52 protein-coding genes, 1 tRNA gene and 2 pseudogenes (2 of these 55 only partly in view) are annotated in these 55,845 nt (G+C 70.9%); 38 read left to right on the forward strand and 17 right to left on the reverse strand.

The features are described from left to right. The 5 genes in view from phnD to IFR11_RS09070 are tightly spaced (each overlapping or abutting the next) and all read left to right on the forward strand, a layout consistent with a single transcriptional unit that may run on beyond the window. Positions 1–287, forward strand: the 3' end of a protein-coding gene (gene phnD / locus IFR11_RS09050) for a phosphate/phosphite/phosphonate ABC transporter substrate-binding protein (RefSeq protein WP_191915937.1). It extends 688 nt beyond the left edge of the window; 287 of the gene's 975 nt are visible here — the last part of the coding sequence; its start codon lies off the left edge, out of view; it ends in the stop codon at positions 285–287. Next, positions 284–1,102: a phosphonate ABC transporter ATP-binding protein gene (phnC, locus tag IFR11_RS09055; protein WP_342030277.1), complete on the forward strand. Its 819-nt coding sequence runs from the start codon at positions 284–286 to the stop codon at positions 1,100–1,102. Before phnD ends, phnC begins: the two co-directional genes overlap by 4 nt. Then, the gene (gene phnE / locus IFR11_RS09060) at positions 1,099–1,893 is read left to right on the forward strand and encodes a phosphonate ABC transporter, permease protein PhnE (protein WP_055838880.1); all 795 of its coding nucleotides are present in this window, start codon (positions 1,099–1,101) and stop codon (positions 1,891–1,893) included. Before phnC ends, phnE (IFR11_RS09060) begins: the two co-directional genes overlap by 4 nt. Further along, on the forward strand, positions 1,890–2,723 hold the full coding sequence (gene phnE, locus IFR11_RS09065) for a phosphonate ABC transporter, permease protein PhnE (protein ID WP_191915938.1): 834 nt from the start codon (positions 1,890–1,892) through the stop codon (positions 2,721–2,723). Before phnE (IFR11_RS09060) ends, phnE (IFR11_RS09065) begins: the two co-directional genes overlap by 4 nt. Further along, positions 2,710–3,564 (forward strand): SIS domain-containing protein, encoded by an 855-nt coding sequence (locus IFR11_RS09070; RefSeq protein ID WP_191915939.1) that lies wholly within the window; start codon positions 2,710–2,712, stop codon positions 3,562–3,564. The genes phnE (IFR11_RS09065) and IFR11_RS09070 overlap by 14 nt, the downstream gene beginning before the upstream one ends. A gap of 74 nt (positions 3,565–3,638) precedes the next feature. Here the strand turns inward: IFR11_RS09070 and IFR11_RS09075 are convergent, their stop codons facing one another. Then, on the reverse strand, positions 3,639–5,174 hold the full coding sequence (locus IFR11_RS09075) for a PucR family transcriptional regulator (RefSeq protein WP_191915940.1): 1,536 nt from the start codon (positions 5,172–5,174) through the stop codon (positions 3,639–3,641). 92 nt (positions 5,175–5,266) lie between these two features. Here IFR11_RS09075 and gabT point away from each other — a divergent pair, with 92 nt between their 5' ends. The 8 genes from gabT to nusG all read left to right on the forward strand — a co-directional run bounded on the left by gabT (position 5,267) and on the right by nusG (position 13,740). Continuing rightward, entirely contained in the window at positions 5,267–6,616 is a 1,350-nt protein-coding gene (gene gabT, locus IFR11_RS09080) for a 4-aminobutyrate--2-oxoglutarate transaminase (protein ID WP_191915941.1), read from the forward strand. A 96-nt stretch (positions 6,617–6,712) separates the two neighbouring features. Next, a complete protein-coding gene (locus IFR11_RS09085; RefSeq protein ID WP_191915942.1) occupies positions 6,713–8,173 on the forward strand; it encodes a flavin monoamine oxidase family protein in 1,461 nt (486 codons plus the stop codon). Then, positions 8,170–9,042, forward strand: a complete 873-nt coding sequence (locus IFR11_RS09090; RefSeq protein ID WP_191915943.1) for a universal stress protein — start codon at positions 8,170–8,172, stop codon at positions 9,040–9,042. Before IFR11_RS09085 ends, IFR11_RS09090 begins: the two co-directional genes overlap by 4 nt. Then, positions 9,039–10,598 carry an APC family permease gene (locus IFR11_RS09095; protein WP_055838862.1) on the forward strand — a complete coding sequence of 520 codons (1,560 nt, stop codon included), beginning with the start codon at positions 9,039–9,041 and terminating at the stop codon, positions 10,596–10,598. Before IFR11_RS09090 ends, IFR11_RS09095 begins: the two co-directional genes overlap by 4 nt. A gap of 22 nt (positions 10,599–10,620) precedes the next feature. Further along, positions 10,621–11,982, forward strand: coding sequence for an NAD-dependent succinate-semialdehyde dehydrogenase (locus IFR11_RS09100; RefSeq protein ID WP_191915944.1), 1,362 nt, complete (start codon positions 10,621–10,623; stop codon positions 11,980–11,982). Positions 11,983–12,152: 170 nt separating this feature from the next. After that, positions 12,153–12,225 (forward strand) — tRNA-Trp (locus IFR11_RS09105). Between the two features lie 42 nt (positions 12,226–12,267). Continuing rightward, positions 12,268–12,543 carry a preprotein translocase subunit SecE gene (gene secE, locus IFR11_RS09110; RefSeq protein WP_055838856.1) on the forward strand — a complete coding sequence of 92 codons (276 nt, stop codon included), beginning with the start codon at positions 12,268–12,270 and terminating at the stop codon, positions 12,541–12,543. Between the two features lie 60 nt (positions 12,544–12,603). Continuing rightward, complete coding sequence (nusG, locus tag IFR11_RS09115; protein WP_055838853.1) at positions 12,604–13,740, forward strand: transcription termination/antitermination protein NusG; 1,137 nt, start codon at positions 12,604–12,606, stop codon at positions 13,738–13,740. Positions 13,741–13,897: 157 nt separating this feature from the next. On the opposite strand, the gene IFR11_RS09120 is transcribed toward nusG, so the two are convergent. Further along, on the reverse strand, positions 13,898–14,857 hold the full coding sequence (locus tag IFR11_RS09120) for a type IV toxin-antitoxin system AbiEi family antitoxin domain-containing protein (protein WP_191915945.1): 960 nt from the start codon (positions 14,855–14,857) through the stop codon (positions 13,898–13,900). Between the two features lie 450 nt (positions 14,858–15,307). On the opposite strand from IFR11_RS09120, the gene rplK reads away from it, so the two are divergent. The 6 genes and pseudogenes from rplK to IFR11_RS16620 all read left to right on the forward strand — a co-directional run bounded on the left by rplK (position 15,308) and on the right by IFR11_RS16620 (position 20,068). Continuing rightward, positions 15,308–15,739 carry a 50S ribosomal protein L11 gene (gene rplK, locus IFR11_RS09125; RefSeq protein WP_055838847.1) on the forward strand — a complete coding sequence of 144 codons (432 nt, stop codon included), beginning with the start codon at positions 15,308–15,310 and terminating at the stop codon, positions 15,737–15,739. Between the two features lie 11 nt (positions 15,740–15,750). Beyond that, positions 15,751–16,443, forward strand: coding sequence for a 50S ribosomal protein L1 (gene rplA, locus IFR11_RS09130; protein ID WP_055838843.1), 693 nt, complete (start codon positions 15,751–15,753; stop codon positions 16,441–16,443). 175 nt (positions 16,444–16,618) lie between these two features. Continuing rightward, complete coding sequence (locus tag IFR11_RS09135; RefSeq protein ID WP_191915946.1) at positions 16,619–17,425, forward strand: amino acid ABC transporter substrate-binding protein; 807 nt, start codon at positions 16,619–16,621, stop codon at positions 17,423–17,425. 129 nt (positions 17,426–17,554) lie between these two features. Continuing rightward, positions 17,555–18,220 carry an amino acid ABC transporter permease gene (locus IFR11_RS09140; RefSeq protein ID WP_055838837.1) on the forward strand — a complete coding sequence of 222 codons (666 nt, stop codon included), beginning with the start codon at positions 17,555–17,557 and terminating at the stop codon, positions 18,218–18,220. Continuing rightward, positions 18,207–19,016 (forward strand): amino acid ABC transporter ATP-binding protein, encoded by an 810-nt coding sequence (locus IFR11_RS09145; RefSeq protein ID WP_274604450.1) that lies wholly within the window; start codon positions 18,207–18,209, stop codon positions 19,014–19,016. The genes IFR11_RS09140 and IFR11_RS09145 overlap by 14 nt, the downstream gene beginning before the upstream one ends. A gap of 9 nt (positions 19,017–19,025) precedes the next feature. Continuing rightward, positions 19,026–20,068: pseudogene (locus IFR11_RS16620) on the forward strand (NAD(P)H-dependent flavin oxidoreductase). Here the strand turns inward: IFR11_RS16620 and IFR11_RS09155 are convergent. Then, positions 20,065–20,340, reverse strand: a complete 276-nt coding sequence (locus IFR11_RS09155) for an acylphosphatase (protein WP_191915947.1) — start codon at positions 20,338–20,340, stop codon at positions 20,065–20,067. The pseudogene IFR11_RS16620 and the gene IFR11_RS09155 overlap by 4 nt on opposite strands. Positions 20,341–20,387: 47 nt before the next feature. After that, a complete protein-coding gene (locus IFR11_RS09160) occupies positions 20,388–21,053 on the reverse strand; it encodes a LysE family transporter (RefSeq protein WP_191915948.1) in 666 nt (221 codons plus the stop codon). A gap of 69 nt (positions 21,054–21,122) precedes the next feature. On the opposite strand from IFR11_RS09160, the gene IFR11_RS09165 reads away from it, so the two are divergent. Next, positions 21,123–22,010, forward strand: coding sequence for a LysR family transcriptional regulator ArgP (locus IFR11_RS09165; protein WP_055838823.1), 888 nt, complete (start codon positions 21,123–21,125; stop codon positions 22,008–22,010). Between the two features lie 2 nt (positions 22,011–22,012). On the opposite strand, the gene IFR11_RS09170 is transcribed toward IFR11_RS09165, so the two are convergent. The 4 genes from IFR11_RS09170 to IFR11_RS09185 form a co-directional block, all read right to left on the reverse strand. Then, complete coding sequence (locus tag IFR11_RS09170) at positions 22,013–23,032, reverse strand: NADP-dependent oxidoreductase (protein WP_191915949.1); 1,020 nt, start codon at positions 23,030–23,032, stop codon at positions 22,013–22,015. A gap of 112 nt (positions 23,033–23,144) precedes the next feature. Beyond that, positions 23,145–23,609 (reverse strand): MarR family winged helix-turn-helix transcriptional regulator, encoded by a 465-nt coding sequence (locus IFR11_RS09175; RefSeq protein WP_055939427.1) that lies wholly within the window; start codon positions 23,607–23,609, stop codon positions 23,145–23,147. 4 nt (positions 23,610–23,613) lie between these two features. Then, a complete protein-coding gene (locus tag IFR11_RS09180) occupies positions 23,614–25,311 on the reverse strand; it encodes an MDR family MFS transporter (protein WP_191915951.1) in 1,698 nt (565 codons plus the stop codon). A gap of 95 nt (positions 25,312–25,406) precedes the next feature. Beyond that, positions 25,407–26,087 (reverse strand): YqaJ viral recombinase family protein, encoded by a 681-nt coding sequence (locus IFR11_RS09185; RefSeq protein WP_191915952.1) that lies wholly within the window; start codon positions 26,085–26,087, stop codon positions 25,407–25,409. A 103-nt stretch (positions 26,088–26,190) separates the two neighbouring features. Between IFR11_RS09185 and IFR11_RS09190 the strand changes: the two genes are divergently transcribed. The 5 genes from IFR11_RS09190 to IFR11_RS09210 all read left to right on the forward strand — a co-directional run. After that, a complete protein-coding gene (locus IFR11_RS09190; protein WP_055838811.1) occupies positions 26,191–26,592 on the forward strand; it encodes a hypothetical protein in 402 nt (133 codons plus the stop codon). 351 nt (positions 26,593–26,943) lie between these two features. Then, complete coding sequence (locus IFR11_RS09195) at positions 26,944–27,795, forward strand: hypothetical protein (protein WP_191915953.1); 852 nt, start codon at positions 26,944–26,946, stop codon at positions 27,793–27,795. Between the two features lie 429 nt (positions 27,796–28,224). After that, the gene (rplJ, locus tag IFR11_RS09200; RefSeq protein ID WP_055838805.1) at positions 28,225–28,740 is read left to right on the forward strand and encodes a 50S ribosomal protein L10; all 516 of its coding nucleotides are present in this window, start codon (positions 28,225–28,227) and stop codon (positions 28,738–28,740) included. Positions 28,741–28,778: 38 nt separating this feature from the next. After that, the gene (rplL, locus tag IFR11_RS09205) at positions 28,779–29,165 is read left to right on the forward strand and encodes a 50S ribosomal protein L7/L12 (RefSeq protein WP_055838803.1); all 387 of its coding nucleotides are present in this window, start codon (positions 28,779–28,781) and stop codon (positions 29,163–29,165) included. A 375-nt stretch (positions 29,166–29,540) separates the two neighbouring features. Continuing rightward, positions 29,541–33,547 (forward strand): ExeM/NucH family extracellular endonuclease (locus IFR11_RS09210; protein ID WP_191916020.1); only part of this gene is annotated, 4,007 nt, incomplete at its 3' end. 1 nt (position 33,548) lies between these two features. Here the strand turns inward: IFR11_RS09210 and IFR11_RS09215 are convergent. After that, positions 33,549–34,543, reverse strand: a pseudogene (locus tag IFR11_RS09215) (LacI family DNA-binding transcriptional regulator); the annotation flags it as partial. A gap of 238 nt (positions 34,544–34,781) precedes the next feature. Here IFR11_RS09215 and IFR11_RS09220 point away from each other — a divergent pair. The 3 genes from IFR11_RS09220 to IFR11_RS09230 all read left to right on the forward strand — a co-directional run bounded on the left by IFR11_RS09220 (position 34,782) and on the right by IFR11_RS09230 (position 38,561). Continuing rightward, positions 34,782–36,113, forward strand: coding sequence for an ABC transporter substrate-binding protein (locus tag IFR11_RS09220; protein WP_055838797.1), 1,332 nt, complete (start codon positions 34,782–34,784; stop codon positions 36,111–36,113). A gap of 277 nt (positions 36,114–36,390) precedes the next feature. Then, positions 36,391–37,587: a carbohydrate ABC transporter permease gene (locus tag IFR11_RS09225; protein WP_055839543.1), complete on the forward strand. Its 1,197-nt coding sequence runs from the start codon at positions 36,391–36,393 to the stop codon at positions 37,585–37,587. Continuing rightward, positions 37,584–38,561, forward strand: coding sequence for a carbohydrate ABC transporter permease (locus tag IFR11_RS09230; protein ID WP_070409421.1), 978 nt, complete (start codon positions 37,584–37,586; stop codon positions 38,559–38,561). The genes IFR11_RS09225 and IFR11_RS09230 overlap by 4 nt, the downstream gene beginning before the upstream one ends. A gap of 439 nt (positions 38,562–39,000) precedes the next feature. Here IFR11_RS09230 and IFR11_RS09235 read toward each other — a convergent pair whose 3' ends face one another. Beyond that, entirely contained in the window at positions 39,001–39,672 is a 672-nt protein-coding gene (locus tag IFR11_RS09235; RefSeq protein ID WP_191915954.1) for a DUF305 domain-containing protein, read from the reverse strand. Further along, entirely contained in the window at positions 39,672–40,379 is a 708-nt protein-coding gene (locus IFR11_RS09240; RefSeq protein ID WP_055838789.1) for a DUF3105 domain-containing protein, read from the reverse strand. The genes IFR11_RS09235 and IFR11_RS09240 overlap by 1 nt, the downstream gene beginning before the upstream one ends. A gap of 231 nt (positions 40,380–40,610) precedes the next feature. Between IFR11_RS09240 and IFR11_RS09245 the strand changes: the two genes are divergently transcribed. The 3 genes from IFR11_RS09245 to IFR11_RS09255 all read left to right on the forward strand — a co-directional run bounded on the left by IFR11_RS09245 (position 40,611) and on the right by IFR11_RS09255 (position 44,712). Next, positions 40,611–41,948: a multidrug effflux MFS transporter gene (locus IFR11_RS09245; protein ID WP_191915955.1), complete on the forward strand. Its 1,338-nt coding sequence runs from the start codon at positions 40,611–40,613 to the stop codon at positions 41,946–41,948. 96 nt (positions 41,949–42,044) lie between these two features. Further along, positions 42,045–42,746, forward strand: coding sequence for a phosphatase PAP2 family protein (locus tag IFR11_RS09250; RefSeq protein ID WP_055838786.1), 702 nt, complete (start codon positions 42,045–42,047; stop codon positions 42,744–42,746). Positions 42,747–42,756: 10 nt separating this feature from the next. Next, positions 42,757–44,712: a helicase HerA-like domain-containing protein gene (locus IFR11_RS09255; RefSeq protein ID WP_191915956.1), complete on the forward strand. Its 1,956-nt coding sequence runs from the start codon at positions 42,757–42,759 to the stop codon at positions 44,710–44,712. Positions 44,713–44,810: 98 nt separating this feature from the next. Here the strand turns inward: IFR11_RS09255 and IFR11_RS09260 are convergent, their stop codons facing one another. Then, a complete protein-coding gene (locus IFR11_RS09260; protein ID WP_191915957.1) occupies positions 44,811–46,280 on the reverse strand; it encodes an MFS transporter in 1,470 nt (489 codons plus the stop codon). 201 nt (positions 46,281–46,481) lie between these two features. Between IFR11_RS09260 and IFR11_RS09265 the strand changes: the two genes are divergently transcribed. From IFR11_RS09265 to IFR11_RS09275, 3 genes are all read left to right on the forward strand, one after another. Further along, complete coding sequence (locus IFR11_RS09265; protein WP_055838780.1) at positions 46,482–48,080, forward strand: SDR family oxidoreductase; 1,599 nt, start codon at positions 46,482–46,484, stop codon at positions 48,078–48,080. A gap of 78 nt (positions 48,081–48,158) precedes the next feature. Next, complete coding sequence (locus tag IFR11_RS09270; RefSeq protein WP_191915958.1) at positions 48,159–48,641, forward strand: molybdopterin-binding protein; 483 nt, start codon at positions 48,159–48,161, stop codon at positions 48,639–48,641. Continuing rightward, positions 48,638–49,066, forward strand: coding sequence for a molybdenum cofactor biosynthesis protein MoaE (locus tag IFR11_RS09275; RefSeq protein WP_055838775.1), 429 nt, complete (start codon positions 48,638–48,640; stop codon positions 49,064–49,066). The genes IFR11_RS09270 and IFR11_RS09275 overlap by 4 nt, the downstream gene beginning before the upstream one ends. 185 nt (positions 49,067–49,251) lie before the next feature. Here IFR11_RS09275 and IFR11_RS09280 read toward each other — a convergent pair whose 3' ends face one another. From IFR11_RS09280 to moaA, 5 genes are read right to left on the reverse strand one after another with little or no spacing between them, the layout of a single operon-like run. Next, on the reverse strand, positions 49,252–49,488 hold the full coding sequence (locus tag IFR11_RS09280; RefSeq protein WP_055838773.1) for a MoaD/ThiS family protein: 237 nt from the start codon (positions 49,486–49,488) through the stop codon (positions 49,252–49,254). Next, positions 49,485–49,985: a cyclic pyranopterin monophosphate synthase MoaC gene (moaC, locus tag IFR11_RS09285; RefSeq protein WP_191915959.1), complete on the reverse strand. Its 501-nt coding sequence runs from the start codon at positions 49,983–49,985 to the stop codon at positions 49,485–49,487. Before moaC ends, IFR11_RS09280 begins: the two co-directional genes overlap by 4 nt. After that, positions 49,982–51,205, reverse strand: coding sequence for a molybdopterin molybdotransferase MoeA (locus IFR11_RS09290; RefSeq protein WP_191916021.1), 1,224 nt, complete (start codon positions 51,203–51,205; stop codon positions 49,982–49,984). The genes moaC and IFR11_RS09290 overlap by 4 nt, the downstream gene beginning before the upstream one ends. Before the next feature lie 29 nt (positions 51,206–51,234). Next, on the reverse strand, positions 51,235–52,005 hold the full coding sequence (locus IFR11_RS09295) for a HesA/MoeB/ThiF family protein (RefSeq protein WP_191915960.1): 771 nt from the start codon (positions 52,003–52,005) through the stop codon (positions 51,235–51,237). Then, complete coding sequence (moaA, locus tag IFR11_RS09300; protein ID WP_191915961.1) at positions 52,002–53,228, reverse strand: GTP 3',8-cyclase MoaA; 1,227 nt, start codon at positions 53,226–53,228, stop codon at positions 52,002–52,004. The genes IFR11_RS09295 and moaA overlap by 4 nt, the downstream gene beginning before the upstream one ends. A 103-nt stretch (positions 53,229–53,331) precedes the next feature. Here moaA and IFR11_RS09305 point away from each other — a divergent pair, with 103 nt between their 5' ends. The 4 genes from IFR11_RS09305 to IFR11_RS09320 form a co-directional block, all read left to right on the forward strand. Continuing rightward, positions 53,332–53,727: a TOBE domain-containing protein gene (locus IFR11_RS09305; RefSeq protein WP_055838769.1), complete on the forward strand. Its 396-nt coding sequence runs from the start codon at positions 53,332–53,334 to the stop codon at positions 53,725–53,727. Between the two features lie 304 nt (positions 53,728–54,031). Then, the gene (gene modA / locus IFR11_RS09310; protein ID WP_191915962.1) at positions 54,032–54,811 is read left to right on the forward strand and encodes a molybdate ABC transporter substrate-binding protein; all 780 of its coding nucleotides are present in this window, start codon (positions 54,032–54,034) and stop codon (positions 54,809–54,811) included. 29 nt (positions 54,812–54,840) lie between these two features. Beyond that, entirely contained in the window at positions 54,841–55,587 is a 747-nt protein-coding gene (modB, locus tag IFR11_RS09315) for a molybdate ABC transporter permease subunit (RefSeq protein WP_446724811.1), read from the forward strand. Continuing rightward, on the forward strand, positions 55,584–55,845 hold the beginning of the coding sequence (locus IFR11_RS09320) for an ATP-binding cassette domain-containing protein (protein WP_191915964.1). It continues 815 nt past the right edge of the window; only the first 262 of its 1,077 coding nucleotides appear in the window; the start codon lies at positions 55,584–55,586; its stop codon lies off the right edge, out of view. The genes modB and IFR11_RS09320 overlap by 4 nt, the downstream gene beginning before the upstream one ends.

The following is a 55,845-nucleotide window of genomic DNA, read 5'->3' on the forward strand; positions in this document are numbered from 1 at the left end:
GCTTCTGGGACGCCCGCACCCTGGTGAAGAAGGACAAGCCCGACGTGGGCCAGAAGGTCGTCGTCTTCGGCCTCACCGCCGAGATCCCCAACGACGGCGTCGCCGTCTCGAAGGACCTCTCGCCTGAGCTGCAGCAGAAGATCTCGTCGGCGCTCGCCGAGTACTCCACCACCGACGAGGGCTCGGCGGCCCTGAAGGCCGTCTACTCGATCACCAAGCTCGCTCCGGCAGACCCCGCCTCGCTCGACGTCGTCGCCCGCGCCGCTCAGCAGCTCGGACTCCAGTGACGACCGGTTCGCTCACCCCGGGCGTCGAGGCGCAGGCCTCGGCGCCCTGGGGCATCCGTCTCGACGGCGTCTCGGTGCGCTATCCCAACGGCACCATGGGGCTGCGCGACGTGAGCGTCGACATCGCACCCGGCGAGCTCGTCGCCGTCGTGGGTCTCTCGGGCTCGGGCAAGTCCACGCTCATCCGCACGATCAACGGTCTGGTGCCCGCGACCTCCGGCGTCGTCGAGGTCGGCGGTCGCCGCGTCGACGGGGCCTCCGGTCGGCGCCTGCGCGAACTCCGCGGGCACATCGGCATGGTGTTCCAGAGCTTCAACCTCGCCGGGCGCACGAGCGTGCTCAACAACGTGCTGGTCGGGCGCCTCGCGCACACCCCGCTGTGGCGCACGCTCCTCGGCGCGTACCGCGAGGACGACCGACGCCTCGCCTTCGAGGCCCTCGACCGGGTCGGCCTGCTGCCCAAGGTGTGGGACCGCGCCTCGGCGCTGTCGGGCGGCCAGCAGCAGCGCGTCGCGATCGCCCGCGCGCTCACCCAGCAGCCCCGCATCGTGCTCGCCGACGAACCGGTCGCGAGCCTCGACCCGCCCACGGCCCGCGGCGTCATGGACGACCTGCGTCGCATCAACGTCGACCTCGGCATCACGGTGCTGGTCAACCTGCACCTGCTCGACCTCGCCCGCGAGTACGGCACGCGCATGATCGGCATGCGCGCCGGGGAGATCGTCTACGACGGGCCGGCGGCATCCGCCACCGACGCCGATTTCGCCCAGATCTACGGTCGCTCGGTGACCGCCGCCGACAGGCTCGAGCGATGACGGCGTTGAGCGTCCCCACCCGCCCGAAGGGCCGATGGATGCCGTGGACCGCCGCGGGCGTCGTCGTCGCGGTGACCGTCTTCATGTGCCTGCCGGTGGTCGGGGTGGGCCTCGACGTCGGGGCCATCGCCCGCAACTGGCAGCAGGGTGCTCTGCGGGTGGGCGAACTGCTCACGCCCGACTGGTCGTTCTTCCCGCGGACGGTCGGCCCCATCCTCGAGACGCTGCAGATGGCCGTCATCGGCACGGCGGTCGGGGCCGCGGTGTCGCTGCCCCTGAGCTTCTGGGCCGCTCGACCCACCAACCCCACGGGGTGGACGCGGTCGCTGGTGCGCGGCATCCTGAACGTCATCCGCGCCGTGCCGGAGCTCGTGTACGCCGCCGTGCTCGTCGCGATGGTCGGGGTCGGGGCTCTTCCCGGCATCCTGGCGCTGGTGCTGTTCAACGTCGGCATCATCGTCAAGCTCGTGTCGGAGTCGATCGATGCGAGCGACATCGGCCCGCTCGAGGCGGGACGGGCCGCGGGGGCGACGCAGACGCAGATCAACCGCGCGATCGCCCTGGCCGACACCTGGCCCGCGTTCGTGTCGCAGACGCTCTACGTCTTCGAGCTCAACGTCCGCGCCTCCACCGTGCTGGGCCTGGTCGGCGCGGGCGGCATCGGCCTGCTCATCGACGCCGTGCGCACCTTCTACCGCTACGACCAGCTGTCGCTCGTCATCGTCGAGATCCTCGTGATCGTCGTCGTGCTCGACGCCGTCAGCGACGCGATCCGCCGGAGACTCGTATGACCGCCCTCGCCCCCGCCCCCGCCCGCCCCGCGGCCCTCGACCTACCGCCCCGCCGTCGACGGCCCCTGCGCACCCTGTCGTGGCTGGTGGTCGGCGTCATCGTCGTCGCCGCGTTCTGGTCCGCCGACATCACGTGGTCGCGGCTCGGTGAACTGCCCGCCGAGATCGCGCGCTACCTCGGCCTCATGTTCGTCTCGCCGAACTGGGCCAAGCTCCCCGAGGCCCTCTGGCAGACCTGGCGCAGCGTCGAGATGGCGTGGATCGGCACCGTCCTCGGCATCCTGATCGCGACGCCCCTGTCGCTGATCTCGGCGCGCGGTTTCGGTCCGGCGCCGGTGCGCGCCGTGCTGCGCTTCGTCTTCTCGCTCGTGCGGGCCGTCCCCGAGCTCGTCTTCGCGATCATCATCCTCTCGGTCACGGGTCTCACCCCCCTCACCGGCGCTCTCGCCCTCGCGATCGGCGGGGTCGGAACCCTGGGCAAGTGGGGCTACGAAGCCGTCGAGAACGTCGCCCCGGGGCCGATCGAGGCCGCCCGCGCGGCGGGGGGATCCACCGCGCAGGTGCTGCGGTGGGGTGTGTGGCCGCAGGCGGCTCCCACCTTCCTGTCCTTCTGGCTCTATCGCTTCGAGATCAACGTGCGCGCCTCGGCCGTGCTCGGGCTCATCGGCGTGGGCGGCATCGGCGACATGCTCACCTCCTACACCCAGTACCGTGAGTGGTCGACGGTCGGCATGCTCCTGATCGTCGTGGTCATCGTCACCGTCGCGATCGACGCGGTCTCGGCCCGCATCCGCCGCCGCATCATGGAGGGTCCTCGTGTCCGCAGCTGAGGTGCCCACGACCGCGCGGATCGCCGCGGTGCGCAACTCCCTGCAGCCCAGCGAACGCCGCGTCGCCGACCTCATCGTCGACGACCCGGATGCCGTGATCGAGCTGACCGCGCAGCAGCTCGCCGACCGCGTCGGGGTGGGACGGTCCACGGTCGTGCGCGCCTGCCAGACGTTCGGGTACCGCGGGTATCCGCAGCTGCGCGTGGCCCTCGCCGCCGAGCGCGGGCGTCGACCGGCGCCGACGACCGACGCGGGCGACGGCGCCCTGGGCGGCATCCGCTCGGCCATCGATCGCATCGCCGACGACCTTCGCGCGGCCACGAGCCTGCTGGATGCCGACGGGGTCGACGCCGCCGTCGAGGCGGTCGTGGGTGCGGGACGGCTGCTCGTGGTGGCGAGCGGCCTGTCGGCTCCGGTCGCGACCGATCTCGCGATGCGCCTGACCGCGGTGGGTCGCCCGGCCGAGACCCTCGGCGACCCGATCGGTCAGCAGATCGCCGCGCGGCACCTCTCGGCCGACGACGTGTGCGTCGTGATCAGCGGGTCGGGGGCAAACGAGGCGAGCCTCCGCGCGGCGCAGGCGGCGCGGGCCGCGGGCGCCCGAGTGATCGCGGTGACCTCGTTCATGGCGTCGCCCCTCACGGAGCGCGCCGATCTGTCCCTGGTGCTCGCCTCGGGCGGAACCTTCCGCGACGAGCTCGAACACACCTCGCGCATCGCGCACGCGGTCTTCGCCGAGGCCTTCGTCGACGCCGTGGCGCGCGCGCGGGCGGGCGAGGCCGATCTCTCGCGCGAGCGCGTGCTCGAGATCCTCTCCGACAACCTCGGCGACGCCGGCTGACCGCCGGTGCGGGGCATTCGTCCGGCCGACGTGACCCCGCGATCCGGGCGCCGGTGTACCGGCCGTCGGCGCCGCTACTCGGCCAGACGCAACGCCGTCCAGGTCTCCGCCCGCGCCGCGAACGACGACAGGTCGCGCCCGAGCACCCGTTCGGCCTGAGCGATGCGCGCGCGCACGGTGTGGCGATGGATGCCGAGAGCCTGAGCGGTCGCCTCGTGCGAGCAGTCGTGGGTGAGCCAGGCGTCGACGGTCTCGAGCAGCGCCGAGCCCTGCGCCTCGTCGTGCGCACGCAGGGGCGTCAGCACCCCCGCGGCGACGCTCCGGGCGGCTTCGGAGCCGAGCGCGGCGAGAAGTCCCGCCCGCGCCGTGTCGGCGAAGTCGGCGACCCCGGGCGTCGAGAGCCGCTCGCGCGCGGTCCGCGCCTGCGCGAGAGCGCTCGAGAACGCCTCGTACCCGGTCGGGGCGGAGCATCCGACGACGATCTCGAAGCGGTCCGCGATCTCGTCGAGCAGTCCTCGGGCCGCGGCGGGCACGACCACGACGAACCCGTCGTCGCCCCGGCCGAAGAACAGCTCCCCCCGCCGTTCCGACGCACGCATCTCGAGCCACTCGGCCAGCGCACCGGAGCGCGCGGCCGTGGCGGGGGTGAGCGCCACCACCACGGGGGCCGTGGGAAGGGGGCCGAACAGATCCCGCGACGCGCGGCGGGCGAGAGCGGGGTCGTCGGTGCACAGCGACTGCACGAGTCCCGCGCGGAAGGTGCCGATCGCGCGTCCCAGCCCATCCTGCTGCTCGAGGACGAGGGCGGCCATCGCCACCACGGCCGTCACCACGCTGCGGGCCTCGTGGTCGAGGTCGTCGGCGGCGATCGCGAGAGCGCCGCGCAGATGCCCGCCCCGGCCGAGGGTCTGCAGGCTCACCGCGGTCCCGTCGATCCGCAGGGTCGACGCGGCGCGCGTGCCGCGGTGCAGCATCGTCGTGACCTCCGCCGTCACGGCGTCGAGCGCCGCAGGGGCGAGGGCGTCGACGGGGTACTCGGTGCGCACGGCCCCGGCCGCGTCGAAGAGGCCGACCCAGCAGTCGAGCTGTCGCGAGAGCTCGGCGAGGGTGGCGGCCAGACCGTCGGGGCGCAGCGCCGCCAGCGAGACGGCCCGCTGGGCGGCGAGCGACCAGCTGCGGCGGGCGTAGGCGTCGGCGGCGATCGCCTCGGCTCCGGCGCGGGCCACGGCGATGAACGGCGTGCGGTAGGGCACCTCGAACAGGGGCATCCCCGCGGCCAGGCACGCGGCGGTCAGCCCCGCGGGGATGCCGTCGCGCACGACCTCGGTGCCGAATCCCAGCGCCCGCACCCCGCGGGCGAGCAGCCGCCCGACGTAGGCCTCGTAGTCGGCGGGGGTCGCGTCGGCGAACTGGGTGCCGGTGGTCAGCAGCACCAGCCCCTCGCTGAGGAACGGAGTGGGATCGGCGAGGTCGCTGGAGTGCACCCATCGCACGGGGCGGTCCACGCTGCCGGCGGGAAGGGCGGCCTCCTCGACGATCAGGCCCAGGCCGAGGTCGGCTCGAGCCAAGAGGGCGCGCAGGCTCGGCGGGGCGACGGCGGTGTCGGCCATCAGACCTCCTGTACAAGACGTATACGACAGTGCCAGCGACTGTACAGGGGGGAGAGTGCGGGCCGAGACGCCGCATCCGTAGCATCGCCGCCATGAGCCTCGACACCCTCCCCACCGTCGGCGGTCCGTCCCTCGTCCAGGAGCGCCGCCTCGTCACCGCCATCCCCGGCCCCCGCTCGCAGGAGCTCCTCGACCGCAAGGCCGCGGCCGTGGCATCCGGTGTCGGCCACACCGTCCCCATCCACGCGGTCGCCGCGGGCGGCGGAGTCGTCGTCGACGCCGACGGCAACTCCCTCATCGACCTCGGTGCGGGCATCGCGGTCACCAGCGTCGGCAACGCCCACCCCGCCGTCGTCAAGGCCGTCCAGGATCAGGTCGCCGCCTTCACCCACACGTGCTTCATGGTGTCGCCGTACGACTCGTACGTCGCCGTCGCCGAGGCGCTCAACCGTCTCACCCCCGGCGACCACGAGAAGAAGAGCGCGCTGTTCAACTCCGGCGCCGAGGCCGTCGAGAACGCGGTCAAGATCGCGCGCAAGCACACCGGCCGCCAGGCCGTCGTCGCCTTCGACCACGCGTACCACGGCCGCACCAACCTCACGATGGCGCTCACGGCCAAGAACATGCCGTACAAGAGCGGCTTCGGCCCCTTCGCCGCCGAGGTCTACCGCGCGCCCCTGTCGTACCCCTTCCGCGACGGATTGACGGGCCCCGAGGCCGCGGCCAAGGCCATCTCGCTCATCGAGAAGCAGGTCGGCGCCGAGAATCTCGCCGCCGTCATCATCGAGCCCATCCAGGGCGAGGGCGGCTTCATCGTCCCCGCCGACGGATTCCTCAACGCGATCGTCGACTGGTGCCGCGACAACGGCGTCGTCTTCATCGCCGACGAGGTGCAGTCGGGCTTCGCCCGCACCGGCGCGATGTTCGCGAGCGAGCTGTTCGGCATCGTCCCCGACCTCGTCACCACCGCCAAGGGCATCGCCGGCGGGCTGCCGCTGGCGGCCGTCACCGGTCGCGCCGAGATCATGGATGCCACCCACACGGGCGGTCTCGGAGGCACCTACGGCGGCAACCCGATCGCCTGCGCCGCGGCCCTGGCCTCCATCGACGCCTTCGAGAACGAGGGGTTCCTCGAGCGCGCGCAGCAGATCGGCGAGCTGCTCACGCGCCGTCTGCACGAGCTGCAGGCGAACGACCCGCGCGTCGGCGACGTGCGCGGCCACGGCGCGATGATCGCGGCCGAGTTCGTCGACCCCACCACCGGAGCCCCCGACGCCGCCCTCACCTCGGCCGTGGCGAAGGCCGCGATCGCCGAGGGAGTGATCGTGCTCACGTGCGGTACCTACGGCAACGTCATCCGGTTCCTGCCGCCGCTGTCGATCGGCGACGAGCTGCTGAACGAAGGCCTCGACGTCGTCGCGGCCGCCCTGTCGCGCAACTGACACTCGTCCCGGCGGTGGCGGAGGAGCATGCGCACACCCGCCGCCGTCGGGACCACCCACGACATTCCCGAGCGAACGACAAGTAAGGAAGCTTCCATGGACGAGATCACCCGAGACGTCGTCGTCATCGGAGCCGGCGCCGCCGGTCTCACCGCCGCCAACGACCTGCGCAAGGCCGGCCTCTCGGTCGCCGTCCTCGAGGCGCGCGACCGCGTGGGCGGGCGCCTGTGGACCGACGTGGTCGAGGGCGCGATGCTCGAGCTCGGCGGTCAGTGGGTCTCGCCCGACCAGCAGGCGCTCATCGACACCGTCGAGGAGCTCGGACTCACGACCTACAGCCGCTACCGCGAGGGCGACAGCGTGTACGTCGGAGCCGACGGCGAAGCGAAGCGCTTCACCGGCGAGATGTTCCCGGTGGCCGCCTCGACCGAGAAGATCATCGACGAGATCACCGTGCGCCTGGACGCCATGGTCGCCGAGATCGACCCCGACCGTCCTTGGGAGCACCCGAACGCCGCCGAGTGGGACACGGTCTCGTGGGACGCCTGGCTGCGTCAGCAGACCGACGACGACGAGGCCGTCCGCAACCTCGCCTTCGCCACCGGCTCGGCGATGCTCACCAAGCCGACCCACACCTTCTCGCTGCTGCAGTCGCTGCTCATGGCGGCATCGGCGGGCTCGTACTCGCACCTCGTCGACGCCGACTTCATCCTCGACAAGCGCGTCGCCGGTGGCCTGCAGGCGGTGCCCGAACTGCTCGCCGAGCGTCTCGGCGACGACGTCTTCCTCAACCAGCCGGTGCGCCGCATCATCTGGGGTGCCGATTCGGCCGCGCCCGACCGCGCTGCGGACTCGGCGACGGGGCAGCGGGTCGACGAGCTGCGCGCTCTGACCGCTCGCGTCGAGGCCGCGAAAGCCTCCGCCGCGGGAGTCACCGTCATCGCCGATGGCCTGACCGTGCGCGCCCGCTTCGCCATCCTGGCGCTCGCGCCCGTGCTCTACCCCCGCATCTCGTTCGAGCCGCCCCTGCCCCGGCTCCAGCACCAGATGCACCAGCACATCTCGATGGGCTTCGTCATCAAGGTGCACGCCGTCTACGAGACGCCGTTCTGGCGCGCGCAGGGTCAGTCGGGCACCGCGTTCAGCCCCTACGAGCTGGTGCACGAGGCCTACGACAACACCAACCACGGTGACGAGCGCGGCACGCTGGTGGGCTTCGTGTCCGACCAGAACGCCGACGACCTGTTCCGTCTGAGCGCCGAGGAGCGCAAGGAGCGCATCCTCGAGTCGCTCTCGCACTATTACGGGCCCGAGGCGAAGAACACGGTCGTCTACTACGAGAGCGACTGGGGCACCGAGGAGTGGACGCGCGGCGCCTACGCCGCGAGCTTCGACCTCGGCGGTCTCCACCGCTACGGCGCCGACCTGCGGGAGCCCGTCGGCGCGATCCACGTCGCGTGCAGCGACATGGCCGGCGCGGGCTACCAGCACGTCGACGGCGCGATCCGCCAGGGTCACCGCGCGGCGCAGGAGATCCTCGAGCGGACGCGCGGATGAGTTCCGCGATCGTCGTCGGCTACACCGCCACCGAGGCGGGTGCCGACGCCCTCGCCCTCGCGGCGCGGCTCGGGAACGCCCTCGACGCGCCCGTCCACGCGGTGATCGTGCTGCCCGCGGCCGAGAACAACGTCTCGATCCCCGCCGACGCCGGTTACGACCGGCTCGTCGCCGACACGGCACGCGGCTGGCTGCGCGACGGTCTCGCGCGGGTCGGGGGATCCGGCATCCGGGGCCACGTGCGTCCCGCGCACGGGGTGGCAGCCGGACTCGTCGCCGCCGCCGAGGAGTTCGACGCGGGCCTCATCGTCGTCGGCACCGGAGGTGGGGGACCACGCGGTCGGCACCGCCTCGGCACCACCGCCGAAGAGCTCGTGCACGCCGCTCCCGTCCCGGTGGCCCTGGCCCCCGAGGGCGCGCGCGACATCGCCGTCGACGCGGGTCTTCCGCGCATCACCGCGGCGATCGGCACGCGGCCGGGTGCCGACGTGCTGCTCGAGTCCTCGGCATCCCTGTCGGCCCGCGCGCAGGCACCGCTCCGGCTGCTCTCGCTCGCGGGCGTCGACCTCCCCGCCCGCGTCGACGCCGGGCTGACCCGTCTGACCGGACAGGCCCACGCCGAGGAGGTGCTCGAGACCGTTCGCGCCGCGCTCCCGCCCGAGATCGAGGCCCACGCGGTGGTGGGCGCCGGCTCCGACATCGAAGACGCCGTCGGGCGCATCGAGTGGATGCCGGGCGAGGTCGCCCTGGTCGGTTCCAGCCGGCTCGCCCAGCCCCGGCGCCTGTTCCTCGGCTCCACCGCAGGACGCATCCTGCGGGCCCTTCCCGTTCCCATGATCGTGGTGCCCCGCACCTCGGAGGCCTCATGACCACCTCCCGCAACGGCGCGAGCCCCGCACCCGACAGCCCCGTCACCACCGGCATCTCCAACAAGGGCCTGCGCGTCGGCTCGATCGGGATGATCGGCGCCGTCGTCATCGGCATCTCCACCATCGCCCCGGCGTACACGCTCACCGGGGCACTCGGTCCGACGGTCTCGGCGGTCGGGTTCCAGGTTCCCGCGATCATTCTCGTCGGCTTCATCCCGATGCTGCTGGTGGCCCTCGGCTACCGCGAACTGAACTCCCGGATGCCGGATGCCGGCACCTCGTTCACCTGGGCGGCGCGGGCCTTCGGCCCCTGGGTGGGCTGGATGGCCGGGTGGGGTCTGGTGGCCGCCACCGTCATCGTGCTCTCCAACCTCGCCGGCATCGCGGTGGACTTCCTCTTCCTGCTGATCGCCCAGCTCAGCGGCAACGCCGAGATCGCGGAGCTCACCCGCGTCGTCCCGATCAACATCGCGGTGTGCCTGGTGTTCATGTTCCTGGCCACGGTGGTGTCGTACCGCGACCTGCAGACCACCCAGCGCCTGCAGTACGGCCTCGTCGGCTTCCAGATCCTCGTGCTGCTCGTCTTCGCGGGCGCGGCGGTCGTGGAGACGATGAACGGCAACGCCGTCGACCCCAGCCCCGTGCAGCTGTCGTGGTTCAACCCCTTCGAGGTGCCCTCGTTCAGCGCCTTCGCCGCCGGTCTGTCGCTGTCGATCTTCATCTTCTGGGGATGGGACGTCATCCTCACCATGAACGAAGAGACGAAGGACCCCGACCGCACCCCGGGCCGCGCGGCCACCGTCACGGTCTTCCTCATCGTGGCGCTGTACCTGGTCATCGCCGTCGCCCTGCTGATGTTCGCGGGAAACGGCACGGGGGAGCTGGGCCTGGGCAACCCCGACATCCAGGAGAACGTCTTCTTCCACCTGTCGGGACCCATCCTCGGGCCCCTCGCGTTCCTCGTGTCCCTCGCGGTCCTCACCAGCTCGGCATCCTCGCTCCAGGCCACCTTCGTGGGGCCCGCGCGGACCCTGCTGGCCATGGCGCACTACGACGCCCTGCCGAAGAAGTTCGCGAAGGTGAGCCCGCGGTTCTTCACCCCGGGCTACGCCACGATCGTCTCGGCGGTCGTCGCCTCGGCGTTCTACGCGATCATGCGCGTGCTCAGCGAGAACGTGCTGACCGACACCATCACGGCCCTCGGCGCGATGATCTGCTTCTATTACGGGCTCACCGCCTTCGCGTGCGTCTGGTACTTCCGCAAGCAGTGGTTCGACTCGGTGCGCAACGTCCTGCTGACGCTGCTGGCCCCGCTCGTGGGCGGGGGAATTCTCGCCGTGCTGTTCGTCACCACCCTCATCGACAGCGCGAGCCCTGACTACGGCTCCGGCTCGCAGATCGCCGGCGTCGGACTGGTCTTCGTCATCACCGTCGTGATCATCGTGGTCGGCGTGGTTCTGATGATCGCCCAGCGCATCGCCAGCCCCGCCTTCTTCCGCGGTGAGACCCTGGGACGCGAGGCGCCCGCCAGCGCCCGCCGTCGCCGCACGTCCTGACAACGAAACGAAAAGGAGCACCATGAGCGACTACGCCGTCGTCAATCCCGCCACCGGTGAGACCCTCGCCGAGTACGACACGCTGTCCGACGAAGGAGTGCAGAGCGCGATCGCCTCCGCTCACGACGGCTACCGCGCGTGGTCGCGCACGGCCCCGGCCGAGCGCGCCGAGGCCCTCCGCCGGGCGGCGCAGCTGCACCGCGACCGCCGCGACGACCTCGCCGCGATCATCGTGCGCGAAATGGGCAAGCCCCTCGAGGCGGCGCTCGGCGAGGTCGACTTCGCGGCCGACATCACCGAGTACTACGCCGACAACATCGACAAGATCACCGGCGACACCCCCATCGACATCCTCGGCGAGGGCTCCGCGGTCATCCGGCGCTCCGGTCTCGGCGTGCTGCTCGGCATCATGCCGTGGAACTTCCCGTACTACCAGGTCGCCCGTTTCGCCGCCCCGAACCTCGCGGTCGGGAACACCATCCTGCTCAAGCACGCTCCCCAGTGCCCCGAGTCGGCCGAAGCCCTGCAGTCGATCTACAGCGACGCGGGCTTCCCCGAGGGCGCCTACATCAACATCCGCGCGACCAACGACCAGGCGGCGACGATCATCGCCGACCGTCGCGTGCAGGGAGTGTCGGTGACGGGCTCCGAGCGCGCGGGCTCGGCCGTGGCCGAGCTGGCCGGCCGCCACCTCAAGAAGGTCGCGCTGGAGCTCGGTGGCTCCGACCCGTTCATCCTGCTCTCCACCGACGACCTCGACGCCGCCGTGCAGGCCGCCGTCGACGCGCGCCTCGACAACAACGGGCAGTCGTGCAACGGAGCGAAGCGGTTCCTCGTCGTCGACGACCTGTACGACGCGTTCGTCGAGAAGTTCTCGGCCGCGCTCGGCGAGGCCAAGGTCGGCGACCCGTTCGCCGACGACACCGTGCTCGGTCCGCTGTCGTCGCTGGCCGCGGCGGAACGCCTCGACGAGCAGGTGCAGCGAGCGATCGCCCAGGGCGCGACCGTCGAGGTCGGCGGCACCCGCGACGGTGCCTTCTACCCGGGCACCGTCCTCACCGGTGTGACGCCCGAGATGGACGCCTACGGCGAGGAGTTCTTCGGACCCGTCGGCACCGTCTACCGGGTCTCGGGCGAAGACGAGGCCGTGGCGATCGCCAACGACACCGGATACGGCCTGGGCTCGTACGTGTTCACCACGGATGCCGAGCAGGCCCAGCGCATCGCCGATCAGATCGAGGCCGGAATGGTCTACGTCAACGTCGTGCTCGCCGACTCGCCGGAGCTGCCGTTCGGCGGAGTGAAGCGCAGCGGCACCTCCCGCGAGATGGGCCTTCTCGCGGCCGACGAGTTCGTGAACAAGAAGCTCATCCGCACGGCCTGACCGATGTCGCGTCCCCCGGCCCGGTTCGCCTCGTCGGGGGACATGACATAGACTGGGGAGTGCAGTCGAAATCTGCATTCTTTCGCCGTGCCCCCGGGCACTCGGCATCCTCCCCGAGAGATTCCAGGCGTGCGCATGTCGGTTTCGAATCCTGGATCCCTCGGGATCTTAGGGCGGTAGCTCAATTGGCAGAGCAGCGGTCTCCAAAACCGCAGGTTGCAGGTTCGATTCCTGTCCGCCCTGCGCACAGCGCACGCTGGCACAGACAGAGACCTAGGTGGTTCGATGACGCAGGACGAGACGAAGGGCGAAGTCGTCGCTGATCGCGGCGCGCCCCGCGAGAAGAAGCTCAACTTCTTCGCGCGGATCGCTCTCTTCATCCGTCAGGTCTTCGCGGAACTCCGCAAGGTCGTCACCCCGACGCGGCAGGAACTGCTCAAGTTCACCGCCGTCGTCCTCGGGTTCGTCGTTGTCATGATGGCGATCGTCTACGGCCTCGACGTGCTGTTCGTGTGGATCACCACCGCCGTCTTCGGCGTCCCCGGTACCGCCGGCGCCTGACCGGCGTCTGGGCGGACGCGCGGCGCCAAGAGCGGCCGCCTCTGAACGGAAGAGATCACAGTGTCTGAAAGATATGTCGACGACGCCGATTGGGCCACCGCGGCCGAGCAGTCGAGCGAGGATGACGAAGCCCAGGAGGGCAACGTGCTGGCCTCGCAGGAGCACGCCTCCGACTCGGCCGAGCACGCTGCCATCCACATCGTCGACGACGAGACCGACACCGATGACGCCGACCTCGGCGACATCGACATCACCGACCCGGAGGCGGACGCGATCGTGAACGACGCTCTCGAGATCGACGAGACCAGCGAGGCCGAGGCCGCCGCCGAGGTGCTCAACGACGCTCTCGCCGAGGAGCAGGCCGAAGAGGCCGCCGAGGCTGCCGACGAGGTCACCCCCTACGACGGTCCCGACGTCAACGGCGAGCCCGACGCCCCCGTGCTCGACGAGGACTTCGTCGACGAGGTCGCCACCGCCGCCGGTGTGGTCGACGAGGTCGAGGCCTCCGAGTCGCCCGCCGACGCCGCCGAGGCCCCCATCGATCTCGATGACGCCGATGCCGAAGACGACGACGTCGACCCCTACGACGCCTTCCGCGCCGAGCTCCGCTCGCTCCCCGGCAAGTGGTTCGTCATCCACTCCTACGCCGGGTTCGAGCGCAAGGTGAAGGCCAACATCGAGCAGCGCAAGTCGACGCTCGAGGTCGAGGACGACATCTACCAGGTCGAGGTCCCCATGGAGGACGTCGTCGAGATCAAGAACGGCCAGCGCAAGATGGTCACGCGCGTGCGCATCCCCGGCTACGTGCTGGTGCGCATGGACCTCAACGAAGACACCTGGTCGGTCGTGCGTCACACGCCCGGTGTCACCGGCTTCGTGGGCAACGCCCACAACCCGACCCCGCTGCGTTTCGAAGAGGCCTTCAACATGCTGAAGAGCCTCGTCGAGGTCAAGGAAGCCGCTCCCTCGAAGTCGGGTGCCGCCAAGGGTTCGCCCACCACGGCGCGCGTCATCCCCGCCGAGGTCGACTTCGAGACCGGCGAGACCATCACGATCAAGGAAGGCTCGTTCGCGGGCCTACCCGGCACGATCAGCGAGATCAAGCCCGAGAGCGGCAAGCTCACCGTGCTCGTGTCGCTCTTCGAGCGCGAGACCCCGGTCGAGCTGTCGTTCGACCAGGTCACCAAGATGCTCTGACGCCTCCGGCGTCGCACGAACGCCCCGCTCGGCTCCGGCCGGCGGGGCGTTCGTCGTTCCGCGCACCGTCGCACCCCTCGCATAAACGCCGATCGTGCGCGTAAACGCGCTGCCCGACCGTTTATGCGCAGGATCGGCGTTTATGCCCGGCGCAGGATCACCACGAGCGCGGATTTCGCCCCACCGACGCCAGAGCAGCGGGGTCGGCGCGGCGCGACGGCGCGAGCCCGGCAGCGGCGAGAGCCGCGCGTAGTCCGTCTGCGCCGAGCGCCCCCGCGTAATCCCACCGGGCGACACGCCAACCGGCACGCCGAAAGCTGTCTTCGCGGCGCTTCTCGGCGCGAACGGCCTCGGCGGCCGCTACGGGATCATCGCCGCCGTACTTGAGCCACCCATCTGATTCGCCGATGACCTTCTGCTCCGGCCAACTGAAGTCCGAGCGATACGCCCGCCCCTCGAGACGATGCGTCATCTGGAGCGTCGGCGCGGGGAATCCGCACCACTCGATGACCGCTCGGCTGAGGGATTCTCCCGCCGACTCCGCGAGCGGGGTGGCCCGAGTCAGCACCCATTCCACGCGCCTCACCCGGAACGTGTTCCGTTGCGCCGCGGCGTGATCGATCAACTCTTCGCGCGAGAGGGAGGAGTCGCGGAGCGCCGCATCCGCGACGGCGAGACCGAACGCCGGCGGCAGAACGCGCGCGAGATCGACGACCAGGTCTTCGACGGTCGTGAGATGGATGCCGCCGACCCGTTGCACGGATCGCGCATCGGCGCTCGTGTGCGCCGTGACATCGCCGTACGCCACCGAGCGTGAACGCCGCGTGTCGAAGATGTGGATGTTGCGAGGGTGGCCGAACGTCGGCAGCCCGAGCAGCGATGCGGCCGACTCGTGCGAGAACACGGCATCGGCGCGAACCAGCGCGAAGGCGTGCACGCGGGCGAGGTAGCGGTCCCAGGGTTCGAGCGCGTTCCACGCGTCCCGGGCGGCGTAGACGCCGGGCCGTACTTTGTAGAGGCTCGCATCACGCGACGGATACGGGGCGGTGCCCAGCAGGCTCGACGCACGGAAGAGGTGCACCGGCGATTCACGCAGCGATCGGGGGATGGCATCCATTCGGCGAGGGTGGCAGGTCGGCCGGCAGGTCGTGTGCGGCCTGTGGACAACTGCCGCCCCTCCCGATGCATAAACGCCGATCCTGCGCGTAAACACGCTGCCTTCGCGGTTATGCGCAGGATGAGCGTTTATGCGGTGCGGTGCGGTGCGGTGCGGTGCGGTGCGGTGGGGCGGGGCGAGGCGAGGCGAGGCGGGGCGGGGCGCCGAGCGGACGGCGCAATCGCGCCGGCGGGGCGACCGAAACCGCGGCGAGCGGCGACCCGCGAGACGCGGCTGGAGGGCGACCGCGCGGGCGACTGCGCGCGCCAGGAGAAGACGCGGGATGCCGGCGCCATGGCGTATGATGAGAAGGTTGCTCGTGCGTCAGCACGACGATGACCGCTGTCCGGAACCGCCGGATGCGCGGGAGAGAGGGAGCCGCGAGGCCCCCGCTCGAGAGAGGAAAAGGATATGGCACCCAAGAAAAAGGTGACCGGCCTGATCAAGCTCCAGATCAAGGCGGGCGCGGCCAACCCCGCGCCGCCCATCGGTCCGGCGCTCGGTCAGCACGGCGTCAACATCATGGAGTTCTGCAAGGCCTACAACGCGGCGACCGAAGCCCAGCGCGGCAACGTCATCCCCGTTGAGATCACGGTCTACGAAGACCGCAGCTTCACGTTCGTCCTGAAGACCCCGCCCGCGGCGGAGCTCATCAAGAAGGCGGCCGGCCTGGCCAAGGGCTCGTCGACGCCTCACACGGTCAAGGTGGGCAAGCTCACCAAGGACCAGGTTCGCGAGATCGCCACCACGAAGCAGCCCGACCTGAACGCGAACGACATCGAGGCCGCCTCGAAGATCATCGCCGGCACCGCCCGTTCCATGGGCATCACGGTCGAGGACTGAGGGAGATAACAATGGCTACCAAGTCCAAGGCATTCCGCGCCGCTGCTGAGAAGATCGCGGCCGACACGTTCTACACCCCGACCGAGGCCGTCGCCCTCGCGAAGGAGACCGGCTCGAAGAAGTTCGACTCGACCGTCGAGGTCGCGCTGAAGCTCTCGGTCGACCCCCGTAAGGCAGACCAGATGGTCCGCGGCACGGTCATCCTGCCCCACGGCACGGGTAAGACCGCGCGCGTCATCGTCTTCGCCAACGGCCCCGCGGCCGAAGCGGCTCTCGCCGCCGGCGCCGACGAGGTCGGTGGCACCGAGCTCATCGAGAAGGTCGCCGCCGGCTACACGTCGTTCGACGCGGCCGTCGCCACGCCCGAGCTCATGGGCCAGGTCGGACGCCTCGGTAAGGTCCTCGGACCCCGCGGCCTCATGCCGAACCCCAAGACCGGCACCGTGACCCCCAACCCGGCCAAGGCCGTCGAGGAGATCAAGGGCGGAAAGATCGAGTTCCGCGTCGACAAGCACGCCAACGTGCACTTCGTCGTCGGCAAGGCGTCGTTCTCGGCCGAGCAGCTCGACGAGAACATCGCCGCCGCGCTCGAGGAGATCGTCCGCCTCAAGCCGTCGAGCTCGAAGGGCCGTTACATCCAGAAGGGTGCGGTGTCGACCACGTTCGGCCCCGGCATCCCGCTGGACGTCAACGTCCTCGCCTGACATCCGTCACCGAAAGCCCCGCTGCGTCTCGTGCCGGCGGGGCTTTCGCGTGCACGGACGTGCAACACGGCGTCATCCGGGAAGAGTCCTGCGGGTGAACGTGTTGTGCTGAGGGGCGCTCACCGCGCCCTCCCCCCCATCACTTGTCCCCACATCACCCATGTCAGGAACAGCTATGCCCCGTCGTCGTTTGACCGTCCTCGCCGCCACCCTGGGCCTCAGCGCCCTCGCGCTGACCGCATGCAGCGGCGGTGCGTCGTCCGAGGCCACGCCCGGAGCGGGAGCCGATCTCGGCCTCATCTCGGACGGCACCCTCACCGTCGCCACCGAGGGCACCTACCGCCCGTTCTCGTTCCACGAGGGCGCGGGCGATCTGACCGGTTTCGACGTCGAGATCGCGAAGGCCGTCGCCGACAAGCTGGGTCTGCAGGTCAAGTTCCAAGAGACCCAGTGGGACGCGATCTTCGCGGGCCTGGATGCCGGTCGTTTCGACGTCATCGCCAACCAGGTGTCGATCAACCCCGAGCGCCAGGAGAAGTACACCTTCAGCGCGCCGTATACGGTGTCGCGTGGCGTGATCGTCACGAACGAGGACGACAGCGCGATCTCGAGCTTCGCCGACCTCTCGGGCAAGACCACCGCCCAGTCGCTCACGAGCAACTGGTACGAGCTCGCCACCGACAGCGGCGCGCAGGTCGAGGCCGTCGAGGGTTGGGCGCAGGCCGTCGCGCTGCTGAAGCAGGGTCGCGTCGAGGCCACGATCAACGACCAGCTGACCTACCTCGACTACGAGAAGACCAACAGCCCGACGGGCCTGAAGATCGCCGCCGAGACCGACGACACCTCCGAGAGCGCCTTCGCGTTCAAGAAGGGTCAGGACATGCTCGCCGAGGCCGTCGACGGCGCCCTCGAGGAGCTGCGCGCCGACGGCACGCTCGCCGAGATCAGCCAGAAGTACTTCGGCGCCGACGTCACCCAGTAACACCCGGCTGTAAACCCCCGCGGATCGTCCGCCTTCCCCCTCTAGCGTGGGAGGCGGACGGTCCGCGTCGGCGTGTGCGAACGCGCGTGCGAGGAGTCGGGCCCCGAGCCCACCGGAGAAAGGAGGCCCATGAACGACATCTGGACGCTGATGCTCGACTCGTTCTGGCCCATGCTGCTGGCGGGCCTCACGGGCACCATCCCCCTGTCGCTGGCCTCGTTCGCGATCGGGCTCGCTCTGGCGCTCGCGATGGCGTTGCTGCGTCTGTCGCGCAACGTCGTGTTCTCGGGCTTCGCGCGGTTCTACATCTCGGTCATCCGCGGCACGCCGCTGCTGGTGCAGCTGTTCGTGATCTTCTACGGCCTCCCCGCGATCGGTGTCGTCATCGACCCGTTTCCCGCGGCCGTCATCGCCTTCTCGCTGAACGTCGGCGGGTACGCGGCCGAGGTGATCCGCGCCGCGATCCTGTCGGTCCCGCGCGGGCAGTGGGAGGCGGCGCACACCGTCGGCCTCTCGCACCGAAAGACGCTGACCCGCATCATCCTCCCGCAGGCCGCGCGGGTGTCCGTGCCGCCCCTGTCGAACACGTTCATCTCGCTCGTGAAGGACAGCTCACTGGCGTCGCTCATCCTCGTGTCGGAGCTGTTCCGCCAGGCCCAGAACATCGCCGCGTTCTCGTACGAGTTCATGGCGGTGTACCTCGAGGCCGCGCTCATCTACTGGCTGTTCTGCCTGGTGCTGTCGTTCGGGCAGAACGCTCTCGAGAAGAGATTGGACCGCCATGTCGCCCACTGACGCCCCGTTGTTGCAGGTCGCGGGTCTCGAGAAGAGCTTCGGCGACAACCGCGTTCTCGAAGGCGTCGACCTGTCGGTGCGGCGCGGTGACGTGCTGGTGCTGATCGGTCCCTCGGGGTCGGGCAAGACGACGGTACTGCGCTGCCTGAACGGTCTCGAGACCCCGGATGCCGGAGTGGTGGCGTTCGACGGCGGTCCGGTCGTCGATTTCTCGGCGCCCAAGGTGTCGAAGGCCGATCGCACGGCTCTGCGCGACCGATCGGCGATGGTGTTCCAGCACCACAACCTCTTTCCGCACCTCACGGTGTTGCAGAACGTCACCGAGGGGCCCATCCAGGCGCACGGCGTGCCGAAGGCCGACGCGATCGCCCGCGCCGAGACGCTCTTGGCCCGTGTCGGCCTCGCCGAGAAGCGCGACGCCTACCCGTCGGAACTCTCGGGCGGCCAGCAGCAGCGCGTCGGCATCGTCCGAGCCCTGGCGCTGCAACCGCAGCTGCTGCTCTTCGACGAGCCGACGAGCGCTCTCGACCCCGAACTCGTCGGCGAGGTGCTGACGGTGCTGCGGGAACTCGCGAACGAGGGCTGGACGATGGTCATCGTCACGCACGAGCTCGGTTTCGCCCGCGAGGTCGCCGACGAGGTCCTGTTCTTCGACGAGGGCGTGATCGTGGAGCGGGGCGCCCCCGCGGATCTGCTCCGCGCGCCGAAGAAGGAGCGCACGCGTCGCTTCCTGAACCGCCTGCTGCACCCCCTCGACGGCCCCGATCCGACTGGGACGTCGGAACTCCCGGAGTAGCGTGGATCCATGCGCCGCCTCGAGAACCTGCTCGGCATCGATTCGCCCGTCGTTCTCGGCCCCTTCGGCGGGCTCTCGTCGATCGCGTTGACGGCGGCGGTCAGCGATGGGGGAGGCCTCGGCTCGTTCGGCCTCTACGGCTACACGCCGGAACGTATCCGCGACACGATCTCCGCCCTTCGGGCTGCCACGCCGCGTCCCGTGGCGGTGAACCTGTGGCTGCCGCGCGGCGACGAGTGACTCCGACCGACGTCGACGTCGCACCGTTCCTGCGGGCCGCCGAGCAGCTCTTCGCCGCCGCGGGCATCGCCCCGCCCGTCGTTCCCGCCGCGTACCTCACGCCGATCGCCGACCAGCTCGAGGCCGTCTTCGATGCGCGCCCCGATGTGCTGAGCGTCGTGTACGGGGTCCCGGATGCCGAGACCCTCGCCCGCGCGCGAGCTCTCGGCATCCGCGTGATCGGCACCGCCACCTCGGTCGCCGAGGCGGTGGCGCTCGGGGATGCGGGGGTCGATGCCGTCGTCGCGACGGGGGCCGAGGCCGCGGGGCACCGTGTGTCGTTCCTCGCCGACCCGGCCCACTCGCTCGTGGGCACGTTCGCGCTGGTGCCGCAGGTCGTCGACGCGGTGAGTGTCCCCGTCATCGCGGCGGGCGGTGTGGCCGATCGCCGCGGAGTCGCCGCGGCGTTCGCGCTGGGGGCCGACGGCGTGCAGGTCGGCACGGCGTTCCTGCGCACGAGGCAGTCCGCCGCGACCGCGGGGCACCGCGCGGCGATCGCCGCCGCGGCCGACACCGACACGGTGCTGACGCGGGCGATGAGCGGGCGACTGGCGCGCGGCATCCCGAACCGGGCGATGCGCGAGCTCGAGGCCGGCGGCATGATCGCCCCGTTCCCCGCGCAGAACTGGCTCACCGGTGCGTTCCGCGCGGCGGCCACGGCGTCGGGAGACGCCGACCTGGTGTCGCTGTGGGCGGGACAGGCCGCGGGCCTCGCGCGTCTCGACGACGCCGCCGACGTGCTGGCGGAGCTGCGGGCGGGCGTGCCGGTCTAAGCCGTCGCGCGGATCTCGAACCCGCGCGGAGCCGCGCCGCCGCCCTCGTGCACGTCGACCCCGTCGACGCGGGCCGACGGGGGACCCGCCTGGGCCCACGCCAGGACGGCGTCGACCGTCGCGTCGTCACCCTCGACGAGGGCTTCGACCGAATCGTCGCGGCGGTTGCGCACCCAGCCGCGGGCCCCGAGCCGCTCGGCCTCGGCCTGCAGCGCGTAGCGGAAGCCGACACCCTGCACGCGGCCGTGCACCCTGATCGTCACCGTTCGCATCGGGCCATTCTCGTGCACGCGGTGCCCGTCGGTCCACGCGCGCCGGCTCAGTGCGGCAGCACGAGCGAGACCGCGATGGCGAACATCACGACCGCGATGATCGCGTCGAGGATGCGCCAGGCGCGGGGCGTGTCGAGCCACCGACCGAGGTACCGCGCCCCGAAGCCGAGGAGCGAGAACCACGCGAGGCTGGCGAGGCACGCGCCGAGCGCGAACGCCCACCGCCCGTCGCCGTGCGTGGTCGCGACCGAGCCGAGCAAGAACACCGTGTCGAGGTAGACGTGCGGATTGAGCCAGGTGAGGGCGAGGCAGGTGAGCACGGTCGCGGCGAGCGTCGTGCGTGCGGGACGGGCCGTCACGGTCGTGCGCCCGGTCTCGGCGGGCGAAGCGGATGCCGCCGGGGCGGCGTCGACGCGCAGGGTCTCGCCGCTCGGACGCAGCGCCCGCCGGGCTGCCAGCAGGCCGTAACCGACGAGGAACGCCGCGCCCGCCCACCGCACGACGACGATGAGCCAGGGGACCGCCTGCAGCACGAGTCCGACGCCGGAGACGCCGAGCAGGATCAGCACGGCATCCGATACCGCGCACACCGCGACCACCGCGAGCAGATGTTCGCGCCGGACGCCCTGGCGCAGCACGAAGAGGTTCTGCGCCCCGATGGCGACGATGAGTGAGAGGCCGAGGCCGAGGCCGGCGAGGAGGGGGGTGAGCACGTCTCGACGCTAAGGCGACGTTCTCGAGAAGACCAGCTCAAGATTCTGATGGACCATTAGCCTCGCTTCATGTCAATTCCACTCGATCTCGCTCGCACCCTCGCCGTCGTCGTCGAGGAGGGGACCCTCGATGCCGCGGCACGGCGTCTGCACGTGACCCCCTCCGCGGTGAGTCAGCGCGTGCGGGCCCTCGAAGACCAGCTCGGACGCGTCGTCCTGGTGCGATCTAAGCCGGTGCGCACGACCGAGGCGGGCGACGCCGTCGTGCGCCTCGCACGCCAACTCGCGCTGCTCGAGCACGACGCTCTGGCGGCGATCGGTGCGGAGGGCGGTGTCGTGGCATCCCTTCCCCTGGCGGTGAACGCCGACTCGATGGGCACGTGGTTCCTGCCGCCGCTGGCCCGGGTGGCCGAGCGACGCGCGGTGGTGTTCGACCTGCACCGCGACGACCAGGACTTCACGGTGGGCCTGCTCGAGTCGGGCACGGTCATGGCGGCGGTCACGTCGCGTGAGACCCCGCTCGCCGGGTGTCGGGTACGACCTCTCGGTGTGCTGCGGTACGAGGCGGTGGCGACGGCGGGGTTCTCGCGCCGCTGGTTCCCCGAGGGTGTGGATGCCGGGGCTCTCGCCGCGGCGCCCGTCGTCGACTTCGACCGTCGCGACGACCTGCAGACGCAGTGGCTGGCGCGCCGGGGCGTGGCGGCGGCAGCGCCCCCGCGGCATCGGGTTCCGGCATCGCAGGACTTCGCCACCGCGGTCGAGCTGGGGCTCGGGTGGGGGTTGCTGCCGAGCTTCCAGTCGGCGGCGGGGTTGGCCGACGGATCGCTCGTGCCCCTCGGCGACGACCCCCTCGACGTGCCGCTGTACTGGCAGCAGTGGAACCTCACCTCCGACCTGCTCGACGACGTGGCCGACGAGGTCGTGGCCGAGGGACGGCGCGTGCTGGCGGCGGGGTGAGCTCAGTCGTCGCTGACGTGCAGCACGATCTTGCCGCGGGTGTGCCCGCGTTCGAGCTCCGTGTGCGCGGCGGCGACATCGTCGAGGTCGAAGACCCGGTCGATGAACACGCGGACGGCGCCCGAGTCGAGCAGGCGGCCGATGGTGGCGAGGGCGGCGCCGTCGGGGATGGTCTTGTAGTCGGTCGATCGGATGCCGCGGGCCGAGGCCGCCTCGCGGAAGCCCGGCCAGGCTCCGGTGGGCACCTCGATCAGCAGTCCACCGGGGCGCAGCACCTCGAGTGAGCGCGTGCCGGTGTCGTCGGCGACGTTGCCGATGAGGTCGATCACGACATCGACCGGCGAGACGACGTCTTCGAAGCGGGTCGAGGTGTAATCGACCACCTCGGCGGCGCCGAGCTCGCGGAGCCACTCGAGGTTGCGGCCGGAGCCCGTCGCGATGACGTGCGCGCCGAAGTACGCGGCGAACTGCACCGCGAAGTGCCCCACCCCTCCGCTGCCGGCGTGCACGAGGATGCGCTGGCCCTGGTGGGCGAGCGCGGTCTCGACGACCAGGCCCCACGCGGTCAGGGCGGCGACGGGCACGCCCGCGGCCTCGACGTGCGAGAGATCGGCGGGCTTGCGCGCCAGCGACAGGGTGGGCACGACGACGTACTCGGCGTACGCCCCCGGGGTGCGGGGGGCGGCGGCCATGCCGTAGACCTCGGTGCCGACGGGGAACGGGTGCGCGTCGAACGGCGCGCGTACCACCACCCCGCTGACGTCGAGACCCAGCACAGCCGGCCAGGAGTCGATCGCGCCCGACAGGCCGCGTCCGGCGCGGGTCTTGGCGTCGATCGGGTTGATGCCGGCGGCCACGACCCGCACCAGCACCTCGCTCAGCACGGGAGAGGGCACGGCGACGTCGGCGAGGTGCAGCACGTCTGCCAGGCCCGGAGCGTCGAACACCGCCGCCCGCATCGTCTCGGGGACCGCCGGCGCGGGTTCGATGGCGGTCTCGGGACGCGTCGATCGGGATCTCATCGGGCGCTCTCTCTCGCGTGCGGTCGCATGCACGGCGACTCCGCCGCGACGCGACCAGTCAAGCGCGCCATTGTCTCCGCGGTGTTACACCCGGGTCACCGTGTCGCGAAGGCTAGCGATCCTGTGCGGGGGACTCGCCGACCGCGAGCGCGTGCAGAAGGGTCGACAGGTGGCGGATGTCGGCCACCGACCAATCGGCCATCGCCTCGAACAGGCGACTCTCGTGCGGGGCGCGGGCGTCGGCGAGCCGCGCGTGCCCGACCTCGGTCACCGCGATGAGGCGCGAGCGGCGATCGTTCGGATCGGGTGTGCGGGTCACCAGGCCCAGCTCTTCCAGCTCGCTGATCGATCGGCTGAGGAAGCCCTTGTCGGCCGAGAGCCGTTCGGCGAGAGCCGAGAGCGTGAGCGGGCCGAACCTGCTGACGACGGAGAGGGCCTTGAAGGTGGCCGGGAGCATCCCGGGACTCACGCGTTCCGCCGCTTCGGAGACGAAGCGGCGGAACACGGTCATGAGCTCCGAGAACGACGACTCCAGGGCCTGGACGGCCTCGCGGCGGTCATCGTTCGATTCGCTCATCACGTCAGTCATCCTCTCCCATCTCGGCGCCACGGCGTGCGCGGCGCGAGGCAGCGGCATCCGGGGTCGTGATGGATCCCGTCGCGGCGAGCGTCGCCATGCCGGCGGGAACCGAGACGGTGGCGAAGTCGGCCTCGCTCGCGGCGACGCGCTCGGTCGTCGTCATGCGGGTGAGGGGCCGGTTGGGGAGGAACAGGATGGCGATGAGGCTCACCACGGCCACCGGAACGGCGATGAGGAACGAGTGCGCGATCGACTGCGCGTAGATGTCCTCGACGATGACCCGGACGGTGTCGGGGAGGGCCGACACCTGTGGGATGGTGCCCGACTGCAGGGACTGGGCCACCGCGGCGCCGTCGGCGCCGAGACCCATGATCGCGGTCTTCAGCTCGTCGGCTCGGTCGGTGAACAGGCTCGCCGCCATGCTGGCGAGGGCGGCGCCCATGACCGACACGCCGATGGTGCCGCCGAGGCTGCGGAAGAACGTCACGCCCGAACTCGCCGCGCCCATCTGGGTGGGGTTGGCCGTGTTCTGCACGATGAGCACGAGGTTCTGCATCGTCATGCCGACACCGGCGCCGAGCAGGGCCATGTAGACCGAGACCAGCGCGAAGTTCGTGTCGTAGTGGATCGTCGACAGCAGGAACGATCCGGCGATCAGCAGCACGCCGCCGGCGATGAGGAACGGCTTCCAGTGCCCGTGACGCGAGATGAGCGCGCCCACGACGATCGACGAGATCAGCAGGCCCGCGATCATCGGGATGGTCATGACGCCGGCCTGGGTGGGTGTGGCGCCCCGCGCCATCTGCATGTACTGGCTCAGGAAGACGGAGGTGCCGAACATCGCCAGTCCCGTCGCGATCGACGCGATCGTCGCCAGAGTGAAGGTGGCGTCGCGGAACAGGGTGAGCGGCACGAGGGGCTCGGAGGAACGCAGCTCGACGACGACGAACAGAACGGCGGCGAGCACGGCTCCACCGACCATGACGGCGGTCTCGACGCTGGCCCAGTCGAAGGTCTTTCCGGCGTTGGTCACCCAGATGAGGATGAGCGAGACCGCGGTCGAGAGCAGCACGATGCCCAGGTAGTCGATCTTCACCTTGCGCTTCGCTCGCGCCGGCAGGTGCAGGGTGCGCTGCTGGATGAGCAGGGCCACGACGGCGAAGGGCAGGGCGACGAAGAAGTTCCAGCGCCAGCCGAAGGCGTCGGTGATGACGCCGCCGAGCAGCGGGCCGCCGACCGTGGCCACGGCCATGACGGCGCCGAACAGGCCCATGTACCGCCCGCGCTCGCGCGGGCTGATGATGTCGGCCATGATGACCTGGCTGAGGGCGGCGAGACCGCCGGCACCCAGGCCCTGCACGGCGCGGAAGGCGATCAGCATGTTCGTGTCCTGCGCGAAGCCGGCGGCGGCCGTGGCGAGCACGAAGATCGCGATGGCGATCTGGATGAGCAGCTTGCGGTTGAACAGGTCGGCGAGCTTGCCCCAGATGGGGGTCGAGATCGCGGTGGTGAGCAGGGTCGCGGTGATGACCCAGGTGTAGGCGTTCTGGTCGCCCGACAGGTCGTGCACGATGACCGGCAGCGACGTCGAGACGACGGTCGAGGCGAGCATCGACACGAAGGTGCCGAGCAGCAGCCCGATGAGGGCGGGGAGCACGCGCCGCTGGGCGGGCGTGTCTGTGGTGGGGGAGGTGGTCATGCGGAACTCCACGGAGGGGACGGATGCCGCGACGACGATGGCGCGTTAGTTGACTAACGTCAACGATACGCCTGATGCTTGACTTGCGTCAACTATTAATCGAGGAGCGCCAGGGCGCGGTACCTCTCGGTCGGTTCCGTCCGCACGGGTTCGGGGCGCGGCTGACGCGTCTGCATGGTGCGGTGATAGAGCTCGTCGATGAGCGAGGTCGCCAGGCCCACGAGCTTCGCGATCTCGCGTTCGTCGCGGTCGATCCACTGGCAGCGCGGCTCGTCGCCGACGGGGACGAAAGCGTCGTGCTGCTCCCAGGCGACGAGCGTGCGTTCCGCGCCGAGCACGTGCTGCTGCCACCAGATCTGGCGCATGTACGTACGGGGGATCGAGCGCCACGCCTTGTTCGTCGTCTTGATCTCGGCGAGCATGATGCGCCCCTCGCCGTCGACGACGACGCCGTCGGGGGTGGCCAGGTGACGCTTCTCGACGACCGCGTGATACAGCGCCGACGAAGGGCGGATGCCGTGGGTCGCCGCGACCCACGCGGCGATCTCGGGTTCGCGCCGACGGCCGTGCGCAGTGAAGGCGTTGCCCGAGAAGTTCGAGCCCATGAGCTTGGCATCCGCGGCGCGCGAGATGGCGTTGTGGCTCGTCAACGTGGCGACGTCGGTGGCCGTGATCCCGCGCGAACGGGCCCGGATCCAGGCGACCCGATCCCGCGAATCGGCGACGATGCGGGCGTCGAGGTCGGCGCTGCGAGAGGCGACGAGCTCGGGGGACATGCGTTCGACCCTAACCCCGCGCGCCCGTGGATCGGATGCGAACCCCGGCGCGTCGGCATCCGGGGTCTTGTCCTCGAAGTAAGGGTGACCTAAGTTGATCGTCATGAGCTCGGATGCCGTTTCGCTGCGCCGCCCCGACGGGGGCCGCTGGTGTGATCTCGAGGGTGCTGTGCTGCTCGGCGGTGACGCGCGGAACCTCCCCGAGATGCGGCGTATCGCCGCCGCCCTCTCTCCCGCCGCGCACCTGACGGTGCTGGTCGAGGTGTGCGGGTCGGATCAGGTGGGCGTCATCGACGCCCGCGACGGGCGGGTGAGTTGGCTCGACCGCTCGCTCGAGGGTGGGCTGCGGCCGCGCGGCGAGCGTCTCGCGCAGGCGATCCACGCCTGGTGCGCCGAGTGGGCGTGCGGAGACGACCCGGTGTGCACGGTCTGGCTCGGCGCCCGCACGCCCGCGCGCATCGTGCGCATGACGCGGGCCCTGCTGCCCGAACCGCGCGTGTCCTGACGCGGGGGAGTCCGGCCTGCCGCGGCTGCGGGGGAACGGGCGCGCGGGTGGTGGTTCGGTGGGGACGCACACGATCGCCGAGGACGCACTCGATCGTTGCTCATGCGATGCGTCATCGTCGATCGAGTGCGTCCTCGTGAGGTCGGTGGGCCTCCTCCCGCGCGCGCCTGTGGAAAGACGCCGACGCCCGGATGCCGGAGTCGGCAGTGTGGACGCATGCAGGCGGAATCACCGATCGAACACGCTCGACGGTCGCTCTTCTCCAGATCGGAACTGCGCGAGCGCGGTGTGTCCGAATCGGAGCTGAGGAAGGCCGGCGCCGGCGGCGCGTGGTCGCGAATCGAGCCCGGGGTGTACATCGCCCGCGACGAATGGGCAGCAGCGCGGCCGGCCGACCGCCACCGCTTCGCGATCCTCGCCGCCGTCCGCAGGGCGCGCGATGCCGGCGGGGTGGTCTCCCACCTCTCGGCGGCCGTTCTCCACGGTCTGCCGCTTTACCGCTTCCGCGGCGGACCCGTGCACGCGATGGTTCCGCGCTCCGCCCATCCACCGAGTGGTCGCGCACTGCGCCGGCACACTGGCGCCCTCGACCCCCAGGATGTCGTCGTCGTCGACGGGATCCGCTGCACCTCGCTCGGGCGGACGGTCTTCGACATCGCCTGCACCGAGCCGCGGGAGGTGGCGTTGAGCTGCGCCGATGGGGCTCTTCGTCGCGTCGCTGTGCGCGGCCGGCGGTTCGACTCCGACGCGCAGACCCTCTGGCGTGACGTCATGCGCGAGCGCGTCGTGAGCGCGCGGGGTCGACGCGGGGTGCGCGAGGCCGCCTGGGTCACCGAGTTCGCCGATGGAAGGGCGGAGTTGCCGGGTGAGAGCGTGAGTCGACTGCAGCTGCACCGGCTCGGTTTCCGCGACATCGACTTGCAGGTGGCGGTGGAGGGCCCGCGGGGGTCCGCGTATTTCGTCGACATCGCGCTGCGTGACGTGCGGACGTTCTGGGAGTTCGACGGTGAGGTGAAGTATCGGGACCCCTCCCTCCGCGGAGGTCGTTCCGTCGAAGACGTCGTCCTGGACGAGAAGCGACGCGAAGACTGGATCCGCGGTGTCACGCAATGGCGATTGTGTCGCGGCGGCTTCGCCGACATCGCCTCTCCGGAGGCGCTCGCCGCCCGCCTGGCGGCGTTCGGGGTGAGGCCGCCGAGATGATCGGCGAGGACGTACTCGCTCGTCGAGGACGCATCGGTTCGGCATCGATCGGATGCGTCCTCGACGAAGCAATGCGTCATCGGCGCTCGGGCATCGCGGGGCGGGCGCGGCGGGCGGGCGGGCCGGCGGGGCGGGGCGAGCGAGGCGAGGCGCGGCGCGGCGGGGCGGGCGGCGGGCGGGCGGATTGGCGAAGGGGGCGGGCGTCGGGTACAGTGGAGGCAAGCCAAAGACCGTCGGTTATCGGAGTGCTCGCATTCTGATCGAAGCGTCTGCTGAGAAGCAGAGAACCTACGCAGGTCACTTGAACTCCTCCCGATCGGGAATCCGAGCTCCGTGCCCTGCGCCGGAGCTCTTCTTTTTTGCCCAGACCCGGTGTCTTCGGCCGGCGCCCCGTCATCGCGGAGCGCCTCGTATACACAAGGAGTGGCCATGGCGCAGAAGGATGCATCGGTCGCCGAGCTCACGAAGCATTTCGAGAACTCGACCGCCGTTCTGCTGACCGAGTACCGCGGTCTGACGGTTGCCCAGCTCAAGCAGCTGCGCAACGACATCCGTCAGGACGCGGATTACGCCGTGGTGAAGAACACGCTGACCAAGATCGCCGCGGCAAACGCGGGGGTCACGGGACTGGATGACGAGCTCAAGGGCCCGTCTGCCATCGCGTTCGTGCACGGCGACCCCGTCGCCGTCGCGAAGGGCCTGCGTGCCTTCGCCAAGGCTAACCCTCAGCTCGTGGTGAAGGGCGGCTACTTCGATGGCGCCGCTCTGACCGCGGATGAGGTCAACAAGCTCGCCGATCTCGAAAGCCGTGAAGTCCTGCTGGCGAAGCTCGCCGGTGCGATGAAGGCGACGATGACCAAGGCGGCATACGTCTTCCAGGCGCTTCCGTCGAAGGCCGTTCGCACGGTCGACGCGCTGCGCGAGAAGCAGGACACCGCGGCCTGACCCGGCCCGGCTGATTAACCCGATCAAGGAGATACAACATGGCTAAGCTCAGCACCGAAGAGCTTCTCGCGGCGTTCAAGGAGCTCACGCTCATCGAGCTGTCCGAGTTCGTCAAGGCGTTCGAGGAGACCTTCGACGTCACCGCTGCCGCCCCCGTCGCGGCTGCCGGCCCCGCCGCCGGTGGCGCTGCCCCCGCCGAAGAGGTCGAGGAGAAGGACTCGTTCGACGTCGTTCTCGAGGCCGCCGGCGACAAGAAGATCCAGGTCATCAAGGTCGTCCGCGAGCTCACCTCGCTCGGCCTCGGCGAGGCCAAGGCCGTCGTCGATGGTGCTCCCAAGGCCGTGCTCGAGGGCGCGAACAAGGAGACCGCCGAGAAGGCCAAGGAGGCCCTCGAGGCTGCCGGCGCTTCGGTGACCCTCAAGTAATAACGCTTCTNGGCGGGGGAGTCGCGATCGGTCGGAAACGCGCCGCGCCGACGGCTTCACCGTTCACACGATGGCAACGAATGAAGCCTGGGAATTCCTGATGAGGTCGTCTACGGTCGAAGAGACCCCCCGTCGATCCCCCCACCCGACGATGACCGTCGGATTCGCAGGAGACCCATGTCCCCCATGCCTTCTCGGCGCCCCTCGGGCCGCACCTCGACCGCGCTGAGCGCGGCGGTGGCCGCCGCCCTCCTGGGTTCCGCCCTGGTCGCCCCGGCTGCTTCGGCGGCCCCCATCGACTCCGGGGCACCTTCGCTGCCGGTCGTCGAGACGTCGGCCCCCGACGCACCGGACACCGCCGCCCCCGGCGACGTCATGCCGCAGCCGGACACCGCACAGACCGCCTCACCCGCCCCCACGCAGGCGGATCCGACGACGCAAGAGACGGCCGCGACCGAGCCCCCCGCTGCCGAGACCCCCGCCGCCGAGACCCCCGCCGCCGAAGCGGCCGCGGCGGCGGAGGTCACCGCCATCCGCGACATCCAGGGCGAGGGCGACACCACCCCGCGGGGCGGGCAGTCCGTCACCACGCGCGGCGTCGTGACCGCCGCGTACCCGACCGGCGGGTACGACGGGTTCTTCCTGCAGACCGCGGGCACCGGTGGCGACCTGGGCGCCGATCACACGGCATCCGATGCGATCTTCGTCTACGGCTCCCGCGCGGTGGCCGAGGTCGCGGTCGGTGACCACGTCGAGGTCAGCGGAACCACGAGCGAGTACAACGGCCTCACTCAGATCGTCTCGGACTCCGACCTCGTCACGGTGCTGACCGACGCGGCCGAGCCCGTCACCCCGGCGACCGTCGCGTGGCCGCGGACAGACGAGGAGCGCGAGCGCCTCGAGGGGATGCTGCTGGCACCCCAGGGCGACTTCACCGTCACCAACACCTACAGCACGGGCCAGTACGCCGAAGTGGGCCTGGCCGCGGGCACCACTCCGCTGCTCGCCCCCACCGAGGTCGCGCGCCCGGGCACCGCCGAGTTCGACGGCGTCGTGGCCGACAACGCCGCCCGCGCCGTGGTCCTCGACGACGGAGCGTCGCTGAACTTCCAGCGCTCGGCCACCGATGTGCCCCTGCCGTACCTGTCGCTCACCGACCCCGTGCGCGTCGGCGCTCCGGCGTCGTTCACCCGGCCTGTCGTGCTCGACTTCCGTAACGGCGCGTGGAAGTTCCAGCCCACCGGGCAGCTCACCGTCGACAACGCCGCCGACGTGCAGCCGGCGACCTTCGAGAACACGCGCACCGCGCGGCCCGCCGACGTCGGCGGTACCGTGCAGGTGGCCAGCTTCAACGTTCTGAACTACTTCACCACCACCGCCGAAGACGTCGGCTGCGACTCGGTCTACACCGACCGCGAGGGCAACCCCATCACGGCCAACCGCTGCGCCGAGCCGGGCCCGCGCGGAGCGGCCAACGACGAGAACCTCCAGCGCCAGCAGGCGAAGATCGTCGCCGCCCTGAACGCCCTCGACGCGGAGGTGGTCTCGCTCGAAGAGATCGAGAACTCCGCCGCTCTCGGGAAGGACCGTGACGAGGCGCTCTCGACCCTCGTCGGGGCGCTCAACGCCGACCTGGGCGAGGACGCCTGGGCGTTCGTCGCGTCGCCGACCGCGCTGCCGGCGTCGGAGGACGTCATCCGCACCGCCTTCATCTACAAGCGTGCGGCGGTCGCGCCGGTCGGCGACAGCGTCATCCTCGACGACCCCGCGTTCGCCAACGCGCGACAGCCGCTGGCCCAGGCCTTCGCGGCCGCCGGCGACGACGAAGCGTCGTTCCTCGCGATCGTGAACCACTTCAAGTCGAAGAGCGACAGCGATCCCGCAGCCTCGGGCGACAACGCCGACGGCGACCAGGGCGCCTTCAACGGCGACCGCGTGCGTCAGGCGCAGGCGCTCGTCGACTTCGCCGCCGCGCGCACCGCGGACACCGGCGTCGACGAGGTGTTCCTGCTCGGCGACTTCAACGCGTACACGCAGGAGGACCCGATGCAGGTGCTCCGCGACGCGGGGTACGCCGATCTGGGGTCCACGACCGGTGAGTACACGTACTCGTTCAGCGGTCAGTCCGGCTCGCTCGACCACGTGCTGGCGTCTCCGGCCGCGCAGGAGCTCGTCACGGGCACCGACGTCTGGAACATCAACGCCGGTGAGGCTCTCGCGCTGGAGTACAGCCGGTACAACGCCAATGTGCGCAACTTCTACGACGCGTCCCCCTACCGCTCCAGCGACCACGATCCCGTGGTCGTCGGGCTCGACCTGTCGGGGACGACCGAGCTGAACCTGCTCAACATCAACGACTTCCACGGGCGCATCGACACCAACACCGTGAAGTTCGCCGGCACGATCGAGCAGCTGCGGGCCGAGAAGGGCGAGCAGCGGTCGCTGTTCCTCTCCAACGGTGACAACATCGGCGCGTCGCTCTTCGCCTCGGCCAACGCCGACGACGCGCCCACGATCGACGTGCTCAACGCGCTCGGGCTCGCGGCATCCGCCGTCGGCAACCACGAGTTCGACAAGGGCATCGACGACCTGACCGGCCGGGTCACCGAGCGTTCCGCGTTCCCGTACCTGGGGGCGAACGTCTACCGGGACGGTCGACCGCTGCTGCCCGGCTACGAGATCGTCGAGGTGAACGGACTGCGCGTCGGCGTCGTCGGCGCGGTGACCGAGGAGACGGCCTCGCTCGTCAGCCCCGGAGGGATCGAGGGCCTGGAGTTCCGCGAGCCCGTGGCCGAGGTGAACCGCGTGGTCGCCGAGATCCGCGATCAGGTCGACGTGCTCGTCACCGAGTTCCACGAGGGCGCGGCCCAGGGCGACGCGGCGGGCACCACCCTCGACGACGCGATCGCCGCGGGCGGGGCGTTCGCCCGCATCGTGACCGAGACCGATGCCGACGTGGATGCCATCTTCACCGGCCACACGCACGAGGAGTACGCGTGGGAGGCCCCGGTTCCCGGCGGTGACGGGACGCGTCCCGTGCTGCAGACCGGCAACTACGGCGAGAACATCGGCCAGGTCGTGCTGACGATCGATCGCGAGAGCGGCGACGTGGTCGACCACGAGGCTCGCAACGTTCCGCGCCTGGCGGCCGAGATCGTCGAGGACGACCCCGAGCAGACCGCCGAGAACAGCGCCGCGCTCGACGCCGACCTCATCGCGACGTACCCGCGGGTGGCCGAGGTGGACGACATCGTCGACCGTGCCCTGGCCGAGGCCGACCTCGTCGGTTCGCGCCCGGTGGGATCGGTCACGGCCGACATCACCACCGCCTTCCTCGGCGGGGCGTACGTCGACGGCGTGTACACGGGCGGCCAGCGCGACGACCGGTCGAAGCAGTCCGCGCTCGGCAACCTCGTCGCCGACGCGCTGCTCGACACGCTCGACGACCCCGCCCGCGGCGGGGCCGACATCACCGTGGTCAACCCGGGCGGCCTGCGCGCCGAACTGCTGCGCGGCGACGACGGCGTGATCACGTTCGCCGAGGCGAACGCGGTGCTGCCGTTCGTGAACAACCTGGGCACGACCACCCTCACCGGCGACCAGCTGCGCCGCCTGCTCGAGCAGCAGTGGGGCGATGAAGCGGGCCGTGCCGCGACGCTGGCGCTGAGCGTGTCCGAGAACCTGCGCTACACCTACGACGCCACTCGGGCGCCGGGGCAGCGCATCTCGGGCCTCTGGGTCGACGATGTCGCGGTGGATCCCGCGGCGTCGTATCGCGTCGGCTCGTTCAGCTTCCTGCTGCAGGGCGGTGACGCGTTCACCGTGTTCGACGAGGGCACGGAGCCGCGCGACTCGGGTCTCATCGACCGCGACGGCTGGATCTCGTACCTGTCGGCCCATCCGGGCCTCGCGCCCGACTTCGGTGCCCGCGCGGTCGAGGTGACGGGTGCGCCGACCGAGGTCGTCCGCGGCGCCGAGACGTCGTTCACGGTCTCGGGGCTCGACCTGACCTCGCTCGGCAGCCCCGCCGCCACCGAGGCCACGGTGACGGTCGGTGCGGGAGAACCCCAGACGGTGCCCGTCCGCGACGGCGTCGCCCAGGTCACCCTCACGGTGCCCGTGGACGCCCCCGCCGAGGTCGGCATCCGCCTCGTCACGGCCTCGGGCTCGACGGCCACGGTGCCCGTGCGGGTCGTGGACGGCGCCGATGACGCGCCGTCGGGTCCGGGGGACTCCGGCGGTGGTGAGGCCGGCCCCGGCGCTCCCGGGTCGCTTCCGCGCACCGGTGCGGACACGGCGTGGATGGGCGGCGGCGTGCTGGCGGCCCTCGCGCTCCTGGGCATCGGTGTGGTGCTGCGTCGTCGCGGAGTGCGCCGGGCGGANGGAGCGGTGGAGGAGCGCACCACCAGGCGGGTCGCCGCCTCGGTGCGTCGCGGGGGCTCGCTGGTGCCCTCGATCATCGACAGCAGCATGCGCGTCGCCTCGACGCCCTGGTCGAGCGGGAACTGCTCGACGGTGGTGAGGGCGAACATCTCGGCGTAGTCGTGGCCGTCGATGCCGACGACGCTGAGCTGCGTCGGAACGGAGATGCCCATGCGACGCGCGGCGATGATGACGCCGATGGCGACCTCGTCGCACGCGGCGACGACGCCCGTGGGGCGGGAGGCGGCGTCGGCGAGGAACGAGGCGGCGGCCGCGTACGCGTCGGTGATGGTCAGCGTGGACGGGACGTTGCGGATGCGGACGGCGAGTCCGTGGTCGTTCATGGCCTTGCGGTAGCCGATGGAACGCTCGTCGACGTCTTTCGCGGGGGCATCGCTGGGCGGCGTGCTGCCGACGAACGCGATGTCGGTGTGTCCCAGGGCGATGAGGTGCTGCGTGATGATGCGCGTGATGGCGATGTTGTCGAGGCCGAGGGTGGGAACCCCGGCGAGGGCGTTGCCGATGCTCACGACGGGTTTGCCGATGTTCGCGAGGCGTTCCAGATCGGCGTCGTCGGGTTCGAGGGCGACGGCGATGATGCCGTCGAAGCGCTTTCGGGCGAGGTAGGTGGAGTACAGGCTCTCGCGGTCGTTCGATCCGGGTTCGGCGACGTACAGGGTCACGTCGTACCCGCGGGGGATGAGGGTGCGCTCGACGCCCTCGACGATCGCGCCGAAGTACCAGCGGTTGACCTTCGGCACGATCAGGGCGATGGTGCTCGTGCGGCCGGTCGCCAGACTCACGGCGCTCGTGGAGGGGACGTAGCCGAGCGACTCCGCGGCGTCGGCGACGCGCCGACGCGTGTCGTCGGAGACGTAGCCGCCGCCGGTCAGTGCTCGGCTGGCGGTCGACTTGGACACGCCGGCCAGGCGTGCCACATCGGCGATTCCGCTCATCGTGTGTTCCTCGGGGTCCGATCGACATCGGTGTCGACGTCGAAGAAGAGTATCCGACAACGCGCTTTTGTGGAACCGGTTCCCCGCGATGCTTCCCCCCGGTTCTTCGCGTTTTTCCGCCAGTTATGCGTTCGTGATCTTTCGGCGTTGCGTCTCGTCGGGTTCTCGCCTACGGTGATCTGGAATCGGTTCCTGACAGGTTCCGATGCACCATTTGAACTCGAAGAGGAGAGACCACATGGGTATGTCACAGCGGTATCGCCTGCTGGCGCCCGTCGGGCTGCTGGCGGTCGGTGCGATTGCTCTCGCGGGCTGCGCCGAAGGCGACAGCAGCGGCGGCGGGAGCGGATCCGGGGGCGAAACGACCGTCCGCATCTCCGGCGGCATCACCGGCACCGAGGCCGACGCGCTGAACCAGAGCTTCGACCAGTTCACCGCGGACACGGGCATCAAGGTCGTCTACACCGGCGACAAGAGCTTCGAAGGCAACGTCGTGACCAAGGTCTCGGGTGGCGACGCCCCCGACATCGCGATCGTTCCGCAGCCGGGTCTGCTCAAGACCCTGATCGGCACCGGCGAGGTCCAGAAGGCGTCCGACGCCGTCTCGAGCAACGTCGACGAGTACTGGGGCGAGGACTGGAAGTCCTACGGCACCGAGGACGGCACGTTCTACGCCGCTCCCATGCTCGCCAACCTCAAGGGCTACGTCTGGTACTCGCCGGCGAAGTTCAAGGAGTGGGGCGTCGAGGTTCCCAAGACGTTCGACGAGCTGCTCACGCTCACGCAGACCATCCAGCAGAAGTCGGGCTCCGCACCCTGGTGCGCGGGCTTCGCCTCGGACGCCGCATCGGGCTGGCCCGGAACGGACTGGATCGAGGACATGGTCCTGCGTCAGTCCGGCCCCGACGTGTACGACCAGTGGGTGGCGAACGAGGTGAAGTTCACCGACCCGCAGATCAAGGACGCCTTCGACGCCGTCGGCTCGATCCTGCTCAACCCGTCGTACGTCAACGCCGGTTTCGGTGACGTCAAGAGCATCAACTCGACCGCGTTCGCCGACGTCGCCGCCAAGGTGGCCGACGGCAGCTGCGCGATGACCCACCAGGCGTCGTTCCTCTCGGCGAACTTCCTCACGGTCACGAACGCGGCGGGCGAGACCCCCACGATCGCCCCCGACGGCGACGTGTACGCGTTCCTGCTCCCGGGCGTGAAGGAAGGCGAGCTGGCGGTCGAGGGTGGCGGCGAGTTCGTCGCGGCCTTCTCCGACGACGAGAGCGTTCAGAAGGTCGCCGAGTTCATGTCGACCCCCGAGTTCGCCGATGCCCGCGTCAAGCTCGGCGGCGTCATCTCGGCCAACAAGGGCGCCGACCCGTCGCTCGCCTCCAGCGAGTTCCTCACCGAGGCGATGAAGACGCTGCAGGACCCGAACACCACGCTGCGTTTCGACGCGTCCGACCTCATGCCGGCCACCGTCGGTTCGGGTTCGTTCTGGAAGGGCATGGTCAGCTGGATCGACGGCACGCCCACCGACGAGGTGCTCAGCAACATCCAGGCCGGCTACGACAACTAGCCGTTCCTGACGAGACCGATGGGCCGTCCGCGATGCGGGCGGCCCATCCGGTCCCGTCCTTCATCATCGCCCTCTCGCTCGGGCGTCAATCGATGAGCACGAAGGCGTGTTCGGGAGGGAAGTCATGACCGATATCAAAAACGCGGAGAAGGCGCCGGCGGCCTCGCCGGCGGGCCGGACGAAAGCGACACCGTCGCGCGGCTCCGCGCACAATCACCGGACCACGGTCATCGTGGTCTCCGTCGCCCTCATCCTGGCGGTGGCGCTCTTCCTCTTCATGGTGACGCGGCCCGCGGCAGAGACGCGACCCACCACCCTGGGCTTCTCGCTCAACAGCTTCTTCACCTGGCTGGGCGGACTCAACCCGCTCGCGCAGATCCCGCTGGTCCTCCTCGCCTTCGGCGTCGTCGTCGGACTGCTGCTGCTGCTCATCGAGTACGCGCCACGCGCGGGCAAGGGTTACTTCTGGCTCCGCCTGGTGGCGTGCTTCGCCATCCCGGTGATCGCCTTCATGCTGCTGCGTCCGTACCAGAACGCCGTGATCTACGTGCTCGGCATCGCGGTGCTCCTCGGCGCCGTGCTCTTCTACGCGGACTACCGGTCGCGTCAGGGGGCCGGGTACCTGTTCCAGCTCATCCTGTTCGCCGCCCCGGCGTCGATCCTGCTGCTGCTGGGGCTCGTCTACCCCGCGATCACCACGTTCTTCCAGTCGTTCTTCGACAAGACCGGTGACAACTTCGTCGGGTTCGAAAACTACATCTGGACCTTCACGAACCCCGAGGGCTTCTGGTCGGTCATCAACACCCTCATCTGGGTGCTGCTGGCGCCGACCATCGCGACGGCCATCGGCCTCGCATACGCGGTCTTCATCGACCGAGCGGCCGGTGAGAAGTACCTCAAGGTCCTCATCTTCATGCCGTTCGCCATCTCGTTCGTCGGCGCCGGCATCATCTGGAAGTTCGTCTACGACTTCCGCCAGGACAACCAGATCGGCATCTTGAACGCCATCGTCACGGCGTTCGGTGGGCAGCCGGTGTCGTGGCTGTCGGCGGCGCCGCTGATCAACACCCTGCTGCTGGTCGTGGTCTTCATCTGGAGCCAGACGGGCCTGGCCATGGTCATCCTCTCGGCGGCCATCAAGGCCGTTCCGACGGAGCAGATGGAAGCGGCAGAGCTCGACGGCGCGAGCGCCTGGGAGCGGTTCATCAACGTCACCGTCCCCGGCATCCGTTCGTCGCTGATCGTGGTGCTGACCACGATCGCCATCGGTGCGCTCAAGATCTACGACATCGTCGCGGTCATGACCGGTGGACGCAACGACTCGACCGTCCTCGCCTTCGAGATGGTCAACCAGCAGCAGCGGTTCCAGAGCTACGGCCACTCCGCGGCGCTGGCCGTGGTGCTGTTCCTCTTCGTGCTGCCGCTGATCATCTTCAACGTGCGCCAGATCCGGAAGCAGAGGGAAGTGCGATGACCATCGGAGTAGATGTCGTCGAGCCGATCGTCGATTCACGTTCGGCCCGCCAGGTCGAGCGCGACACGCGCCGGCACGAGAAGACGGCGCAGAAGCGCCTCACGTCCAAGGGCGCGACGATCGCGGCCGTCGTCATCGCGTTCTTCTGGACGATCCCGACGTTCGGCCTGTTCATCACGTCGTTCCGCCCCGGCTCCGACACGCAGTCGACCGGTTGGTGGACGGTGTTCACCGACCCCAGCTTCACGCTCGAGAACTACCGGCTCGCGCTGACCTCGGGCGGTACCGCCCTGACGCTGGCGTCGTCGTTCCTCAACTCGCTGGCGATCACGATCCCGGTGGTGCTGTTCGCCCTCGCGATCGCCTCGCTCATCGCGTACGCCTTCGCGTGGATCGACTTCAAGGGCCGCAACTTCTTCTTCATCTTCATCTTCGCGTTGCAGATCGTGCCGCTGCAGATGGCTCTCGTGCCGCTGCTGACACTGTTCTCGCGCGGACTGACGATCAACGAGGTCACGATCTTCCCGGGCTTCGACCTTCGCGGGGTGGAGCACAGCTTCGCCACCGTGTGGATCGCGCACGTGATCTTCGCGATGCCCCTGGCGATCTTCCTGCTGCACAACTTCATCGCCGAGATCCCGGGTGAGGTCATCGAGGCGGCTCGCGTCGACGGTGCCGGACACGGGCAGATCTTCTTCCGCCTGATCCTGCCGCTGGCTGCTCCCGCGCTGGCGTCGTTCGCGGTGCTCGAGTTCATCTGGGTGTGGAACGACCTGCTGGTGGCGACGATCTTCGCGCCATCGTCCTCCCTGCCTCTGACGCAATCGCTGAACTCGCTGTCGGGCACCTGGGGCGACCAGTGGTTCCTGCAGTCGGCCGGAACGTTCATCTCGATCCTCGTTCCGCTGCTGGTGTTCTTCCTGCTGCAGCGCTTCTTCGTGCGCGGCCTGCTGGCGGGTGCGACGAAGGGTTGAGTCCGGCACAGGTGAAGGGGCGCGGCATCCATTCGGGTGTCGCGCCCCTTCGCCGTTTCGGGTGGATGCCGCGCCGTCCGCCGCCCGCCGCCCGCCGCCCTCCGTGCGCCGCCCTCCGCATAAACGCTGTTCCTGCGCATAAACGCGGCGACGGAGCGTTTACGCGCAGGAAGAGCGTTTATGGCGGTGGGCCGGGGGTGCCCGAGGCGCGGCTGCTCGGCTCGGCTGCGCGGGGCTGCGGCGCGGGGCCGCTGCGCGGGACGGCTGCGCGGGGCTGCGGCGCGGGACGGCTGCGCGGGGCTGCTGCGCGGGGCTGCTGGCCGGCGCGGCGGCGCGGCGGCGGACGCAAACGGAGCCGACCGGAAGCGGCGGGAACACTGAGCGCACCCCGTGTCCGCAGCCGATCGCGGCGCGGCTCAGACCGACGGACGGCCGTGCGTCAGGCGCCGCAGCCGAGGCGTGACTGGATGTCGCGCATCGCGTCGATCTCGGCGGACTGACCGCTCACGATCGTGCCGGCCACCTCGGCCACGCGGGGCTCGTCGCCCAGCTCGATGACGGCCTCGGCCATGGGGATCGCGCCCTGGTGGTGGCGGATCATCAGCTCGAGGAACAGGCAGTCGGCGGGCTGCCCGTCGAGGGTGCGGAGTCGGTCGAGCTGCGCGTCGGTGGCCATGCCCATCTCGCCGAGCAGCTGCTCCTGCGTGAGGGCGGAGGTGTCGCCGTGGCTGTGCTCGCCCGACTTCTCCATCCACGTCATCAGCGGCTGATCCGAGGCTTGGGGCAGCCCCCACTCGACGAGCCAGCCGTACATCTCGCCCCGCTGACCGGACTGCGTGGTTGCGATGTCGTACGAGAGGGCGCGCAACTCGTCGTCGGCGGTCTTGCGGTAGATCTCCATGGCCATGAGGACCGCCTGGGTGTGGTGCACCTGCATGTCGCGGGCGAAGCCGGCGTCGGCGGAGGTCGTCGAGGGGTGCGCCGGCGCGGCCGTCGCGCCGAACGCCGTGAAGCGTCCGATCGCGAAGGCCACGGCGACGACCGCGACGGCGATGAGGGCGACGACGGCCCACCGGACCGCGGGGCGTGCGACCGGGGCGTCGTCGGTCATCAGGCCTTGCCCGGACCTTCCACGCCACCCGAGCACGCGGCGTTCGGCTCGGGGGCGTTCTGGCTGCGCCAGAACTCGGTGAAGAACTCCCCGATGCGCGGGTCGCTCGGATCGTCGAGCTTCAGCTGGTGGTTCCAGGCGCTGACGGCGACGGGGGTGTCCATGTCGGGGTACGGCGAGAGGATCGCGTAGCTCGAGGGCAGAACCGCCTTCAGGGCGTCGATGCCGGCCTCGTCCACGCGGGCGGGGTCGTAGGTCACCCAGATGGCGCCGTGCTCCATGGAGTGCACGGCGTTCTCGTTCTGCTGGGGCTCGGTGTAGACGCCGCAGTTGAGCCAGATCGGGTTGTGCGGGCCGCCGGCGGGAGGGGTCTGGTCGTAGGTGACCGCATCTTGCACGTGATCGGAGCGGTTCTCGAAGGTCTGCACCCCGTCGATCTCGCGCCCGGTGCTGTTGCCGGCCTGGTAGCTCGTGGGGGGCTCGGGGGCGAAGGCGAAGGATGCCACGACCAGGCCGATCACCGCGAGGGCAGCCGTGGAACCGACGACCCACCAGACCAGCTTTCCGCGCTTTCGGCGCGCCATCTGCTTCTGGTACTCGGCGAGCTTCTGCTGCCGTTTCTGCTCGCGCTGCTGCTTGACGGTGAGGTCGATGTCGGCCTGCTTCGCGGGGTTGCCGCTCGCGCGCTTGTCGGAGGGGGAAGTCATGCGCTGTGTTCTGTCTCTCTTCGGGGCGGGACACATCGGCATGCGCCGACGATCCCAGCCTATTCGGGTGAATGGGCCGGTGGCCTGGGAGGAACCCGCGAGCCGGGATGGTGGCGCACGGGGTGGGACGCTAGTATTAACGACGTCGAATCGATTCGAGGTTCGACGATCCCCCCTTTTTTCTCAGCCCGATTCGTTCGGGCTGTCCGTGTTGCGAAACGAAACTGACGCGTGCTCGATACTGCTTCCCACCCCGTGATCCCCGCAGCGGCTGCCGCCGCGCAGACCCCCACCGGCGCCATCCGCGCGCTGGGCAAGAACCCCGCCACCGCACCGATCGTGCTGCACCCGGGCGACGCGATCCCCGCGTCGCGCCGCGTGCTGTACATCATCGTGCTCGGCGCACTGACGGCCCTCGGCCCGTTCACCATCGACCTCTACCTGCCGGCGTTCCCGGTTCTCGAGGCCGACTTCCAGACCTCGGCGGCGGCGATCCAGCTGACCCTCACGGGCACGATGATCGGCTTCGCCCTCGGCCAGCTGATCGTCGGGCCCCTCAGCGACAAGGTCGGGCGCCGTCTTCCCCTGCTGTCGGTGACCGCCCTGCACGTGGCCGCGAGCATCTTCGCCGCCCTCGCGCCGACGCTCGAGACGCTCTCGATCGCGCGCGTGCTGATGGGCGCGGGAGCCGCCGCCGGCGGTGTCGTCGCCGCGGCGATCATCCGCGACCTCTTCGGGGGGCGCCGCCTGGTGGTCATGCTCTCGCGCATGGCGATGGTGTCGGGCGTCGCACCCGTGCTGGCTCCGCTCGCGGGTTCCGCGCTGCTGCTGGTGATGAACTGGCGGGGCATCTTCGTCGTGCTCGCCGTGTACGGCGCGGTCATGCTCGTGTCGGCCATCCTGTTCGTGCCCGAGACCCTTCCGGCGGCCCGCCGCGGCGGCCCGGGAGCCACCACGGTGTGGCAGCGGTACGCGAGCGTCTTCCGCGACCGCGTCTTCATCGGCGTGCTGATCATCGGGGCGATGACCTTCAGCGGTCTGTTCTCGTACCTCTCGGCGTCGTCGTTCCTGTTCCAGGTGACCTACGGCTTCAACGCCCAGCTGTACGGCGTGCTGTTCGCGGCCAACTCGGTCGGCGTGGTCGTCGGCGTGCAGGTCGCGTCACGTCTCGCGGCCCGCTTCGGCCCCCAGTGGGTGATGGCCTTCTCGACCGCGGTGCTCGTGCTCGCCGGGGGTGCCATCGTGGTGACCGACCAGTTGGGACTGGGACTGTGGGGGACCATCGTGCCCCTGTTCTTCTTCATGACCGCGTGCGGCTTCACCTTCCCGTGCGCGCAGGTGCTCGCCCTCGACCGGCACGGCAAGGCCGCGGGGACGGCGCAATCGATCATCGGCGCGGCCAACTTCGGCATCGCCGGCATCATCTCGCCCCTCGTCGGGCTGCTGGCCACCGGATCGGGCATCACCGCCACGACCATGGCATCCGTGATGCTCGGGTGCGCGGTCATCGGCGTGATCTCGCTCTGGGTGCTCGTGCGCCCGCGCACGGTCGAGCGCCTCGCACCCTGACCTCCCGGTTACATCCCGCCGACACCGGCGGCCGCGAACAGTAGCAGAGCGGGCGTCGGTGTTCCGCGGGGCCTCGGCGAGCGGCATCATGGGTCAATGGATGCCGCTGCGACCGACGACCCCGTTCTCGATGCGCGCCCGCAGCGGTTCCGCGCCGTCGTCGGAGTGGTGCTGGTGGCTGTGGCGTGCGGCCTGGGGGCGTGGGTGTACTTCCGCGGCCCGAGCCCGTTCGCGGTGGACGTCTGGTGGAACCAGTTGTTCGCGGCGGCGCCGTCGCAGCCGCTGTTCGTCTTCGCGCTCGCGATGGACCAGGTGGGCGGTCACCTCACCGCGGTGCTGATCATTCCGCTCGGAGGGGCGCTCGCGCTCTTCCTGTCGCGGCGGCGATGGTCGGCGCTGTACTTCCTGACCGCGTCCGCGGGCAGCGCCTTGTTCGTCCAGGTGCTCAAACAGACCTTCGGTCGCGCCCGTCCCGAAGACATCCTCATCCTCAGCGACTACGGCTCCTTCCCCTCGGGTCATACTGCGAACGCCGCGACGATCGCGGTCGTCGCCGCGGTGATCTTCCCCCACGCGTGGGTGCGTGTGGTGGGCGTGGCCTGGATCGTGCTGATGGCGTTCAGCCGCACCTACCTGCACGCGCACTGGCTGTCGGACACCCTGGGCGGCGCGCTGGTGGGAGCGGGGGCGGCGCTCATCCTGGCCGCCGCGTTCTCGCGGTTGCGGTACCGCGACGCCGACCGACTCGTGATGAGACGCGCGCGCCGGGCGGATGCCGGGACGCGGGGCGCGTCGTAGGCTGACGCGCATGAGCGCCGCCGCCGACGAGACCCCCGCTTTCTCCGACGCCGACGCCGAGGTCACCCGCCTGCGGGCCGAGGCCGATGCCGCCGAGGCCGAGCTGCGACTCGCCCGTGCGCGCGCCGACCTGGCCGCGGCCGAGGCGGCGGCTGCCCGTGCGCGCGCGGCGGCGGCGTCGGCGCGGCCGGCGGGGGAGCCCGCGGCGGCGCCCGAGATCGTGCCGACGACGACGGCACCCGCTCCGGCCGGCTCTGCGGCGACCGGGCGGTCCGACCCCTCCGCGTCGCCCCACGCCGCCCCGCCCGCGAACACCTCGGTCGGGTCCGCCGCGTCGGGGCCGCTGTCCGATGCCCAGGTCGCCGCCGTCGCCGCGGGCTACACCGCCGACGGCGCGACCCTCGACCTCGGCGTGCTGATCAACGGCGGGCCGGTGGCATCCGTTCCCGTGCGCATTCCGCTGGCGATGACGAACCGCCATGGTCTGGTCGCCGGCGCCACCGGCACGGGCAAGACGCGCACCCTGCAGTTGCTCGCCGAGCAGCTGTCCGAGAACGGGGTGCCCGTGTTCGCCGCCGACATCAAGGGCGACCTCTCGGGTCTGGCCGCGCCCGGGACGCCGAGCGAGAAGCTCGCCGCGCGGACCGCCGCCCTCGGTCAGGACTGGTCGGCGCGGGCGTTCCCGACCGAGTTCTTCGCGCTCGGCGACGACGTGGGCGCGGGCATCCCCGTGCGGGCGACGGTCTCGGGCTTCGGACCGCTGCTGCTCAGCCGGGTGCTGGGCCTGAACGCGACGCAGGAGTCGAGCCTGGGACTGGTGTTCCACTACGCCGACGAGAAGGGGCTCGCCCTCGTCGACCTGTCCGATCTGCGGGCGGTGCTGCTCCATCTGACCGCAGACGAGGGCAAGGCCGAGCTGAAGGGCATCGGCGGGTTGTCGGCCGCGACGGCGGGAGTGATCCTGCGCGAGCTCATCGCGTTCGCCGCGGCGGGCGCCGAGACCTTCTTCGGCGAGCCCGAGCTCGACGTGAGCGTGTTCCTGCGCACCGATGCCACGGGTGCCGGCATCGTGAGCCTGCTCGAAGTGCCCAACGTGGCCGCGCGACCCGAGCTGTACTCGACGTTCCTCATGTACCTGCTCGCAGAGCTGTACGAGACGCTCCCCGAGGTCGGCGATCTCGACAAGCCCAAACTCGTGTTCTTCTTCGACGAGGCGCACCTGCTGTTCCGCGACGCGTCGAAGGCGTTCCTCGCCGCGATCACCCAGACGGTGCGGCTGATCCGCTCGAAGGGCGTCGGGGTCTTCTTCGTGACCCAGACGCCGAAGGACGTTCCCGGTGACGTGCTCGCCCAGCTGGGCTCGCGTGTTCAGCACGCCCTGCGGGCCTTCACCCCCGACGATGCGACGGCGCTGCGGGCCTCGGTGCGCACGTACCCCGACTCGGGCTACGACCTCGAACGGGTGCTGCAGGAGCTCGGCACGGGCGAAGCGATCATCACCGTCATGAGCGAGCGCGGGGCGCCCACCCCGGTCGCCTGGACACGCCTGTTCGCCCCGCGGGCGTCGATGGCGCCGATCAGCGCCGACGCGATGGCCGCGGCGGTCTCGTCATCGCCCCTCTTCTCGACCTACGGCACCCCCGTCGACCCCGAGTCCGCGCGCGAGATCCTCGGCGCGCGCCTGCAGGCCGCGACCGACGCGCAGGAGGCCATCGAGCGGGCGAAGAAGGCCGCCGCCGACCAGGCCGAGTTCGCGAAGCAGAAGGCCGCGATCGACAAGGCCCGCGCCGACGCGCAGAAGAAGGCGCAGCGCGAGTACGACCGGATCCTCAAGACCACCGCGGCCCCGCGCCGCCGGGCGAGCACCCCGACGGCGCCTCTCGACGATCTGCTGGGGCGCGGGGCGACGAAGAGCATCGTGTCGGGGGTCATCCGCGGACTGTTCGGCAACGGGCGTCGGCGCTGAGCGTGTGCCCGGTCGGGCGGCGTCGTGCCACCGACCCGGGAAGAGCGGAACGGGGAGGGATGCCGTGACCTCCGGCATCCCTCCCCGTTCCGGCGCGGCTACGAGCGGCGGATCTGCAGCGGCATGGTCGAGGTGTCGATGAGCGGGTCGTCGTCCTGCCGCTCGACGAGGGCCTCGGCCTCGGCCGTGGTCTCGACGGTGGGCATCGATCCGAGCAGCGGTCGGCGGGCCGTCTCGCGCATGGACAGAAGGGCGACCAGCCCCAGAGCGGCGAAGAACATGATGTAGAACGCCGGCATGAGGGTGTTGCCGGTCAGGTCGATGAGCGCCTGACTGAACAGCGGGGTGGTGCCGCCGAACAGCGACACGGCGATGTTGTAGGCGACGGCCATCGCCCCGAACCGCGACGCGGTGGGGAACAGGGCCGGCAGAGCGGATGCCGAGATGGCGACGTAGAACGCCACCGGCACCGCCGCCATGCACAGGGCGATCATCACCGCCCACAGCTCACCGATCTGCATGATGAGGAACGCCGGAACCAGCAGCACCAGGGCGGACCCCGCGGCGATGGCGTACACGGGCTTGCGGCCGATCCGATCGCTCAGGCGACCGATCAGGGGGAGGGCTGCCGACATGACCAGCAAAACCGGCACGGTCGCCACCGCGGCCGACAGGTTGGATACGCCCACCTCTTTCTCGAGGTAGGTCGGCATGTAGCTGGTGAGGGCGTATCCGGCGGTGTTGGTGGCGGCGACGAGGGCGATACCGATCAGGAGCGCCCTCCAGTGGTGCCGCACGATGCCGATCAGACCCTGGCGGGCCATCGGGTCGTCCGCATCGATCTCGGCCGAGCCGGTGTGCTCGAAGGCGGGCGTCTCGGGAATGCGCAGACGGAAGTAGATCGCGACGATTCCGAGCGGGATCGCCAACAGGAACGGGATGCGCCACCCGTAGTCGACCATGGCGTTCTCACCCGAGATCGACGTGGTGATCGCGGTGGTGATCGCCACGGCCGAGGCGCCGGCGGCGAAGCCGACGTACGACCCGACATCGAGCCACGACGACCAGAATCCGCGCCGGCGGTCGGGCGAGAACTCCGAGACATAGGTGGTCGCCCCGGCGTACTCGCCGCCGGTTGAGAAGCCCTGCACCATCTTGAGCAGGTACAGGGGGACGATCGCCCACAGCCCGATCTGCGCGGAGGTGGGGAGGATGCCGATGAGCGCGGTGGCCGCGGCCATCATCGCCATCGTGAGGAACAGCACTTTCTGGCGGCCGATGCGATCGCCCAGCGGGCCGAGCACGAAACCCCCGAAGGGGCGGACGAGGAAGGAGATGGCGAAGCCGAGGAGCGTGACCAGCAGGTTCCAGGGGGCGGGGACGTCGGAGGCGAAGACGACGGTGAGCGTGACGGCGAGGTAGCCGTAGATACCGAAGTCGAACCATTCCATGAAGTTGCCGACGACGGTGCCGCCGATGGCGGTGCGGACGCGCTTCTTGTCGATGACGATCACGTCGTCGACCTCGAGCCGTGCGGCTCCGGATGCCGAGGGGGGTTTCTCGTTCATCGGTCCAGCTTCACTCGGATCGGCTTTCGTTTCCAGTCCGGGCGCTGCGCGAGAGCGTGTGTTAGCGGAAGGTCAGCACCCGATCGCCCCACCCGCGGCGGGGTGCGCGTCGAGCGGACCGGAACGATCCGGCGGCACGCGCGCACCCTCGCGTCCGTCAAGCCCCCGGCGATGTCGGATGCCGCGCGTACCGTGGCGGGCATGACCGAGCTCTCCGCCCCCACCGGCCGCGAAACCGCGCTCGTCGCCCAGCCCCGGCCCGACGGCTCGGCCCCTCGCGCCCTGGTGTTGGGTGCCACCGGATATCTGGGCGGTCGACTCGTTCCCCGACTGCTCTCGGCCGGCTACCGCGTGCGCGTGATGGCGCGCGATCCGCGCCGCGTCGAGGCGTTCCCCTGGGGTGACGAGGTCGAGACGGTCGCCGGCGACGCGACCGACGCCGATGCGGTCCGCAGCGCCGTCGAGGGCGTCGACGTGCTCTACTACCTGATCCATTCGATGGGCAGCGGCCGCGACTTCGAGGCCACCGACCGGCGCGCGTCGCAGACGGTCGCCGACGCGGCGGCGGCGGCCTCGGTGTCGCGCATCGTCTACCTCGGCGGACTGCACCCCGACGACGCCACGCTGTCGGCGCATCTGCGCTCGCGCGTCGAGGTGGGCGACATCCTGCTGGCCAGCGGTGTGCCCACGCTCGTGCTGCAGGCGGGCGTCGTCATCGGCTCGGGCTCCGCCTCGTTCGAGATGGTGCGCCACCTCACCGACGTGCTGCCGTACATGCCGGCACCCAAGTGGGTGCGCAACCACATCCAGCCGATCGCCGTGCGCGACGTGCTGCACTATCTTCTCGGAGCCGCTCGGGTCGCGCCGAACGTCAACCGCGCCGTCGACATCGGCGGCCCCGACGTGCTGCGATACGGCCAGATGATGAACGGCTACGCGCTGGAGGCCGGCTTGCACCAGCGCGCGATCGCCTCGTTGCCCGTTCTCACCCCTCGACTCGCGTCGCACTGGGTCAATCTCGTCACCCCCATCCCGAAGGCGATCGCACGGCCCCTGGTCGAGTCGTTGCAGAACGACTGCGTGGTGAAGGACCGAGCGATCGACGACCTGGTGCCGCGTCCCGAGGGGGGTCTGCTGCCGTACCGCGACGCCGTCCGCCGTGCTCTCGGACGCGTGAACGACGACGCCATCGAGACCAGCTGGCAGGATGCCGAGGTCTCGGGCGTTCCGAGCGACCCGCTGCCGAGCGACCCCGACTGGGCCGGACGCCTGGTGTACACCGACGAGCGCACCATGACGACGACGGCGAACTCCGCGCAGCTGTGGTCGGTCATCGAGGGCATCGGCGGCGAGAACGGCTGGTACTCCTCGCCCCTGCTGTGGGCGATCCGCGGGTGGATGGACCGCCTGGTCGGTGGGGTGGGCCTCGCCCGCGGTCGCCGTAGCCGCTCGGTCGTGACCGTCGGCGACGCGCTCGACTTCTGGCGCGTCGAGGCCATCGAGCCCGGCCACCTGCTGCGCCTGCGCGCCGAGATGAAAGTGCCCGGGGGAGCCTGGCTCGAACTACGCGCGACCCCCGAGGGCGACGGAGCGCGCTTCGACCAGCGCGCGCTCTTCTTTCCGACCGGTCTCGCTGGGCGCCTGTACTGGCTGGCCGTGCTGCCCTTCCACGGCCTCATCTTCAGCGGTATGGCCCAGCGCATCACCGCTGCTGCCGAGCACGTGCAGCGCGATAATCCGGAGCCGAAGGCCGAGGCGGGTCGCCTCGCGCCCGAGGTCCCCGAGGTCGAGACGGTCTGACGATGCTCTCGTGCGCTCCTCGCGTCTCGTCGCGCTCGTCGGGGTCCGCCCCTCGGGCGTCTGACCTAGGCTGATCCCGTGCCGCACGTCGCCCGGGTGATCACCGTTTCCGACCGCTCCGCCGCGGGCCTGCGCGAAGACCGCGGCGGCCCGCTCGCCGTGTCGCTGCTGCGCGAGGCCGGTTTCATCTGCGCCGACGCGGTCGTCGTGCCCGATGGGGCCGACAGCGTCGAGGCCGCGCTGCGCGCCGCCGTCGCCGAGGGGCCGGGACTCATCGTCACCACGGGTGGCACGGGCATCGCGCCCCGCGACCGCACGCCCGAGGGCACCGCCCGGGTGCTCGATCGTGAGCTGCCCGGTGTCGCCGAAGAGCTGCGTCGCCGGGGCCTCGCCGACACCCCCCTGTCGGTCATCTCGCGCGGGCTGGCGGGGATCGTCGACCCCGGGGTGCTCGTCGTCAACCTTCCCGGATCCACGCGCGCCGTGGCATCCGGAATCACGGTGATCGCCGAGATCGCCCCGCACGTGCTCGACCAGCTCGCCGGAGGAGACCACGCATGAGTGCCGTCCGCATCGCCCGCCTGTCGGAGCAGCCGCTCGACCTCGACGTGCACCTCGATGCCGTCGAGGACCCTTCGTCGGGTGCCGTGACCACCTTCGTCGGGCGCGTCCGCGACACCGACCCCGATGCCTCCGACGCGGTGGTCGCCCTGGAGTACAGCGCGCACCCCGACGCCGAGCAGGCGCTTCACCGCATCGCCGAGGACGCCGCGGCCGGCACCGACGCGATCGTCGCCGTCAGTCACCGCGTCGGGCGACTGGGCGTGGGCGATGCGGCCGTGATCATCGCCGTGGCATCCGGTCATCGCGCCGCGGCGTTCGAGGTGTGCCGCACGGTGATCGAGACGATCAAGACCGACCTCCCCGTGTGGAAGCGTCAGGTCGAGGCCGACGGCACCACGGAGTGGAAGGGCCTGGGCGGATAGGTATCAGATCTGATGCCCTCCGGGCGTCGGCCGTTGGAGGTGCAGCGAGTGACGCTCCCCTCCGGGGGAGGGGTCACGGTCCCGACCGTCGCCGAGATCGCCCGCATCAAGGGTTTCCTGATCGTCAAGCGCAGTCAGATGCGCGACTACCTGGACGTCGCCGAGCGTCGCTTCGTGGGGCGCGCTCAGCCGCCCGCGAAGGGCGGCAGCACGTCGACGTGGGTCGCGCCGGTGAGCGCCACGTCGTCGTCGTGGCGCGTGCCGTCGACGAGCACGGCGCAGCGATCCAGGATGCCGACGAGGGCGGGGTGGGCGGCGGCGATCGCCGTGCGCAGCGCGACCAGGGTCGTCTCGGCGCGGTCCTCGGCATCCGTGCCGGCGGCCTCGGCGGCGGCGGCGAAGTAGCGGACGCGGACGCTCATGCGGGCGCCCCGTCCGCGGCATCCGACTCGCCCGGACGCCGCCAATCGCCCGACTTGCCGCCGGTCTTCGACACGATGCGTACGTTCTCGATGAAGGTGCCCTTGTCCATGCCCTTCACCATGTCGACGATGGCGAGGGCGGCGACCGAGACGCTCGTAAGCGCCTCCATCTCGACGCCGGTGCGGTCGGCGGTGCCGACCGTGGCCTCGATCTCGACGCCGTCGTCGGTGATCTCGAGCTCCACCGAGGCGCGGTGCACGCCGATGACGTGGGCCAGCGGCAGCAGAGCCGGAGTCGACTTGGCGGCCTGGATGCCGGAGATCCGCGCCACGGCCAGCACATCCCCCTTGGGGGTGGTGCCGTCGCGGAGGGCCGCGACCACCTCGGGCGCGCACCGCACGAAGCCCCGCGCGGTCGCCGAGCGCACGGTGGGCTGCTTGAGCGTGACGTCGACCATGCGGGCGTGGCCCGTGGCATCCAGGTGGGTGAAGGTCATGGAATCAGCATGACATCGAGCGGGTCGCCCACGGCGACGGCCGACACGTCGGCGGGGACGATCGCGAAGGCCTCGGCGCGAGCGAGCGAGGCCGCGAGGTGCGAACCCGACCCTCCGGCCGTGGCCGGGCGCACGGTTCCGGCGACCAGATCGACCGCGGCGGGGAGGTACTGGCGGCGTCCGGGCGGAGTCGTCCAGCTCTCGGATGCCGTGAGGCGGGCGAGGCGTCGGTCGACGTCGGCGCGCCCCTGGAGCGCCAGCAGGGCGGGGCGCACGAACACCTCGAACGACACCGCGACGCTCACGGGATTGCCGGGCAGACCGAAGACGAGGCGACCGTCGGGGAGGACGCCGAAGGCCTGCGGCTTGCCGGGCTGCATGGCGATCCTGTCGAAGGCGATGCGGTCGGCGAGTGCCAGCCGTACGGGCTCGTAGGCGCCCGCGCTCACTCCGCCGGTGAACACGACGACATCGGCGCGCGCCGCGCGGGCGAGCACGGCGTCGATGCCGGCGGGGTCGTCGCCGATGCGGTCGACGAGGTCGATCTCGGCGTCGGCCTCGGTGACGAGCGCGGTCAGCAGCGTCGCATTGGAATCGGGGGTCTGGCCGCGTTCGGGCGCTGCACCGGGGGCGACGAGTTCGCTGCCGGTCGACACGATCGCCACGCGGGGGCGGCGCGTGACCGACACGGTGTCGACGCCGGCGGCGGCCGCCGCGGCCAGGGCGAAGGCGCCGAGGCGCTCGCCGGGCGAGAGCACGATGTCACCCGCGCGCGTGTCGCCGCCGCGGCGACGGATGAAGGCGCCCGCACTGGCGGGACCCCGGCGCACCTCGACTGAGCCGAGTGAGTCGGCGAGGCCCCCGGCCGTGTCCTCGAACGGCACGATGGCGTCGGCGTCGGCGGGAACGGCCGCGCCCGTCATGATGCGCGCGGCCTCACCCGTCGCGAGCGTCGGGTCGTCGGCGGTGCCGGCCGGCAGATCGGCTACGACCCTCAGGGTCACCGGGGTCTCGGCATCCGCCCCCTCGACGTCGGCGAAGCGCACGGCGAAGCCGTCCATCGACGAATTGTCGAAACCGGGCAGGTCGTGGGCGGCGAGCACGGGCCCGGCGAGGGTGCGTCCGGCCGCGGCGGCGAGTGGCACCTCTTCGGCGGGAAGCAGCGCGACGGCGGCGAGCACGCGGTCGCGGTGCTGTTCGACGGTGAGCAGCGGGGTCATCGGGGCCTCCGGGATCTGGGCGAGACGGGTCACGGGTGCCGCGCGGGCACGAGCGGGAGGACGTCGTGACGCGCGCGGAGCGCGTCGATCACGACGAGTCGGCCGAGGAGCGGTTCTCCGGCGCCGGTGATCAGCTTGATCGCCTCGGTCGCGAGCAGCCCGCCGACCTGCACGCAGAGAGAGCCGAGCACGCCCACCTGCGCGCACGTGGGCGGTTCTCCGGCCGAGCCGGGAGGGAACAGATCGCCGAGCACCACGGGCACGTGGCCCTCGGGCGGGGCCGACCAGAACACGGTCACCTGCGCCGCCCACTCCTGCACGGCTCCCCAGACGAGGGGGATGCCGAGGGACTCGGTCGCGGCGGCGACGGCCTCGCGCGTGTCGAAGGTGTCGCTGCCGTCGATGACGAGATCGGCGCCCTCGAACAGCTCGCGGGCATTGTCGGGGGTCAGTCGTACGGTGTGCTCGCGCACGACGGTGAGGGGGGAGAGGTCGCGAACGGCGCGGGCGGCGGATGCCGTCTTGGCGGTGCCGATGTCGTCGACGCGGTGCATCAGCTGACGCTGCAGGTTGGTGCGCTCGACGACATCGTCGTCGATGACGATGAGTTCGCCGATTCCCGCGGCCGCGAGCGACAGCAGCACGGGGGAGCCGAGACCGCCGGCGCCGACGACGGCGATGCGGGCGGCCGCCAGACGCCGCTGTCCCTCCTCGCCGATGCCGAGCAGCACGGCGTGGCGGGCGGTGCGGATCAACTCTTCGGGGGCGAGGGATGCCACCGGCTCGACGAGCGGCTTCATCCGCCGATCGCGCTCATCGTGCGCTCGGGCTGCACGAAGTCGGGTCGTGCCAGACCGACCGTGTCGGAACCGTGGGCGCGGGGCTTGGCCCACATCGCGTCGCGCCACACCTGCGCGAGGCCCTCGTCGTCGGCGCCGTCGCGCAGCACGCTCAGCAGGTCGGTCTCTTCGTGCGAGAACAGGCACGAGCGGATGCGGCCGTCGGCGGTGACGCGCGTGCGCGAGCAGGCGTTGCAGAACGGCTCGGTGACCGACGAGATGATGCCGACGTGACCGGCCAGGGCGGTCTCGCCGTGGCGGCGCACCTCCCAGCGCTCGGCGGGCGCGGCACCGCGGCCGCGGGGATCGGCCGACAGCTCGAAGGCCTCGCCGATCGCGGCCCGGATGTCGCGGGCGGGAATGACGTTCGTCGCGGTCCACGAGCGGTCGCCGTCGAGGGGCATGTCCTCGATGAAACGCATCTCGAAGCCGTTCGACACCGCCCACTCGACCAGCGGCACGACCTCGGTGTCGTTGATACCGCGCAGCAGCACGGCGTTGATCTTGATCGGGCCGAGGCCCGCGGCGCGGGCGGCCTGCAGGCCCGCGAGCACCTTGTCGAGGTGGGGGCGGCGGGTGAGAGAGGCGAAGGTCTCGGCGTGCAGGGTGTCGAGCGACACGTTCAGGCGGGTGAGGCCCGCGTCTTTCAACGCCTGGGCGCGGCGATCGAGACCGACCGCGTTCGTGGTCAGCGCGATCGGCAGGTCGGGATTGTCTTCGCGGATGCCGGCGATGATGAACTCGAGGTCCTTGCGCACGAGCGGCTCGCCGCCGGTGATGCGCAGCTCTTCGGCGCCCAGCGACTGCACGGCCACGCGGACGATCCGGCGGATCTCGTCGGTCGTCATGAGCTGCGACTGGGGGAGCCAGGGCAGTCCGTCGGCGGGCATGCAGTACGTGCAGCGCAGGTTGCATTTGTCGATGACCGAGACGCGCAGGTCGCGGGCGGTGCGACCGAAGCGGTCGAGCAGTCCGCCCTCTTGCGGGGCGCCGGTCGCGCGGACGGCGCCGGGTTCGCGTTGCGGTTCTGCCGTGCGCGATGATCCCGTGCGCGGTTCGCCCGTGCGCGGTGCGCCGGTGGCGCGGATCGCGCCCAGCTGGCCCGCCGGGGCGCCCGCGGTCACGGTGGCGCCGAGCGGTACGACGACCGGGCCCGGCCTCGTGGTGGTGTGCTCGGCATCCATGAGTCGAGCCTAAGCGCGCGGGGGCGGGGGAGGGCGGTGGGGAGCTACGGGGAATCTCCTGGTGTGACAGCTCCGCGAACCGCGCGGGCGATACGGTCGTCGCATGCCGAACACCTTCCGCATCGCCACGGCCGCGCGCCTGCTCGGCGTCAGCGACGACACCGTCCGCCGCTGGATCGACCAGGGCGTGCTGCCGACGACCGGTGCCTCGCCCGTCGAGATCCCGGGGGCGGCCCTCGCGGAGCGGGCCGTGGCGCTCGCCGACGAGCCCGACGACCCGACCGGGGTCGCCTCGAGCGCGCGCAACCGCTTCGTCGGCATCGTCACGCGCGTGCGGATCGACGGCGTCATGGCGCAGGTCGACCTGCAGTGCGGGCCGCACCGCGTGGTGTCGCTGATGTCGGCCGAGGCGGCGGAAGAGCTGGCGCTCGCCCCGGGGTCGCTCGCGGTGGCCTCGGTGAAGGCGACGGTCGTGACCGTGGAGGCTCCGCGGGCGTGAGGCGGCGGCCTCGCTGAGCGCCCGACGCGGGCGTGGCTGGCCGGGGTCGACGGGCGGCCGAGCGGGCGTGACTCGCCGGCCTCGACGGGCGGTCGACGCGGGCCGAACTCCTGAGTTTCGGGGCGCGGCGCGCCGGATGCTGCCCGAGGGTGGCCTGGACGCCGTATTTCTCAGGAGTTCGGCTCGGTACGACGGTGGTGACGGGGAGCGCCGGAAGGGCGAGTGCGGAGAATTGCGGCCATATTGTCCGCAAATGAGGGCACAATGGAGGTCGCGGGCCGCCGGCGCCGCCGAAAGGAACACCGTGCGCCGCCCCCTCCGTCTTCTCGTCGTCCTCGCCGCTGCCGCCCTGCTCGCCGCCTGCGCGAGCCCGACGGCATCCCCCGCCCCCGCGGCATCCGGGTCCGCCGCGTCCGCAGCCACGCTCGACGGAACCGTCGAGGTGTACGCCGCCGCCTCGCTGCAGCGGTCGTTCGACGAGATCGCCACGGCCTTCGAGGCCGCCCACCCCGGGGTCGCCGTGAGCGCCGTCTACGACGGCTCGAGCACCCTCGCCACGCAGATCGGCGAGGGCGCGCCCGCCGACGTCTTCGCCTCGGCCGACGAGAAGAACATGGCGAAGGTGACGGATCAGGCCCCCGACCCGCAGCTGTTCGCGGGCAACACGCTCGTCATCGCGGTGCCCACCGGCAACCCCGGCGCGGTGTCGACCCTCGCCGACCTCGCGCGTGTGACCACGGTGCTGTGCGCCCCCGAGGTGCCGTGCGGCGCGGCGTCGGCGACGCTGCTGTCGAACGCCGGCGTCACGGTGACGCCCGCCAGCGCCGAGCAGAACGTCACCGCCGTGCTCACCAAGATCGCCGCCGGCGAAGCCGATGCCGGACTCGTCTACGCCACCGACGTGGTCGGCCGGGATGACGTCGAGGCCATCGTGCCCGAGGGCGCCGACGCCGTGGTGAACCGCTACCCGATCGCCGCCCTCGCCGACGCCCCGAACCCCGACGCGGCCGCGGCGTTCGTCGCCTTCGTGCTCTCGAACGACGGTCGGCGGATCCTCGCCGACGCCGGGTTCCGCGCCCTGTGAGAGCGGCGGGCTACGTTCCGCGCTGGCTGATCGTGCCGGCGGTCGTCGGGCTGCTCTTCCTGCTCGTGCCCCTGACCGCGCTCATCGCCCGGGTGCAGTGGGCGACGCTCTGGAGCGACGTGACCTCGGCGGCCGCGCTTTCGGCGCTCGGCCTGTCGCTGGGCACGGGGGCCGTGGCCACCGTGCTGTGCGCGATCGTCGGCATCCCCCTGGCCCTGGTGATCGCGCGGAGCCCGGGGCGCACGGCGGCGCTGCTGCGGGCGCTGGTCACCGTTCCGCTCGTGCTGCCGCCCATGGTCGGCGGCGTCGCCCTGCTGTACCTGTTCGGGCGGAACGGGTGGTTCGGCGCGCTCGGACTGCCGTTCACCACCCCCGCCGTCGTGCTCGCTCAGGTGTTCGTGGCCCTGCCGTTCCTCGTGCTCGCGGTCGAGGGGTCTCTGCGCAGCACCGGTGTCGAGTTCGAGCGGGCGGCGGCGTCTCTCGGGGCGAGCCGCGCGACGATCCTGCGCCGGATCACGCTGCCGCTGGCCGCCCCCGGCATCGTCGCGGGGATCGTGCTGTGCTTCGCTCGCGCGATCGGCGAGTTCGGTGCGACCGCGTTGTTCGCCGGGAACCGCCCCGGGGTCACGCAGACGATGCCGCTGGCGATATACACGGCGTTCAACGGCGCGGGCGTCTCGCAGGGCACCGCGGTCGCCCTGTCGCTGCTGCTGCTGATCACGGCGGTCGCGGTGCTATTGCTCGTGCGCGGGTGGCGGCCGGGGGTGGGGCGATGACGGCTCGGGATGCCGCGGTGCTCCGCGCCGAGGTGCGCGTGCGCCGCCGTGATTTCGACGTCGACATCGCGCTCGACGTCGCCGCGGGTGAGACGGTGGCCGTGATGGGCCGGAGCGGCGCGGGCAAGTCGACGCTGCTGGGTGCGCTCGCGGGTCTCACTCCGCTCGACGGCGGCGAGATCGCGGTGGACGGGCGCGTGCTCGATCGAGCCCCGGGGCTCCGCACGGCGCCGATGCGCCGAGGCGTCGTGCTGCTGG

It is taken from the genome of Microbacterium sp. CFBP 8801, from assembly GCF_014839455.1.
GTDB lineage: Bacteria > Actinomycetota > Actinomycetes > Actinomycetales > Microbacteriaceae > Microbacterium.

What these genes read in the sequence shown, in the direction of transcription:
- phnE (WP_055838880.1), top strand. Translation starts at nt 1,099, where the DNA reads ATGACGGCGTTGAGCGTCCCCACCCGCCCGAAGGGCCGATGGATGCCG.
- phnE (WP_191915938.1), top strand. Translation starts at nt 1,890, where the DNA reads ATGACCGCCCTCGCCCCCGCCCCCGCCCGCCCCGCGGCCCTCGACCTA.
- IFR11_RS09075 (WP_191915940.1), bottom strand. Translation starts at nt 5,174, where the DNA reads ATGGCCGACACCGCCGTCGCCCCGCCGAGCCTGCGCGCCCTCTTGGCT.
- gabT (WP_191915941.1), top strand. Translation starts at nt 5,267, where the DNA reads ATGAGCCTCGACACCCTCCCCACCGTCGGCGGTCCGTCCCTCGTCCAG.
- IFR11_RS09085 (WP_191915942.1), top strand. Translation starts at nt 6,713, where the DNA reads ATGGACGAGATCACCCGAGACGTCGTCGTCATCGGAGCCGGCGCCGCC.
- IFR11_RS09090 (WP_191915943.1), top strand. Translation starts at nt 8,170, where the DNA reads ATGAGTTCCGCGATCGTCGTCGGCTACACCGCCACCGAGGCGGGTGCC.
- IFR11_RS09095 (WP_055838862.1), top strand. Translation starts at nt 9,039, where the DNA reads ATGACCACCTCCCGCAACGGCGCGAGCCCCGCACCCGACAGCCCCGTC.
- IFR11_RS09100 (WP_191915944.1), top strand. Translation starts at nt 10,621, where the DNA reads ATGAGCGACTACGCCGTCGTCAATCCCGCCACCGGTGAGACCCTCGCC.
- secE (WP_055838856.1), top strand. Translation starts at nt 12,268, where the DNA reads ATGACGCAGGACGAGACGAAGGGCGAAGTCGTCGCTGATCGCGGCGCG.
- IFR11_RS09120 (WP_191915945.1), bottom strand. Translation starts at nt 14,857, where the DNA reads ATGGATGCCATCCCCCGATCGCTGCGTGAATCGCCGGTGCACCTCTTC.
- rplK (WP_055838847.1), top strand. Translation starts at nt 15,308, where the DNA reads ATGGCACCCAAGAAAAAGGTGACCGGCCTGATCAAGCTCCAGATCAAG.
- rplA (WP_055838843.1), top strand. Translation starts at nt 15,751, where the DNA reads ATGGCTACCAAGTCCAAGGCATTCCGCGCCGCTGCTGAGAAGATCGCG.
- IFR11_RS09135 (WP_191915946.1), top strand. Translation starts at nt 16,619, where the DNA reads ATGCCCCGTCGTCGTTTGACCGTCCTCGCCGCCACCCTGGGCCTCAGC.
- IFR11_RS09140 (WP_055838837.1), top strand. Translation starts at nt 17,555, where the DNA reads ATGAACGACATCTGGACGCTGATGCTCGACTCGTTCTGGCCCATGCTG.
- IFR11_RS09145 (WP_274604450.1), top strand. Translation starts at nt 18,207, where the DNA reads ATGTCGCCCACTGACGCCCCGTTGTTGCAGGTCGCGGGTCTCGAGAAG.
- IFR11_RS09155 (WP_191915947.1), bottom strand. Translation starts at nt 20,340, where the DNA reads ATGCGAACGGTGACGATCAGGGTGCACGGCCGCGTGCAGGGTGTCGGC.
- IFR11_RS09165 (WP_055838823.1), top strand. Translation starts at nt 21,123, where the DNA reads ATGTCAATTCCACTCGATCTCGCTCGCACCCTCGCCGTCGTCGTCGAG.
- IFR11_RS09170 (WP_191915949.1), bottom strand. Translation starts at nt 23,032, where the DNA reads ATGAGATCCCGATCGACGCGTCCCGAGACCGCCATCGAACCCGCGCCG.
- IFR11_RS09175 (WP_055939427.1), bottom strand. Translation starts at nt 23,609, where the DNA reads ATGAGCGAATCGAACGATGACCGCCGCGAGGCCGTCCAGGCCCTGGAG.
- IFR11_RS09180 (WP_191915951.1), bottom strand. Translation starts at nt 25,311, where the DNA reads ATGACCACCTCCCCCACCACAGACACGCCCGCCCAGCGGCGCGTGCTC.
- IFR11_RS09185 (WP_191915952.1), bottom strand. Translation starts at nt 26,087, where the DNA reads ATGTCCCCCGAGCTCGTCGCCTCTCGCAGCGCCGACCTCGACGCCCGC.
- IFR11_RS09190 (WP_055838811.1), top strand. Translation starts at nt 26,191, where the DNA reads ATGAGCTCGGATGCCGTTTCGCTGCGCCGCCCCGACGGGGGCCGCTGG.
- rplJ (WP_055838805.1), top strand. Translation starts at nt 28,225, where the DNA reads ATGGCGCAGAAGGATGCATCGGTCGCCGAGCTCACGAAGCATTTCGAG.
- rplL (WP_055838803.1), top strand. Translation starts at nt 28,779, where the DNA reads ATGGCTAAGCTCAGCACCGAAGAGCTTCTCGCGGCGTTCAAGGAGCTC.
- IFR11_RS09220 (WP_055838797.1), top strand. Translation starts at nt 34,782, where the DNA reads ATGGGTATGTCACAGCGGTATCGCCTGCTGGCGCCCGTCGGGCTGCTG.
- IFR11_RS09225 (WP_055839543.1), top strand. Translation starts at nt 36,391, where the DNA reads ATGGTGACGCGGCCCGCGGCAGAGACGCGACCCACCACCCTGGGCTTC.
- IFR11_RS09230 (WP_070409421.1), top strand. Translation starts at nt 37,584, where the DNA reads ATGACCATCGGAGTAGATGTCGTCGAGCCGATCGTCGATTCACGTTCG.
- IFR11_RS09235 (WP_191915954.1), bottom strand. Translation starts at nt 39,672, where the DNA reads ATGACCGACGACGCCCCGGTCGCACGCCCCGCGGTCCGGTGGGCCGTC.
- IFR11_RS09240 (WP_055838789.1), bottom strand. Translation starts at nt 40,379, where the DNA reads ATGACTTCCCCCTCCGACAAGCGCGCGAGCGGCAACCCCGCGAAGCAG.
- IFR11_RS09250 (WP_055838786.1), top strand. Translation starts at nt 42,045, where the DNA reads ATGGATGCCGCTGCGACCGACGACCCCGTTCTCGATGCGCGCCCGCAG.
- IFR11_RS09255 (WP_191915956.1), top strand. Translation starts at nt 42,757, where the DNA reads ATGAGCGCCGCCGCCGACGAGACCCCCGCTTTCTCCGACGCCGACGCC.
- IFR11_RS09260 (WP_191915957.1), bottom strand. Translation starts at nt 46,280, where the DNA reads ATGAACGAGAAACCCCCCTCGGCATCCGGAGCCGCACGGCTCGAGGTC.
- IFR11_RS09265 (WP_055838780.1), top strand. Translation starts at nt 46,482, where the DNA reads ATGACCGAGCTCTCCGCCCCCACCGGCCGCGAAACCGCGCTCGTCGCC.
- IFR11_RS09275 (WP_055838775.1), top strand. Translation starts at nt 48,638, where the DNA reads ATGAGTGCCGTCCGCATCGCCCGCCTGTCGGAGCAGCCGCTCGACCTC.
- IFR11_RS09280 (WP_055838773.1), bottom strand. Translation starts at nt 49,488, where the DNA reads ATGAGCGTCCGCGTCCGCTACTTCGCCGCCGCCGCCGAGGCCGCCGGC.
- moaC (WP_191915959.1), bottom strand. Translation starts at nt 49,985, where the DNA reads ATGACCTTCACCCACCTGGATGCCACGGGCCACGCCCGCATGGTCGAC.
- IFR11_RS09290 (WP_191916021.1), bottom strand. Translation starts at nt 51,205, where the DNA reads ATGACCCCGCTGCTCACCGTCGAACAGCACCGCGACCGCGTGCTCGCC.
- IFR11_RS09295 (WP_191915960.1), bottom strand. Translation starts at nt 52,005, where the DNA reads ATGAAGCCGCTCGTCGAGCCGGTGGCATCCCTCGCCCCCGAAGAGTTG.
- moaA (WP_191915961.1), bottom strand. Translation starts at nt 53,228, where the DNA reads ATGGATGCCGAGCACACCACCACGAGGCCGGGCCCGGTCGTCGTACCG.
- IFR11_RS09305 (WP_055838769.1), top strand. Translation starts at nt 53,332, where the DNA reads ATGCCGAACACCTTCCGCATCGCCACGGCCGCGCGCCTGCTCGGCGTC.